Annotated in this window: 57 protein-coding genes, 2 tRNA genes and 1 pseudogene (2 of these 60 cut by a window edge); 25 read left to right on the top strand and 35 right to left on the bottom strand. The window is 39.2% G+C overall.

Going from position 1 to position 57,671, the window contains the following annotated elements; genetic code table 11:
- Positions 1–1,006 carry the 5' portion of a glutamate--ammonia ligase gene (gene glnA, locus KP712_RS05870; RefSeq protein ID WP_215770668.1) on the bottom strand. Its footprint begins 413 nt before the window's first position, so only the first 1,006 of its 1,419 coding nucleotides appear in the window; it begins with the start codon at positions 1,004–1,006; its stop codon lies off the left edge, out of view.
- A 251-nt stretch (positions 1,007–1,257) separates the two neighbouring features.
- On the opposite strand from glnA, the gene typA reads away from it, so the two are divergent.
- Complete coding sequence (gene typA, locus KP712_RS05875) at positions 1,258–3,108, top strand: translational GTPase TypA (protein WP_215770669.1); 1,851 nt, start codon at positions 1,258–1,260, stop codon at positions 3,106–3,108.
- A gap of 64 nt (positions 3,109–3,172) precedes the next feature.
- Here the strand turns inward: typA and KP712_RS09235 are convergent, their stop codons facing one another.
- The 5 genes from KP712_RS09235 to rplU form a co-directional block, all read right to left on the bottom strand.
- Positions 3,173–3,355 carry a hypothetical protein gene (locus KP712_RS09235; protein WP_374223959.1) on the bottom strand — a complete coding sequence of 61 codons (183 nt, stop codon included), beginning with the start codon at positions 3,353–3,355 and terminating at the stop codon, positions 3,173–3,175.
- A complete protein-coding gene (gene cgtA / locus KP712_RS05880) occupies positions 3,345–4,514 on the bottom strand; it encodes an Obg family GTPase CgtA (protein ID WP_215770670.1) in 1,170 nt (389 codons plus the stop codon). Before cgtA ends, KP712_RS09235 begins: the two co-directional genes overlap by 11 nt.
- Positions 4,515–4,541: 27 nt before the next feature.
- Positions 4,542–5,462 (bottom strand): DMT family transporter, encoded by a 921-nt coding sequence (locus KP712_RS05885; RefSeq protein WP_215770671.1) that lies wholly within the window; start codon positions 5,460–5,462, stop codon positions 4,542–4,544.
- A gap of 79 nt (positions 5,463–5,541) precedes the next feature.
- Positions 5,542–5,799 (bottom strand): 50S ribosomal protein L27, encoded by a 258-nt coding sequence (rpmA, locus tag KP712_RS05890; protein ID WP_005626413.1) that lies wholly within the window; start codon positions 5,797–5,799, stop codon positions 5,542–5,544.
- 20 nt (positions 5,800–5,819) lie between these two features.
- A complete protein-coding gene (gene rplU, locus KP712_RS05895; protein WP_005626416.1) occupies positions 5,820–6,131 on the bottom strand; it encodes a 50S ribosomal protein L21 in 312 nt (103 codons plus the stop codon).
- 213 nt (positions 6,132–6,344) lie between these two features.
- On the opposite strand from rplU, the gene ispB reads away from it, so the two are divergent.
- The 3 genes from ispB to gorA all read left to right on the top strand — a co-directional run bounded on the left by ispB (position 6,345) and on the right by gorA (position 9,649).
- Complete coding sequence (gene ispB, locus KP712_RS05900; RefSeq protein ID WP_215770672.1) at positions 6,345–7,334, top strand: octaprenyl diphosphate synthase; 990 nt, start codon at positions 6,345–6,347, stop codon at positions 7,332–7,334.
- 50 nt (positions 7,335–7,384) lie between these two features.
- Positions 7,385–8,122, top strand: coding sequence for an epoxyqueuosine reductase QueH (locus KP712_RS05905; RefSeq protein WP_215770673.1), 738 nt, complete (start codon positions 7,385–7,387; stop codon positions 8,120–8,122).
- A gap of 156 nt (positions 8,123–8,278) precedes the next feature.
- A complete protein-coding gene (gene gorA / locus KP712_RS05910) occupies positions 8,279–9,649 on the top strand; it encodes a glutathione-disulfide reductase (RefSeq protein ID WP_215770674.1) in 1,371 nt (456 codons plus the stop codon).
- Positions 9,650–9,720: 71 nt separating this feature from the next.
- Here the strand turns inward: gorA and pnuC are convergent, their stop codons facing one another.
- From pnuC to cysZ, 6 genes are all read right to left on the bottom strand, one after another.
- Positions 9,721–10,398 carry a nicotinamide riboside transporter PnuC gene (pnuC, locus tag KP712_RS05915; RefSeq protein ID WP_215770675.1) on the bottom strand — a complete coding sequence of 226 codons (678 nt, stop codon included), beginning with the start codon at positions 10,396–10,398 and terminating at the stop codon, positions 9,721–9,723.
- A 165-nt stretch (positions 10,399–10,563) separates the two neighbouring features.
- Positions 10,564–11,331, bottom strand: a complete 768-nt coding sequence (locus tag KP712_RS05920; RefSeq protein ID WP_215770676.1) for an amino acid ABC transporter ATP-binding protein — start codon at positions 11,329–11,331, stop codon at positions 10,564–10,566.
- 9 nt (positions 11,332–11,340) lie between these two features.
- Positions 11,341–12,057, bottom strand: coding sequence for an amino acid ABC transporter permease (locus KP712_RS05925; RefSeq protein ID WP_215768003.1), 717 nt, complete (start codon positions 12,055–12,057; stop codon positions 11,341–11,343).
- The gene (locus tag KP712_RS05930) at positions 12,041–12,814 is read right to left on the bottom strand and encodes an amino acid ABC transporter substrate-binding protein (protein ID WP_065265444.1); all 774 of its coding nucleotides are present in this window, start codon (positions 12,812–12,814) and stop codon (positions 12,041–12,043) included. The genes KP712_RS05925 and KP712_RS05930 overlap by 17 nt, the downstream gene beginning before the upstream one ends.
- Positions 12,815–12,968: 154 nt before the next feature.
- Positions 12,969–13,919 carry a cysteine synthase A gene (gene cysK / locus KP712_RS05935; RefSeq protein WP_215770677.1) on the bottom strand — a complete coding sequence of 317 codons (951 nt, stop codon included), beginning with the start codon at positions 13,917–13,919 and terminating at the stop codon, positions 12,969–12,971.
- A gap of 99 nt (positions 13,920–14,018) precedes the next feature.
- Positions 14,019–14,837 (bottom strand): sulfate transporter CysZ, encoded by an 819-nt coding sequence (gene cysZ, locus KP712_RS05940; protein ID WP_215770678.1) that lies wholly within the window; start codon positions 14,835–14,837, stop codon positions 14,019–14,021.
- 152 nt (positions 14,838–14,989) lie between these two features.
- On the opposite strand from cysZ, the gene zipA reads away from it, so the two are divergent.
- Together zipA and ligA are read left to right on the top strand one after the other, a co-directional pair.
- Positions 14,990–15,970, top strand: coding sequence for a cell division protein ZipA (gene zipA / locus KP712_RS05945; RefSeq protein WP_215770679.1), 981 nt, complete (start codon positions 14,990–14,992; stop codon positions 15,968–15,970).
- 110 nt (positions 15,971–16,080) lie between these two features.
- Entirely contained in the window at positions 16,081–18,099 is a 2,019-nt protein-coding gene (gene ligA, locus KP712_RS05950) for an NAD-dependent DNA ligase LigA (RefSeq protein ID WP_215770680.1), read from the top strand.
- 527 nt (positions 18,100–18,626) lie between these two features.
- Here the strand turns inward: ligA and cas2 are convergent.
- From cas2 to KP712_RS06015, 14 genes and pseudogenes are all read right to left on the bottom strand, one after another.
- On the bottom strand, positions 18,627–18,920 hold the full coding sequence (gene cas2, locus KP712_RS05955; RefSeq protein ID WP_215770681.1) for a CRISPR-associated endonuclease Cas2: 294 nt from the start codon (positions 18,918–18,920) through the stop codon (positions 18,627–18,629).
- Between the two features lie 3 nt (positions 18,921–18,923).
- Positions 18,924–19,937, bottom strand: a complete 1,014-nt coding sequence (gene cas1c, locus KP712_RS05960) for a type I-C CRISPR-associated endonuclease Cas1c (RefSeq protein WP_215770682.1) — start codon at positions 19,935–19,937, stop codon at positions 18,924–18,926.
- A gap of 156 nt (positions 19,938–20,093) precedes the next feature.
- On the bottom strand, positions 20,094–20,840 hold the full coding sequence (locus KP712_RS05965) for a HEPN domain-containing protein (protein ID WP_215770683.1): 747 nt from the start codon (positions 20,838–20,840) through the stop codon (positions 20,094–20,096).
- Between the two features lie 144 nt (positions 20,841–20,984).
- Positions 20,985–21,608, bottom strand: coding sequence for a hypothetical protein (locus tag KP712_RS05970; protein WP_215770684.1), 624 nt, complete (start codon positions 21,606–21,608; stop codon positions 20,985–20,987).
- Positions 21,583–22,233, bottom strand: coding sequence for a CRISPR-associated protein Cas4 (cas4, locus tag KP712_RS05975; protein WP_215770685.1), 651 nt, complete (start codon positions 22,231–22,233; stop codon positions 21,583–21,585). The genes KP712_RS05970 and cas4 overlap by 26 nt, the downstream gene beginning before the upstream one ends.
- Before the next feature lie 94 nt (positions 22,234–22,327).
- Complete coding sequence (gene cas7c / locus KP712_RS05980) at positions 22,328–23,194, bottom strand: type I-C CRISPR-associated protein Cas7/Csd2 (RefSeq protein WP_215770686.1); 867 nt, start codon at positions 23,192–23,194, stop codon at positions 22,328–22,330.
- Between the two features lie 11 nt (positions 23,195–23,205).
- Complete coding sequence (cas8c, locus tag KP712_RS05985; protein ID WP_215770687.1) at positions 23,206–24,984, bottom strand: type I-C CRISPR-associated protein Cas8c/Csd1; 1,779 nt, start codon at positions 24,982–24,984, stop codon at positions 23,206–23,208.
- Entirely contained in the window at positions 24,981–25,655 is a 675-nt protein-coding gene (gene cas5c / locus KP712_RS05990; RefSeq protein WP_215770688.1) for a type I-C CRISPR-associated protein Cas5c, read from the bottom strand. The genes cas8c and cas5c overlap by 4 nt, the downstream gene beginning before the upstream one ends.
- Before the next feature lie 150 nt (positions 25,656–25,805).
- Positions 25,806–26,750 carry an HNH endonuclease family protein gene (locus KP712_RS09185; RefSeq protein ID WP_308163122.1) on the bottom strand — a complete coding sequence of 315 codons (945 nt, stop codon included), beginning with the start codon at positions 26,748–26,750 and terminating at the stop codon, positions 25,806–25,808.
- A 198-nt stretch (positions 26,751–26,948) separates the two neighbouring features.
- Positions 26,949–27,353, bottom strand: a pseudogene (locus KP712_RS09170) (hypothetical protein); the annotation flags it as partial.
- Between the two features lie 12 nt (positions 27,354–27,365).
- Positions 27,366–27,635 carry a DUF262 domain-containing protein gene (locus KP712_RS06000; RefSeq protein WP_215770690.1) on the bottom strand — a complete coding sequence of 90 codons (270 nt, stop codon included), beginning with the start codon at positions 27,633–27,635 and terminating at the stop codon, positions 27,366–27,368.
- An 85-nt stretch (positions 27,636–27,720) separates the two neighbouring features.
- Positions 27,721–30,012: a CRISPR-associated helicase Cas3' gene (cas3, locus tag KP712_RS06005; protein ID WP_215770691.1), complete on the bottom strand. Its 2,292-nt coding sequence runs from the start codon at positions 30,010–30,012 to the stop codon at positions 27,721–27,723.
- 125 nt (positions 30,013–30,137) lie between these two features.
- Positions 30,138–31,670, bottom strand: a complete 1,533-nt coding sequence (locus KP712_RS06010; RefSeq protein ID WP_215770692.1) for a DHA2 family efflux MFS transporter permease subunit — start codon at positions 31,668–31,670, stop codon at positions 30,138–30,140.
- Between the two features lie 9 nt (positions 31,671–31,679).
- The gene (locus KP712_RS06015) at positions 31,680–32,837 is read right to left on the bottom strand and encodes an EmrA/EmrK family multidrug efflux transporter periplasmic adaptor subunit (protein ID WP_215770693.1); all 1,158 of its coding nucleotides are present in this window, start codon (positions 32,835–32,837) and stop codon (positions 31,680–31,682) included.
- Between the two features lie 249 nt (positions 32,838–33,086).
- On the opposite strand from KP712_RS06015, the gene KP712_RS06020 reads away from it, so the two are divergent.
- From KP712_RS06020 to hemN, 4 genes are all read left to right on the top strand, one after another.
- Positions 33,087–34,613, top strand: a complete 1,527-nt coding sequence (locus KP712_RS06020; RefSeq protein ID WP_048952720.1) for a catalase — start codon at positions 33,087–33,089, stop codon at positions 34,611–34,613.
- Between the two features lie 120 nt (positions 34,614–34,733).
- On the top strand, positions 34,734–35,294 hold the full coding sequence (gene yihI / locus KP712_RS06025) for a Der GTPase-activating protein YihI (RefSeq protein WP_215770694.1): 561 nt from the start codon (positions 34,734–34,736) through the stop codon (positions 35,292–35,294).
- A 3-nt stretch (positions 35,295–35,297) separates the two neighbouring features.
- Complete coding sequence (locus tag KP712_RS06030; RefSeq protein WP_204713549.1) at positions 35,298–35,744, top strand: DUF2489 domain-containing protein; 447 nt, start codon at positions 35,298–35,300, stop codon at positions 35,742–35,744.
- Positions 35,744–37,111, top strand: coding sequence for an oxygen-independent coproporphyrinogen III oxidase (gene hemN, locus KP712_RS06035; protein ID WP_215770695.1), 1,368 nt, complete (start codon positions 35,744–35,746; stop codon positions 37,109–37,111). The genes KP712_RS06030 and hemN overlap by 1 nt, the downstream gene beginning before the upstream one ends.
- A 38-nt stretch (positions 37,112–37,149) precedes the next feature.
- On the opposite strand, the gene KP712_RS06040 is transcribed toward hemN, so the two are convergent.
- From KP712_RS06040 to rpmE, 4 genes are all read right to left on the bottom strand, one after another.
- On the bottom strand, positions 37,150–37,896 hold the full coding sequence (locus tag KP712_RS06040; protein WP_215770696.1) for a glycosyltransferase family 25 protein: 747 nt from the start codon (positions 37,894–37,896) through the stop codon (positions 37,150–37,152).
- Entirely contained in the window at positions 37,896–38,639 is a 744-nt protein-coding gene (locus tag KP712_RS06045) for a DUF4422 domain-containing protein (RefSeq protein ID WP_140450226.1), read from the bottom strand. The genes KP712_RS06040 and KP712_RS06045 overlap by 1 nt, the downstream gene beginning before the upstream one ends.
- Positions 38,640–38,739: 100 nt before the next feature.
- A complete protein-coding gene (locus KP712_RS06050; RefSeq protein WP_140450225.1) occupies positions 38,740–39,540 on the bottom strand; it encodes a glycosyltransferase family 25 protein in 801 nt (266 codons plus the stop codon).
- Positions 39,541–39,635: 95 nt separating this feature from the next.
- Positions 39,636–39,848 carry a 50S ribosomal protein L31 gene (gene rpmE / locus KP712_RS06055; protein ID WP_005625828.1) on the bottom strand — a complete coding sequence of 71 codons (213 nt, stop codon included), beginning with the start codon at positions 39,846–39,848 and terminating at the stop codon, positions 39,636–39,638.
- Positions 39,849–40,021: 173 nt separating this feature from the next.
- Between rpmE and mutY the strand changes: the two genes are divergently transcribed.
- The 7 genes from mutY to KP712_RS06090 all read left to right on the top strand — a co-directional run bounded on the left by mutY (position 40,022) and on the right by KP712_RS06090 (position 44,260).
- Positions 40,022–41,158, top strand: coding sequence for an A/G-specific adenine glycosylase (gene mutY / locus KP712_RS06060; RefSeq protein WP_215770697.1), 1,137 nt, complete (start codon positions 40,022–40,024; stop codon positions 41,156–41,158).
- Positions 41,136–41,408: an oxidative damage protection protein gene (locus KP712_RS06065; RefSeq protein WP_048952712.1), complete on the top strand. Its 273-nt coding sequence runs from the start codon at positions 41,136–41,138 to the stop codon at positions 41,406–41,408. Before mutY ends, KP712_RS06065 begins: the two co-directional genes overlap by 23 nt.
- Positions 41,409–41,422: 14 nt before the next feature.
- Positions 41,423–42,496 carry a membrane-bound lytic murein transglycosylase MltC gene (gene mltC / locus KP712_RS06070; RefSeq protein WP_065265466.1) on the top strand — a complete coding sequence of 358 codons (1,074 nt, stop codon included), beginning with the start codon at positions 41,423–41,425 and terminating at the stop codon, positions 42,494–42,496.
- Positions 42,497–42,734: 238 nt separating this feature from the next.
- Positions 42,735–42,810 (top strand) — tRNA-Phe (locus KP712_RS06075).
- 2 nt (positions 42,811–42,812) lie between these two features.
- Positions 42,813–42,888: transfer RNA gene (locus KP712_RS06080), tRNA-Asn, on the top strand.
- A 67-nt stretch (positions 42,889–42,955) separates the two neighbouring features.
- Positions 42,956–43,336: a cytochrome b562 gene (locus KP712_RS06085; RefSeq protein ID WP_215770698.1), complete on the top strand. Its 381-nt coding sequence runs from the start codon at positions 42,956–42,958 to the stop codon at positions 43,334–43,336.
- A 99-nt stretch (positions 43,337–43,435) separates the two neighbouring features.
- The gene (locus KP712_RS06090; RefSeq protein WP_140529423.1) at positions 43,436–44,260 is read left to right on the top strand and encodes a class II glutamine amidotransferase; all 825 of its coding nucleotides are present in this window, start codon (positions 43,436–43,438) and stop codon (positions 44,258–44,260) included.
- An 87-nt stretch (positions 44,261–44,347) separates the two neighbouring features.
- Here KP712_RS06090 and KP712_RS06095 read toward each other — a convergent pair whose 3' ends face one another.
- The 4 genes from KP712_RS06095 to bcp form a co-directional block, all read right to left on the bottom strand.
- Positions 44,348–45,121 (bottom strand): energy transducer TonB, encoded by a 774-nt coding sequence (locus tag KP712_RS06095; RefSeq protein ID WP_215770699.1) that lies wholly within the window; start codon positions 45,119–45,121, stop codon positions 44,348–44,350.
- A gap of 9 nt (positions 45,122–45,130) precedes the next feature.
- Positions 45,131–45,568, bottom strand: coding sequence for a TonB system transport protein ExbD (gene exbD / locus KP712_RS06100; protein ID WP_215770700.1), 438 nt, complete (start codon positions 45,566–45,568; stop codon positions 45,131–45,133).
- 3 nt (positions 45,569–45,571) lie between these two features.
- The gene (gene exbB, locus KP712_RS06105; protein ID WP_215770701.1) at positions 45,572–46,024 is read right to left on the bottom strand and encodes a TonB-system energizer ExbB; all 453 of its coding nucleotides are present in this window, start codon (positions 46,022–46,024) and stop codon (positions 45,572–45,574) included.
- 163 nt (positions 46,025–46,187) lie between these two features.
- A complete protein-coding gene (bcp, locus tag KP712_RS06110; protein ID WP_048952705.1) occupies positions 46,188–46,655 on the bottom strand; it encodes a thioredoxin-dependent thiol peroxidase in 468 nt (155 codons plus the stop codon).
- Between the two features lie 100 nt (positions 46,656–46,755).
- On the opposite strand from bcp, the gene dapA reads away from it, so the two are divergent.
- Together dapA and bamC are read left to right on the top strand one after the other, a co-directional pair.
- Positions 46,756–47,652 carry a 4-hydroxy-tetrahydrodipicolinate synthase gene (dapA, locus tag KP712_RS06115; RefSeq protein WP_215770702.1) on the top strand — a complete coding sequence of 299 codons (897 nt, stop codon included), beginning with the start codon at positions 46,756–46,758 and terminating at the stop codon, positions 47,650–47,652.
- A gap of 86 nt (positions 47,653–47,738) precedes the next feature.
- Positions 47,739–48,740 (top strand): outer membrane protein assembly factor BamC, encoded by a 1,002-nt coding sequence (gene bamC, locus KP712_RS06120; RefSeq protein WP_215770703.1) that lies wholly within the window; start codon positions 47,739–47,741, stop codon positions 48,738–48,740.
- Between the two features lie 54 nt (positions 48,741–48,794).
- Here bamC and rpsT read toward each other — a convergent pair whose 3' ends face one another.
- A complete protein-coding gene (rpsT, locus tag KP712_RS06125; RefSeq protein WP_005548279.1) occupies positions 48,795–49,058 on the bottom strand; it encodes a 30S ribosomal protein S20 in 264 nt (87 codons plus the stop codon).
- 266 nt (positions 49,059–49,324) lie between these two features.
- Between rpsT and murJ the strand changes: the two genes are divergently transcribed.
- The 6 genes from murJ to ispH all read left to right on the top strand — a co-directional run.
- Positions 49,325–50,899, top strand: a complete 1,575-nt coding sequence (gene murJ, locus KP712_RS06130) for a murein biosynthesis integral membrane protein MurJ (protein WP_065265471.1) — start codon at positions 49,325–49,327, stop codon at positions 50,897–50,899.
- 46 nt (positions 50,900–50,945) lie between these two features.
- Entirely contained in the window at positions 50,946–51,872 is a 927-nt protein-coding gene (ribF, locus tag KP712_RS06135; RefSeq protein WP_215770704.1) for a bifunctional riboflavin kinase/FAD synthetase, read from the top strand.
- A 28-nt stretch (positions 51,873–51,900) separates the two neighbouring features.
- Complete coding sequence (gene ileS / locus KP712_RS06140; protein ID WP_215770705.1) at positions 51,901–54,726, top strand: isoleucine--tRNA ligase; 2,826 nt, start codon at positions 51,901–51,903, stop codon at positions 54,724–54,726.
- A 76-nt stretch (positions 54,727–54,802) separates the two neighbouring features.
- Complete coding sequence (locus tag KP712_RS06145) at positions 54,803–56,362, top strand: phosphoethanolamine transferase (protein WP_111408029.1); 1,560 nt, start codon at positions 54,803–54,805, stop codon at positions 56,360–56,362.
- A 69-nt stretch (positions 56,363–56,431) separates the two neighbouring features.
- The gene (lspA, locus tag KP712_RS06150) at positions 56,432–56,947 is read left to right on the top strand and encodes a signal peptidase II (protein ID WP_111408028.1); all 516 of its coding nucleotides are present in this window, start codon (positions 56,432–56,434) and stop codon (positions 56,945–56,947) included.
- Positions 56,944–57,671: the 5' portion of a 4-hydroxy-3-methylbut-2-enyl diphosphate reductase gene (gene ispH, locus KP712_RS06155; protein WP_111408027.1), read on the top strand. It continues 217 nt past the right edge of the window; the window shows 728 of its 945 coding nt (coding positions 1–728); its start codon is at positions 56,944–56,946; its stop codon lies off the right edge, out of view. Before lspA ends, ispH begins: the two co-directional genes overlap by 4 nt.

A 57,671-nucleotide genomic window follows, 5' to 3' on the forward strand; every position in this document is an offset into this window, starting at 1 on the left:
AAACTGGTGCTTCAAAACCTGGCACTAAACGTTTATATGAGTTAGTACTTGGGTTAGTGAACGCATTTAATGCTTTAGCATGCTTAATGATACCGCCGATGTAATAAAGCGCAGTTTCAGAAAGACCTGCATACTTATCACCTTGGAAAATGTTTTTGCCATCTTTGCTTAATGACATATTACAGTGCATACCTGAACCATTATCACCTGTGATTGGTTTCGGCATAAAGCAAGCGGTTTTACCGTGTTCTAATGCAACGTTTTGCACCACATATTTATAGATTTGTGTTTCATCTGCTTTTAAGGTTAAGCTGTTGAATTTCGTTGCAATTTCGTTTTGACCTGCTGTTGCCACTTCATGGTGGTGAGCTTCGATGACTAAGCCCATCTCTTCTAAAATCAAACACATTTCAGAGCGAATATCATGAGCCGTATCAATTGGCGCCACCGCACAATAACCACCTTTCTTCAATGGACGATAAGCATTGTTACCGCCTTCATATTTTTTATTGGTGTTCCAAGCGGCTTCAATATCATCAATTGCGAAAGAAGCACGATTCATTGATACATCAAAACGTACATCATCAAATAAGAAAAACTCTGGTTCTGGACCAAAGAATGCCTGATCTGCAACGCCTGTCGAACGCATATAGTTTTCTGCACGAATAGCGATTGAACGCGGATCACGATCATAGCTTTGCATGGTTGTTGGTTCATAAACGCTACAACGAATTGAAAGTGTTGGGATCTGCGCAAATGGATCGACTACTGCTGTTTCAGCAATAGGCATTAAAAGCATATCGGCTTTGTTAATGGTTTTCCAACCTTCAACAGAAGAGCCATCGAACATTTTGCCATCTTCAAACATATCTTCATCGACAAGGCTAACGGGGATGGAAACACCGTGTTCTTTACCTTTGATGTCGGTGAAACGAAGTAGCGCGAACTTAATATCGTTCTCTTCGATCAGTTTGAATACGTTGGCAATTGCATTTGCATTTGGCATAAGAAGTCCTCTATTTTGCTATGTGTATAATCTTTACAAAAATGAAGGTGGCATTATAACGTAACCACTTACCTTTTTCATGGGATTTATTTTATCACCCAGCATAGCAGATCAACGAAATATCGTGTATAATTTTTGCCCTTTCAACATTCTCTTGTAGGGTGAGTTCTACTCACTAATTTAAACTACTTGGACTATTCGGTGGTATTAAAACTCCACCTTATAAAACTTAAACTTTAAGAAAGTAATAAATGAAAAACGACATTGATATTAACAAATTGCGCAATATCGCAATTATCGCTCACGTTGACCATGGTAAAACCACCCTCGTTGACAAACTTCTTCAACAATCTGGTACATTTGAATCCACTCGTGGTGATGTTGATGAACGCGTAATGGACTCAAACGATCTCGAAAAAGAACGTGGCATTACCATTCTTGCAAAAAATACCGCAATTAACTGGAATGGTTATCGCATTAACATCGTAGACACCCCAGGACACGCCGACTTCGGTGGTGAAGTAGAACGTGTGCTTTCTATGGTGGATTCTGTACTTTTAGTGGTAGATGCCTTTGATGGTCCAATGCCACAAACGCGTTTCGTAACCCAAAAAGCCTTTGCTCACGGTTTAAAACCAATTGTAGTTATCAACAAAGTTGACCGTCCAGGCGCACGTCCTGATTGGGTGGTGGATCAAGTATTCGATTTATTCGTTAACCTTGGCGCAACCGATGAGCAATTAGACTTCCCTATTATCTATGCTTCTGCATTAAATGGTGTAGCGGGTCTTGAACACGAAGAATTAGCGGAAGATATGACGCCGTTATTTGAAGCGATCGTTCAACACGTAGAACCGCCAAAAGTGGAACTTGATGCACCATTCCAAATGCAAATCTCCCAACTAGACTATAACAGCTATGTGGGTGTTATCGGTATCGGTCGTATTAAACGTGGCGCTATCAAACCAAATCAACCTGTGACTATCATTGATGGCGAAGGTAAAACTCGTCAAGTCCGTGTAGGTCAAGTATTAGGTCACCTCGGTTTACAACGTTATGAAGAAGATGTTGCTTACGCAGGAGACATCATTGCCATTACCGGTTTAGGTGAATTAAATATCTCGGATACCATTTGTGATATCAACGCTGTTGAAGCCTTACCTTCATTAACTGTTGATGAACCAACTGTAACCATGTTCTTCTGTGTAAATACTTCACCTTTTGCAGGTCAAGAAGGTAAATATGTGACTTCTCGCCAAATTCTTGAACGTTTAAACAAAGAATTAGTTCACAACGTGGCATTACGCGTAGAAGAAACACCAAACCCAGATGAATTCCGTGTTTCTGGTCGTGGTGAATTACACCTTTCTGTATTAATTGAAAATATGCGTCGTGAAGGTTATGAGCTTGCAGTTTCTCGTCCTAAAGTAATCTATCGTCAAATCGACGGTAGAAAACAAGAGCCTTACGAACAAGTGACTATCGACGTAGAAGAACAACACCAAGGTTCTGTCATGGAAGCATTAGGTATTCGTAAAGGTGAAGTTCGCGATATGATGCCAGATGGAAAAGGCCGTGTTCGTTTAGAATACATCATCCCAAGCCGTGGCTTGATCGGTTTCCGTGGTGAATTTATGACTATGACGTCAGGTACCGGTTTGCTTTACTCTAGTTTCGATCACTACGATGACATCAAACCTGGTGAAATCGGCCAACGTAAAAACGGTGTATTAATTTCTAACGCAACAGGTAAAGCACTTGCTTATGCGCTATTTGGTTTACAAGAGCGTGGTAAATTAATGATCGAAGCCAACGTAGAAGTTTACGAGGGTCAAATTATCGGTATTCACAGCCGTACAAACGACTTAACCGTTAACTGTTTACAAGGTAAAAAACTCACTAACATGCGTGCATCAGGTAAAGATGATGCAATCGTCTTAACCACACCGGTGAAATTTACACTTGAACAAGCCATCGAGTTTATCGATGATGACGAGTTAGTGGAAGTGACACCTGAATCGATCCGTATCCGTAAAAAACTCTTAACGGAAAACGATCGTAAACGTGCAAACCGTACGACAACCAGCACGAGTACTCACTAACAAAAATGGGATCATTAAGATCCCATTTTTATTTTCCTAAATCCATCATAAAGTTTTATGAAAATTATATATGAGGTGTAAATTCGTTATTTTCACCTCGTAGTAACGACATCAATTTAGGATGAATAAATAATTTATCTCTTCCCAAAGATATCTCACTCAAAACACCTATATCACAAAGCTCTTTTAAGTATTTAGAAGCATATAGCTTATGAACTACTAGAACCGCTATTTTATTAAGGTTTATAGATAAACTCTATGCCTTCATCATCTTCTTCGGTCCAATCATCATCCCAATCTTCATCATCAAATTGATGCTCAGCTAGTTGTTCTTGATGATAATCTTCCCATTTGAATTTTACTTCTTCAGGTGCAACTTGTTGTATTTCAGCTTCGCGTGGATTCGCTATGATAAAGTCCATAATATCACGACAAAGTAGTGGAACATTTTTCCCTGTTGCAGCTGAAATTAGGTAATAATCTTCTTCCCAACCCAATTGTTCAGTAATTTCTCGAGCCTGCTCTTCAGCTTCTTCATCGCTCATCGTATCAATTTTATTGAATACTAACCAACGTGGTTTTTCTGATAATTTTTCACTGTATTGAAAAAGTTCAGATTCAATAATAGCAACATTATCTGCAGGATTAGAACCATCAATTGGAGCAATATCGACTAAATGAATAAGCACTCTACAACGTTCTAGATGTTTTAAAAAGCGAATTCCTAGCCCTGCACCATCTGATGCGCCCTCAATTAATCCTGGAATATCGGCGACTACGAAACTGTGTGAGTCGTCCACTTTCACAACACCGAGACTTGGCACTAAGGTAGTAAATGGATAATCTGCAACTTTTGGTTTGGCTGCTGAAACGGCACGAATAAAAGTGGATTTACCAGCATTAGGTAAACCGAGCATTCCCACATCAGCAAGTAGCATTAATTCCAATAATAAATCTCGTTTTTCGCCCGGTGTTCCCATTGTTTTTTGACGCGGTGCACGGTTTACCGATGATTTGAAACGGGTATTCCCTAAACCGTGATAACCACCTTTGGCTACCAACATTTTTTGACCGTGTTGGGTTAAATCTCCCAAGGTTTCTTTAGTGTCGTTATCAATAGCGCGAGTTCCTACGGGAACAGGTAAAATAATATCTTTACCGCGACGTCCTGTACAATCTGAACTCCGTCCATTCTCTCCACGCTCTGCGGCAAAGCGTTTATTAAAGCGATAATCGATTAAGGTATTAAGGTTTTCATCCGCTTGTAAATATACATCGCCACCATCACCACCGTCGCCACCATCAGGGCCGCCTTTAGGAATAAATTTCTCTCGACGGAAACTTACACAACCGTTGCCACCATCCCCAGCCTCAATTCGAATAAGGGATTCATCAATAAATTTCATTAAAAGTTCTCCAAAATAAACCGCACTTTAATGAGTTTTATGCGGTAATAATTTATGTCCAATCGCGGATAAAATTGCCCCGCATACTACAACAAATGCGCCAATATAGCTAATATTATTCAATTCTGGTGCTGCAAAATCTGATGGGCTAAAATAATGGGCAATATGAGAAAATAGGATTGTGAAAAGAGGTACAAGTGTGATCACAACACTGACTTTTGATACATCCCAACGATTAAGTGCCTCCGCATAAGAGCCGTATCCAATTAAGGTATTTAAACAGCAGTAAATAAAACAAATCAGAGCTAAAGGTGTGAGTTCTTGTACTTGCGAGAATTCAGCCATCGGCATAAAGGCTATGGCACAACCTAAATACATCATTAGCAAGATTTGTTGTGAATTAAACTTACGCAACATTAATTTTTGCGCCATTCCATAAGCGACCCAAATAAGAGAGCCTGCTACGCTTAAGATGACTCCTGTTGAATACTGATTTAGTCCGGCAAAAACATCAAAACGATCATTAAAGAATAATCCTAAACCAATTAACAATAAGAAAAGCCCAATCTTTTGGTGCAGCCCCAATTTTTCTTTGAAGATCAGTACACCACAGATGAGCATTCCAAAAGAGGATAAATGAATAAAAATTTGTGCAACTGAAGGCTCAATATAATTCAGCGAACTACTAAATAATAGAAAATTGCCGGTAAGACCAGTTACCCCAATAAGAGCAAGCCAAGCATATTGGCCGACTTTCATTAGTTCAGGTAATTTCTTTTTATAAGCAAGTAGGACTAATAATGAGATTGCGGCTACAATAAAACGATACCATACGATAGTTTGCGCATTCATTACAGATAAAGCTTGTTTGAGAGCGATAGGTAAGGATCCCCAAGCCATAGCGGTAATAAGCGCAAAGGTAAAGCCTAATAAAGGTTGTTGTTTCATTGCTGCTCGCTTATGTGAAATTAAAAAAGACAAAACGCCCCACAAAATTGTAGGGCGTTTCAATCGAATAGATTTTAAATTATTCAGTAACAATACTTACGTATTTACGGCTTTTCTCGCCTTTTACTTCAAATTTAACTTTACCATCTGCAGTTGCGAATAAGGTGTGGTCTTTACCCATACCTACGTTGCTACCCGCGTGGAACTTAGTACCACGTTGACGAACAATGATGCTACCTGCTAATACAGATTCGCCACCGAAACGTTTAACACCAAGGCGTTTAGCTTCAGAATCGCGACCGTTACGAGTTGAACCACCAGCTTTTTTAGTTGCCATCTACTTGATCTCCTCTGAAATTATGCTTGAATCCCAGTGATTTTCACTTCTGTGAACCACTGACGATGACCTTGTTGTTTACGGCTGTGTTTGCGACGACGGAATTTAACGATTTTAACTTTCTCGCCACGACCTTGTGCAACTACTTCAGCCACTACTTTTGCGCCAGCAACTACTGGTGCACCGATTTTAACATCTTCACCATTAACGACCATCAACACAGAATCGAACTCAACTGTTGCGCCAGTTGCAAGTTCAAGTTTTTCTAAACGAACAACTTGACCTTCGCTCACACGGTGTTGTTTACCGCCACTTTGGAAAACTGCGTACATAAATACTCCGCTTAATTGTGTTTCCCTGCTCTTTAGCAGTCCACACTTAAAAATTCATATAAATAGGTCGCAAATTCTACGGAAAAATCCTACCTATGGCAAGAATTTATTTACAATAAAATAAAAAAATTCCCTTCATTTGCGGATTGATTTCAGAAAGTCTGAAAATTCGGGTAAAATGCACCGCACTTTTGACTAATAATTGATGAAAAAATGAAGAAACAAGATCTTATGAGCATAGACGAGATCCAGAAACTTGCAGCTCCCGATATGCAAAAAGTTAATCAAAATATTCTTGCTCAGCTTAATTCAGATGTTCCATTAATAGGGCAGTTAGGTTTTTATATTGTTCAAGGCGGCGGTAAACGGATCCGTCCATTGATCTCAGTTCTTGCAGCTCGATCTTTAGGGTTTGAAGGGACTAATTCAATTACTTGTGCTACTTTTGTTGAATTTATTCATACTGCCTCTTTATTACATGATGATGTGGTGGATGAGTCCGATATGCGTCGTGGGCGCGCTACGGCAAATTCAGAATTTGGGAATGCTGCCAGTGTACTTGTAGGAGACTTTATTTATACGCGTGCATTTCAATTAGTTGCACAATTAGAGTCATTGAAGATTTTGGGAATTATGGCCGATGCGACTAACGTTTTAGCGGAAGGCGAAGTTCAGCAATTAATGAATGTTAATGATCCTGAAACGAGCGAAGCTAATTATATGCGTGTAATTTATAGCAAAACTGCCCGTTTGTTTGAAGTAGCTGGTCAGGCTGCTGCAATTGTCGCAGGTGGAACAGAAGATCAAGAAAAGGCTTTACAAGACTATGGGCGTTATCTTGGAACTGCATTTCAGCTCGTCGATGATGTATTGGATTATAGTGCAAATGCGCAAGCTCTAGGTAAAAATGTAGGCGATGATTTAGCTGAAGGAAAACCAACCCTTCCTCTGCTACACGCTATGCGTCATGGTAATGCTCAACAGGCGGCTTTAATTCGTGAAGCGATTGAGCAAGGTGGTAAACGAGAAGCTATTGATGAAGTATTAGCTATTATGGCTGAGCATAAGTCTTTAGATTACGCGATGAATCGTGCAAAAGAAGAAGCCCAAAAAGCAGTAGATGCAATTGCAATGTTGCCAGACAGTGATTATAAGAAGGCATTAATTTCTTTGGCATATTTGTCTGTGGATAGAAATTATTAGCCCTTAATTTAGCTTATATACTTGATCCCAATTAATTTTAATTAAACTTTATGAATACAGAACTTCAATCTAAACCTGAGCAAAGTGCGGTTAACTCTCAAGGTAAAACTCATAAACAAAAGGTACGCAAAGATCCTAATGCACCTTTTATTCGTGAAAAACTTGAGTTGCCAGATGGACATAATAAACTCCTTTTACATTCATGCTGTGCGCCTTGTTCGGGTGAGGTGATGGAAGCAATCCTTGCATCTGGCATTGAATTTACGATTTATTTTTACAATCCAAACATTCATCCACTCAAAGAATATTTAATTCGTAAAGAAGAAAATATTCGTTTTGCTAAAAAATTTGGCATTCCATTTATTGATGCAGATTACGATCGTCAAAATTGGTTTGATCGTGCCAAAGGAATGGAATGGGAGCCTGAGAGGGGAATTCGTTGTACTATGTGTTTTGATATGCGTTTTGAAAAAGCCGCTGAATATGCTCATGAACACGGTTTCCCTGTATTTACTAGTTGCCTGGGTATTTCTCGCTGGAAGGATATGAATCAAATCAATGGCTGTGGGCATCGCGCTGCGGAAAAATATGATGATGTTATTTATTGGGATTACAACTGGCGAAAAGAAGGTGGCTCGCAACGTATGATTGAAATTAGTAAGCGTGAGCGGTTTTATCAACAGGAATATTGCGGTTGTGTGTATTCTTTACGTGATAGTAATAAATGGCGAGAAGAGACAGGTCGTCAAAAAATTGAAATTGGTAAACTTTATTATACGCCAGATTAAGCTCTCTCTTTAATAAGGCTGATATTTTCAGCCTTATTTTCTTTTAAAATTAAGATTGATAGACATTTAAAAAGACCAATTACATCAATTTATAGCATTCTTCATAAAAATTAGGCAAAATACGGGAAATTTTTGAATTCAAAAAAGGATCAAACTATGACTAAACATTATGATTACATCGCTATTGGCGGTGGCAGTGGCGGTATTGCTTCTCTAAATCGTGCTGCAAGCTATGGAAAAAAATGCGCAATCATTGAAGCCAAACATCTTGGGGGCACTTGTGTAAATGTAGGTTGCGTACCTAAAAAAGTAATGTTTTATGGTGCACATATTGCAGAAGCAATTAACAATTATGCGCCAGATTATGGCTTTGATGTTGAAGTGAAAAAATTTGATTTTTCAAAACTGATTGAAAGTCGCCAAGCCTATATTGGTCGTATTCATACATCTTATAACAATGTATTAGCGAAAAATAACATTGATGTAATTAACGGTTTCGGAAAATTTGTCGATGCGCATACTATTGAAGTAACACTTACTGATGGTACAAAAGAGCAAGTAACCGCAGATCATATTTTAATCGCAACAGGTGGCCGCCCATATCGTCCAAACATTAAAGGACAAGAATACGGCATTGATTCAGATGGTTTCTTCGCATTAACCGAATTACCAAAACGCGCTGCTGTTATCGGTGCAGGCTATATTGCCGTTGAACTTTCTGGTGTATTAAATAGCCTAGGCGTAGAAACGCATTTATTAGTGCGTCGCCATGCGCCAATGCGTAATCAAGATCCATTAATCGTAGAAACATTAGTGGAAGTGCTTGCGCAAGATGGAATTCAATTACATACCAATTCCACGCCATCTGAAATTGTTAAAAATGCAGATGGCTCTCTTACAGTAAAATGTGATGGTCAATCTGATGTTATTGTAGATTGCGTTATTTGGGCTGCAGGTCGTGTTCCAGCGACAGATAAAATTGGCTTAGAAAATGCTGGCGTAGAAACGAATGAACGCGGCTATGTCAAAGTAGATAAATATCAAAATACTAATGTGAAAGGCATTTATGCGGTAGGCGATATTATCGAAAACGGCATTGAATTAACACCAGTTGCAGTTGCAGCAGGTCGCCGCCTTTCTGAGCGTTTATTCAATAATAAACCGACTGAACATTTAGATTACAATTTAGTTCCAACCGTTGTATTCAGCCATCCACCAATCGGTACTGTAGGTTTAACTGAACCTCAAGCTATCGAACAATATGGTGCTGAAAATGTTAAGGTATATAAGTCCTCTTTCACAGCAATGTACACTGCGGTCACTCAACATCGCCAACCGTGCAAAATGAAATTGGTTTGTGTGGGTAAAGATGAAAAAGTTGTGGGTTTACATGGTATTGGTTTTGGTGTAGATGAAATGATTCAAGGATTTGCCGTAGCAATCAAAATGGGCGCAACAAAAGCTGATTTTGATAACACCGTGGCTATTCACCCAACGGGTTCAGAAGAATTCGTGACCATGCGTTAATCTTCAAAGCAAAGAAAAAAGAGCGGTAAAATTACCGCTCTTTTTTTGTTTCTAATTTTGCTTAAGTATGTTTAGCTACGTTTAACCAATTTCGTCCAGTTATAATAACCGTACAACGAGTTAAGTAAGTAGGCTGAATACATTAAGTACATAGCTGGTGTTTCTGCCCATAAGAAAATAGAAAGGATATTTAAAGCAATCCATAACAACCACTGTTCACGATAACGCAAAATCATTAAAATCTGTGCAGCAACCGTAATAATTGTAGTTAGACCATCTAAACCAGTTGAACTGCCGCCAGCCGCTTGTAATGCTTGAACAAAAAGCAAAGTACCAATCGTAGTCACAACGATTAATGTCATCCACCCTTTAACAGTTAAAGCTTTGGCAATCACACTTTCTCCACCATCACTATTTTGCATATTGGCTTTCCACATGAAGTAGCCAATAAATTGAGATGGCAAATATACATAGAGTACGGTATTCATTTCGCCTAAGAAATTTGATCCCCAAGCGACATAAAAATAAGTGTAAGCAAAAATTAATCCAAAGAAATAATTACTAATTTTACCTTTACTTACCAATACCACACACAAAATACCGGAAATACCAGAAATCATTGCTAACCAAGAATCTGGCGCTTGTACATAAGCCCAAATCTGCGCGATGATGAAAAGCGCAAGCCAAACAACCTCAAAAAGTTTCCAACCAGAAACAAATTCTTGTTTTAAACGTTCTGCCAAAGTCATGATTTACTCCTGTTGACTTAAATTTGAATGCGAGCATTCTTGCATTGTGCGTTGATAATGTAAAGATTCAGAGACATTTAATTCTCAACTTGTGAAATTCATCACATTTCAATCAAATCCTAAATAATCCATTATTCAGAAAACTCTCTAAAAATTTACCGCACTTTAAATACAATAATCTGGCTCAAGTGATATTTTTGCTTGTAGCAAGAACTGTTTAGTTCGCTCGTGTTGTGGGCAAGTAAAGAATTTATCTGCTGTATTTTGTTCTACAATATTCCCATCTGCCATCAAAATCACACGATCTGCAACATCTTTCGCAAACTGCATTTCATGAGTAACAATAATCATAGTCCATCCTTCCTGTGCAAGTATTTTAAGGGTTTGCAATACCTCGCCTACTAATTCAGGATCCAACGCAGATGTAGGTTCATCTAATAAAATTAAATCTGGTTGTACCGCCAAGGCACGAGCAATACCAACTCGTTGTTGCTGCCCACCAGAAAGTTGTGATGGAAATAAATCTGCTTTAGCTCTTAACCCAACCTTCTCTAACAACATTAATGCTTTTTTTCGAGCCTGCTCTTTCGGTTGTTTTTGAACCACCAGCATCCCTTCCATTACATTCTCAAGTGCTGTACGATGGGGAAATAAATTATATTGTTGAAATACCATTGATGAACGACGGCGTAAACTTAATTCATCCGATTTCGTAATTTTTCGACTAAAATCAATTTTCAAATCACCATCAGTAAAAACTAACTTACCTTGCTCTGGGCGCTCTAACAAATTTAGGCAACGCAAAAATGTCGTTTTTCCTGAGCCTGAGGGACCTAAAATAGCGACAACTTCACCTTTATTTATCTCAAAATCAATGCCTTTTAATACATGATTGCCATTAAAGTTTTTTTGAATATTGGTTACTTTTAACATAAACATTCCTTATAAATGGCGAGATAAGCGAATTTCAAGACGATCTTGTAAGAAAGATAAAACAAAACAGAAAATCCAATAAATTAAAGCGGCCTCACTATAAATTAAAATAAATTCATAGTTTGCTGCCGTAATATTCTGTGCGATACGGAATAATTCTGTCACTAAAACAAGAGAAGCTAGTGAAGTGTCTTTCACTGTACTAATAAAAGTATTAGAAAGTGATGGTACTGAAATACGTAAAGCCTGTGGCATAATTGTACGAATAAATGCTTGTCGATAATTCATACCTATCGCATAAGAAGCTTCCCACTGCCCTTTAGGTATAGCAATAATTGAAGCTCGAACTGTCTCTGCTGCATAAGCACCAATATTAATAGAAAATGCAATAATCGCTGTCGGGAAGGGCTCTAAAGTAATACCAACTTCAGGTAATCCATAAAAAATAATAAAAATTTGTACTAACATCGGTGTACCTCGAATTATAGAGATATACACTCGACATAAAGCCTGTAACAATTTTAAGGGTAAATTAGGGCTAGGCAAAGTACGAATAACTGCAACAATCACTGCAATAAGCAAACCACAGAAGAAGGAAATGACTGCCAATGGCAATGTGTATAAAATTGCTGCTTCCAACATAGGCCAAAACGAGCTGATTACATAATCAGCTCGTTCTGCGCTCATAAATGGAAGACTCGCCAACCAATTATTGAGTAATATCATCACCAAACCATTCAATTGAAATCTGTTTTAATGTACCATCTTGGCGAAGTGCTTCAAGTGCTTGATTAAATTTTGTAATCAATGCATCTTCACCTTGTAAAAAAGCAAAGGCTGTTGGAATTTTATCCCCACGATCATAAGCAATTTTTAAACCAGCATTCGGGTGTTGTTTAAAATAATCTAATACAGCCAATTTATCATTAATTGTTGCTTCTGCACGGCCTTGTTTAATAAGCTCTAAGCTCTGTGCTAAACCATCCACTACAAGAATCTGCGCGCCTGCAGCTTTTGCATCTTTACCCCAATTACTTGTTGCAGATTGCGCAGATTTACGACCCTTCAAATCTTCAAATGATTTAATACTGTTATCCGATGATTTTGTTACAATCACCCCACCAGAATAATTATAAGGCGTTGTGAAACTGTATTTTTTTAAACGCTCTGGGCTTGGGTTAGTTTGGTTTGCAATCACATCAAAACGTTTTGCATTCAACCCCGCATACATTGCATCCCATTGTGTTTCTTTAAATTCTACTTTCAAACCGAGCTTTTCAGCCACTTTACGAATAACCTCTACATCAAAGCCTGTTAATTTTCCACTTTTATCATGGAAAGTAAATGGCGCATAAGTCCCTTCTGTCCCTACGAGCAATGTCTTTGTTTTCTCAACGCGTTCTGAAATTTCACCTGCGTTTGAAAGTGTAGAAAATGTTAAACCCGCAGCCAAAAGTGCGGTTGTAAAAAATAGTTTTTTCATAATTGTATTCCTTATATGATGTTTGAATTAGCTTGATTATAAAAGTCTAATTAATAGAAAAACAAGACGATTATGTAATGAGTTAGATTTTTTAGTTATAAGAAGAACATTAAAAGTGCAGCAAAATTTTACCGCACTTTACCCGTAATATAACCTATCCCTCAATGCCCTCAAATAATGCGGTACTTAAATAACGTTCTGATGCCGAAGGTAAAATAGCCACAACTAATTTATCCTTAAATTCTGGTAATTTAGCAATGCGATCTGCAGCAGCGACAGCTGCACCAGATGAAATACCTGCAAGAATGCCTTCTTCTGCCATTAGGCGACGAGCTGTGGCAAGTGCGGTATCACTATCAACGGTTTCTACACGATCAATAATAGATAAATCTAAATTTTTTGGAATAAAACCAGCACCGATGCCTTGAATTTTGTGTGGGCCTGGTTTTGCTTCTTCGCCAGCTAAAGTCTGAGTAATGACGGGAGATTCCACTGGCTCAACGGCAACAGAAGTGATTTGTTTACCAAAATCTAATTTAATCGAGCGAGAAATCCCCGTAATCGTACCACCTGTTCCTACGCCAGCAACAACAACATCGACTTTACCATCCGTATCTTTCCAAATTTCAGGACCAGTGGTTTCTTGATGAATTTGTGGATTGGCTGGATTCTCAAATTGTTTAAGCATGACATAGCGGTTTGGATCAGAAGCAACAATTTCTTCTGCTTTCGCAATCGCGCCTTTCATTCCTTTTGCGCCTTCGGTAAGCACTAAATTCACACCCAATCCACGCAATAAACGTTTTCTTTCTAGGCTCATTGTTTCCGGCATGGTGAGCGTGATTTTATAACCTCTAGCAGCTGCAACATAGGCCAAAGCGATACCTGTGTTACCGCTCGTTGCATCTACAATTTCTTTCCCTTTCGTGAGCGTGCCATCTTTTTCTGCTTGCCACACCATATTCGCCCCAATGCGGCATTTTACGCTGTAGCTTGGGTTACGACCTTCAATTTTCACCACCACATTGCCATTGTGACCAAAGTGTTTTAAACGCACAAGTGGCGTATTTCCGATAGAATAAGAATTGTCTGCATAAATTGTCATAATATTTCCCTTTCGTTGGACTTCGTTAATGTTGGTTTATTTATAGCACCGCACTTTTGATTAAAAAAATAGTTATTTGATCTATTTTATAACCGTAAGCTATTTAACAATCCCTGTATTTTGTGAATGAACCTCAAGCCCTGTTTGAGATGAAGAATCGCTATTCATATTAAAACGTAAGTCATTACGATAATTTTCCACCCACATCACCGTCGCACCACATACTGCAACAGGCATGATTAATAAATTAATCACAGGTACAAATGTGCAACAAGTTACTAATCCACCAAAAGTTAAACTTTGAGTTCGTTGATTGCCAAGCGCATTTTTCATGATATCAAAAGAAACTTTATGATTATCAAAAGGATAATCACAGTATTGAATGGCCATCATCCAACAAGTGAACAAGAAAGTTAGTACTGGTACGATGGTTTGCCCAACCAAAGGAATAAAACTCAGTAAAAACAAGGCGATAATTTTTGGTAGGCTATAACGTAATTTTTGCCATTCTCGAGCAAGCATACGAGGCACATCTCTCATTACATCCACGAGACTATCATCATTAATATTTTCACCTGTCAGCATTTTTTCTACTTTTTCCGCCAACAAACCATTAAAAGGGGCGGCAATAAAGCCAGAAAGTGTGGTGAAGGTAAAATAAAATAGCAATAAAATCGTTAAAATCGACAGTGTTAACAAAATTACACTGAGAAAACTAAGCCAGTCTGGAATAAAATTCATCACCCAATCAATCGCACTGGTGATTTGGCTAATAAAAAGCCAAAATAAACCACAAAGTAAAACGGTATTGAGCAAAATTGGAATAATAACAAACCGACGCAAACCTTTTTGTGTGATGTAATGCCAGCCCATTACAAAATAATGGAAACCCGATTTTAATTCATTAGGATTCAACATTTTTCTTTCCTTTCAATAAAAATACGCCTAAAACAGACCGCTCTTTTCCCTTAAAATTCCACGCATTGAAGTATTTTTTCACCTACTGAAATATGGTAGGATTAGCGCCATTAATAGCATTCTCGCAAGACTAGCACGCGTAAGGAATAAAGATGGATTTAAATACAATTTTGATTATTGTGGGCATTTTGGCACTTGTTGCCTTAATCGTGCACGGATTATGGTCAAATCGTCGTGAGAAATCAAAATATTTTGATAAAGCTAATAAATTTGACCGCACTTCTCATGTGCAAAGATCACATCCTCAAGAAGAGGCGATGCCGACAAATGCTAATTTGTCTCACGCAGTGCAAGCAAATGCACCAATTCGTCATCAAGTCATGCCTAATACTGCAGTAACTCAAGAACCTGTTGATTATAGACAAAGTGAAAAAAGTGTCGATGACATTAAGATTTCAATTCCAAATGTTCAACCTGTTTATGATATGGGAAATCATCGTTCTGAGCCGTTAAAGCCGACTCAACCACAATATGATATGCCGACATCAAATAGCGTTGCGAATATGACATTGGAACAAATTGAAGAACAAAGCCAAAATGCTAGTTTCGATGGAATTAATTCGTCATCACCAGAATTAAGAGCGCAACTTGCAGAATTAGCTCACGAAGAACGTCAAGTGGACTACAACGTATCTTTTAATGAACCAAAAGCAGAAACAACAGCTAAACCGAAACAAAAAACTGGCTATATTCAACTTTATCTTATTCCAAAATCTAGTGACCAATTCAATGGTGCGAAATTAGTACAAGCACTTGAAAACTTAGGCTTTATCTTGGGTGAGGATGAAATGTATCACCGCCACTTAGATTTAAGTGTGGCAAGTCCAGTTCTATTTAGCGTGGCAAATTTAGAACAGCCTGGAACATTTGATGCTTACAACTTAGTAGATTTTAGCACAATGGGAATTGTATTCTTTATGCAACTACCATCACCAGGTAATAATCTCGCTAATTTACGAATGATGATTCGCGCAGCGCATACATTAGCTGAAGATTTACAAGGCATTGTACTTACTGAAGAACAAGAAATCTTTGATGAAAATGCAGAGCAAACATATCTTGCTCGCGTGTAAATTCATACCTTAAATTTATCGCACTTTTATCTTTATTGAGACAGGCTTTATGCCTGTCTATTTTCACTCTAAACACACAAAAAGTGCGGTCATGTTTCCTCGAGAATTTTATGACAAATATTCAAACTCAAATAGACAATCTACGCAAAACCTTGCGCCAATATGAATACGAATATCATGTTCTAGATAATCCTACAGTGCCTGATAGCGAATATGATCGTCTATTTCATCAGCTAAAAGCGTTAGAACTAGAACATCCTGAATTTCTTACTTCAGACTCCCCAACTCAACGTGTTGGTGCAAAACCACTTTCTGGGTTTAGCCAAATTCGTCATGAAATTCCCATGCTCTCTTTGGATAATGCTTTTTCCGATGAAGAATTCAATGCCTTTGTAAAACGCATTGAAGATCGTTTAATCGTATTACCTAAACCACTTACCTTCTGTTGTGAACCCAAACTTGATGGTTTGGCAGTGAGTATTTTGTATGTAAATGGCATTCTCACCCAAGCTGCCACTCGTGGTGATGGCACCACAGGCGAAGATATTACAGCCAATATCCGTACTATTCGTAATATTCCATTACAACTTCTAACGGACAATCCTCCAGCACGTTTAGAAGTGCGAGGCGAAGTTTTTATGCCACACGCGGGATTTGAGCGTTTAAATGAATATGCACTAGAACATGGTGAAAAAACTTTTGCTAACCCTCGTAATGCGGCAGCAGGATCTTTGCGTCAACTTGATCCTAATATTACAAGTAAACGCCCATTGGTATTAAATGCTTATGGTATTGGAATTGCTGAAGGCGTTGAACTTCCAAGCACTCATTATGCTCGTTTGCAATGGCTAAAATCCATCGGTATTCCAGTGAATCCAGAAATTCGTTTATGTAATGGCACAAATGAAGTTTTAGATTTTTACCGAGATATTCAGAATAAACGAAGCTCGCTGGGTTATGACATTGATGGGACAGTATTAAAAATCAATGATATAGCCTTACAAAATGAGTTAGGATTTATTTCTAAAGCACCTCGTTGGGCGATTGCTTATAAGTTCCCAGCTCAAGAAGAATTAACTGTCTTGAATGATGTTGAATTCCAAGTTGGCCGAACGGGTGCAATCACACCAGTCGCTAAATTAGAACCAGTGTTTGTTGCAGGTGTTACAGTAAGTAATGCCACCTTACACAATGGTGATGAAATTGAACGCTTAAATATTGCTATTGGCGATACTGTTGTCATTCGCCGAGCAGGCGATGTAATTCCACAAATTATCGGTGTACTACATGAACGTCGCCCTGATAATGCAAAACCAATTATTTTCCCAACAAATTGCCCTGTGTGTGACTCTCAAATTATTCGTATTGAAGGCGAAGCGGTGGCTCGCTGTACAGGAGGATTATTCTGTGCAGCACAACGCAAAGAGGCGTTAAAACATTTCGTCTCTCGTAAAGCAATGGATATTGATGGTGTAGGCGGAAAATTAATAGAACAATTAGTCGATCGAGAACTGATTCATACACCCGCGGACTTATTTAAACTTGATTTAACTACGCTCACACGCTTAGAAAGAATGGGCGCAAAATCTGCAGAAAACGCTCTCAATAGTCTTGAGAAAGCCAAAAGCACGACTCTTGCTCGCTTTATTTTTGCTTTAGGAATACGTGAAGTTGGTGAGGCCACTGCATTAAATCTTGCTAATCACTTCAAAACTTTAGATGCGCTTAAAGCCGCTGATCTTGAGCAACTTCAACAAGTTCCTGATGTAGGTGAAGTTGTAGCAAACAGAATTTTTGTATTCTGGCGTGAAACGCATAATGTTGCTGTCGTTGATGATTTAATCGCACAAGGCATACATTGGGAACCAGTGGAAGTAAAAGAAGCCAGTGAAAACTTATTCAAAGATAAAACCGTCGTCCTCACAGGCACCCTCACTCAAATGGGTCGCAACGAAGCAAAAGCATTACTACAACAGCTAGGTGCAAAAGTAAGTGGTTCTGTATCCAGTAAAACGGACTTTGTCATCGCAGGTGACGCAGCTGGCTCTAAGCTCGCCAAAGCACAAGAACTAAATATTACAGTATTAACAGAAGAAGAATTTTTAGAGCAGGTTAATATTTTAAATTAGTAGGATTTAAATCCTATAAACAAGAGCGGCCAAAAATCATCATATTTTTGACCGCTCTTTTGTATTTAAATGTTAAGTTATCCACTTACTGACATAGTCGTTTTGTCTTCTTTCATCCTTACTTAAATACGCAGCTGCCCGTATTAATGACGGTAATTTGATTGAGATTACAGTTTCAACACACAGCCGCGCGGAGGCGGCTGCTGAATTGATACGCTTGTGCCTGATCGCAATCGAGGTTTCAACACACAGCCGCGCGAAGGCGGCTGCAATAAATTAAGTGCTTCTGTACCAAATTGGTTCTGTTTCAACACACAGTCGCGCGAAGGCGGCTGCTCCCTACATAAAAAAGTAAGAAAAATCAGCGAATTAAACACTGTATTTCGCTAACTGATTTTATGATAAGGAGTTTGGTAAGTATAACGGCCATACTGCCGTTATACAAATAGATTAATTTATCCAAATTGTTAAAGAAAATAAGGATCGCTATCCTATCAGGGGTTTAATGAGAACAACAGGTTAGCGAACTAAATGACAAGCACGTCTTTAAATACATCCACTGCCGGTTTTGCCCCATGATGCTCCACTTTATTACGCCACTTACTGCCCAAATGGTAAAAACGCAGGCTGTCACATGTGGGATCGTAGGTTTCCAACAGTTTGTTTTTCAACACAACCCACTGGTCAGGAGTGACATCACATTCAAATACTGAATATTGTGCTCGCACGCCGTAATCTAAGCAATGTTTTGCTATGCGGCGCAATCGCGCTTGTCCGTTTGGATCGTCAAAAGAAATGTCGTAAGTAATCAGCATTAACATAGTTTATCTCATCAAAAATGGCGGGTATTCCACCAAATCTTCACGCAAGTGCCGCGCCAACAGCATCGCCTGAATATACGGCAGCAGCCCGATTTCCACTTCCTCGCCTAAAAACGGATGAACGATTTTTTCCTGCTTTTTCGCCTGCAAGGCTTGAAACAACAGCTTACGCGCATCGGCTTTTAAGCTCACCGCGCCGCTTGCCTCGGTAACAAAATCCTGCGGTTTGATTTGCCCGCGGTTAATCAGCGATAGCACCAGCCTGTCCGCCCACCACGCACGGAATTCTTCCAAAATATCCTGCGCCAAACTGTCGCGTCCCGGCCGGTCGGCGTGCAGAAAGCCTACCTGCGGATCCAGCCCTACGCCTTGCAGCGCGCCGCTGATGTCCTTGCCCAAGATGCTGTACACAAACGACAACAACGCATTTACCCCGTCTCTGGGCGGACGGCGGTTGCGCCCGTCAAAAGAAAAGCCGCTTTTTTCGCTCAAAAGCTGCCCGAACACGCCGAAATAACGTGCCGCCGCATCGCCCTCAACGCCGCGCACCACGTCCAGTTCCGCCGCGCCCTTCAACTGCCGCAGCGAAATATTCAAAGCATCGACCGCACTTTGAATCGCTGCATTCTCGCCGTAATTGCGAATCTGCCGCTGAAGCACCCGCTTACTCGCCTGAATCTTCGCCGCAATGATATTGCGCGCAATCGGCACAGGATTTTGCTCCGATACCCGATACTGCGCCCGACGCAACAGCACATTGCCGCTCTGTCGCCCCTGAAACCATCCCCAAAAACGCCCGTTTTCGGTAAAAAACGCTAAATTCACATTATTTTCACCGCAAAATCCCAGCAGAAACGGCGACACCAACACATTGCCAAAACAGAAAATATGCCCGATGGAATGCACCGGCAACTGCGCTACCTTCTTACGCTCCAGCTCCACCACCAGCGTTTCCCGCTCCTTATGCAGATAACTGCCTTGGGTGGTGATATAGAGCGTGTTTTGCAGTTTGCGCATGGAAAACTCCTTGGATTTTGACCGCAGTTTTGGGTTTTACGGGTTGGTTGGGATACCTGAAAATTCTCGGTAGGTTGGGTTAGGCGGAACGCCGTAACCCAACACAACGGCTCGGCTTTTCAAATATTGTTTTTCAGACGACCTTGACTGAGGATTTCAGCCATTCTGCCCTTGTTCTATATTTAATCCATATTTATCTGATACATCTGATAGTTGTTTATCAAACTTCTTAAGAGCCTTGTCATTAATTATATTAATAAACCTTGTTATAAAAAATAGTAAATGTTCGACATCATTTTTATTTATATTCACATAAGTCCCGTTATTGTAACCATTATTGTGCGTAAAGGAGTTTCTAACTCTTATCATCTCAGTGCTATATTTTTCTAATTTTATTTCATCATATTTAATGTTTAGATTAAATATCTTGTTGCATAAGATAGCTATTTCGAAAGGATTGTTTATAGTTTTATTTTTATACTCATTAACAATTTCATTTATATTTGTTAGTAATTTCTTTTTTCTTCCTAAATTATCATTTGCAGAGGAAATAAGTTTTTTCTCATCGACATCTACTTCATTTTTAATTAAACCAGATATAAATCCATGAACAAATCCTTCTAGTGCAGAACATATATTGCAATATAAACAACCTAATAAAAAATCATCTGAATTAGATGTGTGGGGTATAATTTTTTTTAACTGCTCTAAATTTTTCTTACACTCATCAATTTTTTCATATAATTCTAAAGCACAATCAAATAAATTGAATAATTTATCCAATCCTTGATTATGCATATCCATTTCCTCTTCAAATTTGTCAAGCTCTTGTATAATCGCATCTAATTCATCATCTAAAATTTCATTTTCTTCTACAGAAAAATTATTTACAGTAGTGTTCATAAAATCCTCCAATACCATTTAGGGGATAAATATAGTGGTGCAGCCACACACTCATTGGGTGCATACAGGCTACGGTTTGCTCATGTAGAAACTGCCTAAGTGGAGATATAGAGCGTGTTTTGCAGTTTCCACATGAGGGTTTTCCTATCTATTTCCTAAACTACTAGGCTTACCAATAATCCCTTTTTCATATGTTGCCAACCAATCTAAAAAACTAGACACTAAAACGTGGTCATCTATATTTTTATGGTTGGGTCCTTTCTTAACGATCCCAAGGAATTTTTCAGGCAATAATGGCGCTTTGTCTCCAAAGTACCAAAAATCCCCACATATTAAAACATTCGTAGAATTCAAATCATGGCTCATATTGCCTTCATCATGGAAAGGGTTATTTAACTGAGTCCAACTTCCATTTTCTTTATAATAAATATTATCTCCTCTTCTTCTTGAAATATTTTCATCACTTGGTTTTTTGACTTGATATATTGGATTTTCAAAATATTCATTCATATTCACTACATCAGATACCTGAGCTGCATAAATTAATCGGTTTTTATAAACTCCAGAGCTAGAGCCTATTCCAACAAGAATATCTCCTATTTTTGAACTATTTCTTATTTTTGGTTTGCATGTAGCAAGGGTTAAAAATCCACCATAAGGATTAGGAGCAAAACCATAATCATGTGTAACGATATAACTCATTATTTTCATAATTTTATCTCGATTAAATAATGTAAATTCTCTATTCGCAAAATAGCTCAGCCACATACCCCACACTCCTATCCCGTTTCCCCAGCAATTCCGGCTGACAAATCTCCACCAGTGAGCAGGCTTTGCAGCGTTTGCCGTAGTCGGGTGGCGGGGTTTGGCCGCTGTTTAAAAGTTCGCGCACGGCAGCGATGGTGGCGAGGGTTTGGGCGCGCAGGTCGTCTGAAAACACGACGGGGACGCGGTGGCGGGTTTGCATATACCACAGCGCGCCCTCAGAGACGGTTTGCCCCGTCATTTCTTCCAAGCACAAGCCTTGGACGCAAAGCTGGATTTCGTCCATCGGGTCGGATTTGGGGTTGCCGCGTTTGTATTCCACAGGTTTCAGACGGCCTGTTTTTGTATCCACTTCCACTAAATCCAACACGCCGCTGATGCCCAGTTTTTCCGCCGACACATGCACCGTCCGCTCAAATCGTATGCCCTTGCGCGTTTCCGGCTCGCCTGAATCCACCCGCTCATGCAACGCCTTGCCTTGCGCGGTCAAATAGTTCTCCACCCACGCCTGCTCGTTATGAATCAACGCGCATTGGCGCGGGCAGAAGGCGTAGTGTTGCAGGGCGGAAAGGGGAATCAGGCGCGTGTCCTGATTTTCCCCTTGGGTTTTGGTTAAAAGTGCGGTCACAAAAAACTCCGTTTTTTGAACGTTGGCTATGCCAACGGCCCCGAAGGAGCGAATAAATCACATAAGTGATTTATGAGTATCTTTTTAAGTGTTTTTAAAGCAGCTCTTCCACACTCACGCCATTCAGGTCATCTGAAACCACGCTGATTTTGTAATCGCCAAAACCGCTTGCAGGCGTACCTAATTCGCCGTTTACGCGTTCGACTTTCACGGCGTCAAACAGTTTATGTGCAGGCTGGCTGCCGAGTGCACTGTCGTGTTTAAACACAATCAGTTTGCGTGCTGCCATTTCGCCACGGGCGGCGGAGCGGTCGTGTTCAAACATCAGCGTCAGGGCTTGCCAGAGTTTGGCTAAATCGTCGTCTGAAAAACTGGTTTTAGCAGCAAGGTTGGCGGAGATAAAGCCATGCACGCGGTAGAGCGCGTAAGGGACGATGTATTTTCGCCCCATAGTGCGTTCTTTTTCCAAGTCTTTTTCGTTGGTGACTGCCATGCGGGTGATGGAAACTTCCAGCGGCACAATCGGGTCGATGGATTGGGCAAACGCCAGCTGCACCGGGCCACGCACTTGTCCGCTGTTGACTTCGGTAGTCATCACGGCGCCAAAGGTGCGGATATCAAAGAAGTTTTTGCACATCCAAGCGGTAATGTCGCGGGCTTTGGCTTCGTCTTTTGGCAGTTTTTTGGCTTCCGACTCAATGCCAAGTGCTTCATAAGCACGTTTGTTTTGTAGGTTTAACACGCTTTTTTCTTTGATGTAGATTTCGTAACCGGCTTCGTTTTCGCTGCTGATTTCGACAAAATTACGGATTTTGCGTTTTAAGCAGACATCGGTTACCAAGCCTTTGCTGGATTCGGGGTCGAGGCGCGGCATATTGCCCGCATCGGGATCGCCGTTGGGGTTGCCGTTGGTTACGTCAAAAAAGTAAACAAATTCATAGCGGTTTTGAATGGCAGACATTTTCTGGCTCCTTAGTTTTCAATGGTTTCAGCGGTTTCTTTTTTAGCAAAATAGCTTTGTTTTTGATGGTAATAGCCGATGGCGAAGCGGCCTTGCTCATCAATGCTCAAATGGCGAGGAAAGGTTTCGGGCAGTTTGGCAATGATTTCGCCCAAATCTTTATCCAAATTCACCGCCATACCGGCTTTGTCTTTACGCAAGCGCGATAAATGGTGTTTTGCGCCCGACAAAAGACGCGGAAAAACCGAAAACGGCACGGCGGATGCAGAGCCGTAATAGCGGTCGGCAATGCCGGCGTTTAATTCGCCCAACGCCTGATATTGAATGCGCTCCAACACGGCAAACAGCCGCCCTAAAAGATAGGCGCGATTCGGGCTTTCATTGTTCAAACTCATAGGAACTCCTTCTTCGATAAAACCTTTTCTAAAACGCCGCTCTAATACGGCTTTCATCATTGCCACGCGCAGACCGTTTACATCGCCGTCGGCGCGGATTCGGGTAATCAGTTGCGACAGCAAACTTAAGGGATACGGCGTGCCGCAAATCACGGCGCGGGTCATTTCGCCTGCCAATACGGGCGAGATGTTTTCGCTTTTGCCCAATACGGCAGTTTGCAATAAGAGTCGCCAAATCGACGGCGGGGTTTTCCATGCGCAAGGCTCAATGACTAAATCTTGCCAATGCTGCGCCAAATTTCCCGCCAACTGCCCAAACGTGGTATCCAGCCAAAACCGAACAGAAATTCGTGCGGCATTAGGGGCAAGCCCTAAGATATAAAAACGGGTATTGGCAGAGAGTTCGGGCGCAATTTCTTGCAGTGGGCGACCTTTGCCGATTTGTTCCAATACGTTGAAAATTTTGGCGCTTTCTTGTTCGTCATCCGGCGGTGTGAACACTTGCGCAAAGAAGCCTTCGGCAGCCTGCGCCGTAGCGCTATCGTCCGCTTCCGCCCAAAAGACCGTGCTGGCATCGCCGATGGTCAGGCAGTGATTATTTTCGCGGCGCAACAGATAGTTCAGCGCGGTGGTGTAGGCAAAGGCAGATTGTTCGGAAACGGGCGCATTTGCGCCTTGCTCCTTGCCGAACGAGGCAAAGGCTTCTTTATTAAACGAAATAATCGAACCGCCGGAGCTTTGCCCGCCAAACACGCCTTTAATCGCCGGATGCAGCCGTGCAATCGGGGCGGTGTCGCCGCTAATCAGACACAAGCCCTCAAGCGCTTCGTCGCTTTTCAGGCAGCCAGCCCACAAGCTTTGTGCGGCTTCGCGTTTATGGATAAGTGCGGTCGGTTTTTCAAGAGAAAATGCGATGTTGGCATCAAGCATTTTGGAAGGCAGATTTGCGGCGGCAAAATGTGCAGGCTGCCAGTTTTGCAGAAAACGGCACAAGGCTTGCAGGCCTTCATCTTCACTGTTTTGCAGTAAATCGAGATGATATTGCTTAAAGGCTTCAAAGGTTTTTCCAGACGGCGTAAACGGCTTTTCCTTCGCTTCGGCTTTGTTTTTATTGGCTTCCACGCCAAGCGCGTAGGCGGTTTTATCCCACAAAAAATTCGGTTTGATGCCCGACGTGCGTTTTTCAGGGCGCGGCACGCTCATCAGCTTCGGCTGCGGCTTTTTATCGACGGTCAGATTCGGCACAACGGTTTTCAGACGACCTTCTTTATCCAACACCAAAATCCAGCCGATTTTCTCCTCGCTAAAACCATAAGGCGGCACTTTCGGATTGCCCATTTCATCGGTTTTTGCTGCCAAACGGCGGTAATAGCGGGCAAGGGACGCAAGAATCATGCTTTCACCTCCTCGGCGTAAAACGGCGGCACATCAATCACGCCATCTTTCATTTCCGCGCGGAAAAAATGCGGCGTGTTGCCGTGATCAAAATCAATATCGTGCAGCATCCAGCCTAAATCACGGTTTGCCTCGTTTTCCGATAACGCCGACGGCGGCAGCGGCTCGTCTTCATCAATCAACGCAAAATCGGCAGGAAATTCACGCACGCCCAAACAAGGTTGCTGAAAGCATTGCCCCTTTTTCGCACGGCGTTTGAACATCTCAATATGCTTGGTAACGGTCTCATCCGCCCCCGCTTTTGCCGTCAGCACCGCATGGGCTTCAATCACATAAGCCACGTCTTTAAGCACTGTCGCCGCGCGCTGCTGGCGGTCGTCTTCAATCAGCGTATATAAATCGGCAACGCTCTTGCGCTTCATCGCCCCGCTGACCTTACCCGCCGAAATCTTGCCGCCCAATTCATTGCGCCGCACCGACTCAAACCGAATTGGCTTCAACACATAAATCCGGTCAATCACCCACCGAATCGCCGGCTTCCAATGCACCGCCGCCAAAATCCCGCGCGCCGCCGACGGTGTGATAACATCATAAGACACCCGCTCCACCTTCATCTCCGGACGGGTAAAACAGGCATAATCGCCCCAAATGTGTAGGCGGATTTGGTTCATTGGGTTCTCCTTTTGTTGTCATCGGCAGTTATTCGAAAATTTCGGATAGCTGGATTTTCTTTGTTTGGTTGGGAAGTGCGGATTTAGACGACGTTTTGAAAACGTTGGGGAAAATGACCGCACTTTTGCTTCTTGATGGAATATTTTCAACTAAGCCCAAATCATTTTGGCAATTTTAAACAGCAAAATATGGCGTTCTTCTAGTGCTTTTGCATCAAATTCATTAATTGCCTTCAATTCATCCAACTTATGTTCCTTCTTAAACCGTTCCACATCAAGATTTGACTTGTAAAAATCCTCTCTCAATGTTTCGTTCCAAAGCAAAGTCCCTGAATAAGTTTTTAATTTTTGCTGATAGATTTCATTGCTACTAGAAATATTGTCTTTTCCTTTTAATAACAAAATTCCACCTAGTCTATTTCGCTCCACAAGGAAAGTATCTTCATCTTCAAAATGTTTTTGACTTTCTTCATTTCGAGATAGGATGTGTTCAATATGAAATCCATTTTTTGCGCCTGTTTTTGTAACTAAATCTTCATAAGTATGTCGCATTTTGACATCAAATTGTTCAGCAAGAAAACCTTCTACCCGCGCAAAGAAATAGCGTTTAAAACGAGTATTTAAATTATCTCCTGTTGTTTTAAACAAGGAATAGATCATTGATTCATCAGACGTTGTTTTATCTTTTAATGCGTCTTTTAACTCTTTATCAAACGCACAACGGATAATTTCGTCGTTATCAGCATTGCGAATAGTTGCAGCAATTCGATGTAGTGCCTCTTGGAAGTTATTACTTTCGTAAACGCTCTGAAGTTGCAACAAAGAAAACAATCTATCTGTTTCTAGTGCAATTTTCTTAATCTTCTCCTCTTCTTTCTCATCATTAATCTTACAGGCAGATAGCCCTAACAAAAGCACACCATCAATATCATTTAAACGATTAAACGCAAATCCACCTACCTCATCTTTTTTAAGATGAGTTGATAATTTCACATACAAATCAGCATAATAAGTAAAATCTTCATCTAAGAAATCCATAACCCCTTGCGGATTATGATCAAGTTTCAAATTTTGTTGAAATTCAGTTGAAAACATTAATCGATGATAATCACCATCATAACGCTTGGCATCACTACGGCTTTGGCTAAAACGAGCTTTTAGATAAAAACGGAAAAAACGATCGGTTTCATCATCAGATAACTTATTAATTGCACGCGTTTTATCTTCCCAAAGTTGGTTATATTGTTTTTTATCCAATATAATCTTATCAATTTGCCCAAGCAGTTTACCTTTTAGAATTTCATAAGGCTTTAAACGTACCCCACGGTCATTAATGACTTCAAATACCATGGGAACGTCTGTCTGTTCTACAGATAAATTAATCAACACCAAGCGACGTAAAAAATAAAATATAAATGTTTCTAATTGATGTTTTTCTTTTATATTCTGATCTAACCAAGATTTGATTTCCTTATAGTTCTTAACCATATTATCGGCTGTTAATCCGCTATCTATTGGCGCGTCATCAATCTTTTCTTTAAACAATGCTTCCAACGTTGCCAAATGAGCTTCATGCCTCATCCAAAAAGTTTTTTTATAGCCTGATTGTCCAAATATTTTATTTTTTACCCAATCAGACAATTCGCTGTCATAGGCAGCAGCCCTATGATGCAAATTTAACAATATTAAAGTTAAAGTGGTTAGCCTTTGCTATCCATCTACAACATAAACACGTCCATCTATTGTATTGGTTACATAGGTATTCAAGTAATACCAAGGATATTTACTATCGATAACCTGTTCATCAGGGGGCAAACTACTATTCTGTTGATAGACTTCATTAAATTTATAAAAAATATCATCTAACAACCGCTTTACAGGTTCTTTTGTCCACTTATATTCTCGTTGATAAAAATCAATATAGTATTGAGTATTACTAAAAACTTTATCTATATTTTGTTTGTCTGGAGAAATATCCATGTTGTTTCCTTTAGTTAAGTTAATAAATATATAAAACGAGCATTAAACCATACTGATTTATACTTATTTTATCATCTTGCTTTAATCAAAATACTGAATTTTCAGCTTTGATAAAAACATTATCCTCCCAACTCAACCCCGCCACATCATCATACAAATCCAGCCCGATCAGCGTATAAAACTGTTTGCCGAAGTTTTTCTCATTAATTGGTTCGATACGCCCTGCTTTATACAAAGCGGCGAGGGCATTTTTGGGGATTTGGACGGTGTAGAGTTGCAGTTTGCGTAAGAGTCCGCCGATGTGGTCGGCGTGGTGCAGGCTGCTAATGAGGTTTTCAGCCTCACCATCGAAGGGAATAATCAGCGGCTGCATATGGCTTTCAATCATGCGGAATTTGTCGGCGATGGTTTGGAATGGGAAATCGAGGCTTTGCCCTGTATCGTTGTGCATTTTAAGGATTTTTTTATTGTCCAGTTCGCTGCTTTTTAATTGATAAAGCTCGGCGAAGTAGGCAGCGACGGCTTGGGTGGATAAGAGGTCGTCTGAAAAGCTATCGGCGGTCAGGCGCATAACGGCGGCTTGGGCGGCAAGTTCAGGCGGGGCTTTCCATTGTTCTTCTGGCGTAAATATCCAGACAAAGCTGTTTTCAGACGGCCTTTTGCCTTCGCGATTGCAACGTCCTGCGGCTTGGGCAACGCTGTCTAAACCTGCTTCGGCGCGCATTACTAGCGGAAAATCCACATCAACGCCGGCTTCGATTAAGGAGGTGGCGATGACGCGGCAGGGTTCTCCGCTTTTCAGACGACCTCTGATCTCATCGAGCTTTTGACTGCGGTGTTTGGCGCACATTAAGGTGGTCAGGTGGAACGTACCCTCAAGGTGTTTGGCTTGGTCGTACAGGCTGCGGGCGTGGCGGCGGTTATTGACGATGACGAGCATTTGCGGGTGTTCGCCAAGTTTGGCGAGCAGGTCGGCGTCGGTTTGTTTGCCGATGTGTTGCACGGTGGTGCGGCGCAGTTTGTCGAAAAGTGCGGTCGGTTTTGGGGCTATTTCGCGCACGTTTTCAAAGCCGCGATAGAAGCCGTTTTCAGCTTGCACAGCTGGCTGGGTGGCGGTGCACATGACGACGCTGCAGCGGTAATTTTGCGACAATTCTTTGATGGCTTGCATGATGGGCAGCAAAAGATTGAGCGGCAGCATTTGCGCTTCATCGAGGATAATGACGGAGCCTGCGATGTTGTGCAGTTTGCGGCAGCGCGAGGAGCGGTCGGCAAAGAGGGATTCGAAGAATTGCACGGCGGTGGTCACGACAATCGGCACGTCCCAGTTTTCCGAGGCAAGGCGCAATTTATCTTTGGTGGCCTCATTTTGCAGTTTGCCGTCGTCGAAGGTGCTGTGGTGTTCCAACACGGCTTGTTCGCCCAATTCGCCAAAGGCTTTGCGAAATTCAGCGGCATTTTGTTCGATGATGCTGGTGAACGGGATGACGTAAATGACGCGCCGCATTCCGTGCCGTTTGGCGTGTTCCAGCGCGAACGCCATGGAAGTGAAGGTTTTACCGCCTCCGGTCGGCACGGTGAGCGTGAACAGCCCTTGCGGTTGTGCCGCTTGTTCTACGGCATGATCGAGAATTTCACTGCGCAGGCGGTTTAAGGCGGCATTGCGTTTTTCGGCTTCAGTTTGCTCTGGAGCTTGGGCGATACGTCGTCTGAAATAGTTGATAAATTGATTGAAATTGCGTTGTAAGGCGTTTAAATCGGGATAACCGCCGCGCTCGACGGCGTTGTTTTCTAGGTTTAAATAAAAGGCTTCGGTATCGAGATAATCGGCATCCACTAAGCAGGAATAGAGCATTCGGGTGAAGAAGGCGTAGGAGAAAAAAGGATGATGCGCGTCAGCTTTGAGTGGCGGTGCGGACAGGTTTTGAGGGAGCTTGATTTCTTGTTGCCACAGGTTATCAAGGGCGGGAATATCTTCGCCAAATTGCAAGGCTAGACGCTGTTTCAATGTGCGGCGGTTATCACCTTCACCGCTCCCGTTGGCTAGCCCTGCATGATGCCCCGCAATGCAAAACGCCATCAACTTGCCGAGCACATTTCCCCAACGCTCAACAGCAATTTTGGCTCCGGCAGTAGCATGATCGACTGATGGGCCACCATGCAATCGGTGATTAAAGGCTTCTGAATATTTCCCCAAATCATGCAGCTGTCCCGTCTGGCAGGCAATTTCCTGCGCACCAAATACCTGAGCAAACTCCGACGCCATTTCTCCAACATTTACCGAATGGCTTTGTAAGGTTTGCCAATGTTCGTAAGGTAAAAGATTGCTGAGTTCGTCTTGTGCAGAATGGGCGTAGTACAGAAGCTTAGCAGGCATAAAAATAATCCTTTATATTTATGATTATTATTTGACCTAATCTACTCCTAATCCTCTTTTAATTCAACAATGTTTACATTGATAAATTTTGAGGTTAAATCATTCAAATTTTGAATAATATGATACTAATGACGCCCGCCAAAAGGTGGTTTTGCAAACCAAATCACAATAAACAATCCTAAGAATCCCATAGCTGATAGCCAAAATATTTCATTTGCACCAATAATAAATCCTTGCGATGTTATTTGTTGAGCGAGGTAAGCTGAAGTTTGGGTATCACTTAAACCAAATTGATTCATTTGATGATAAAAACTTTGGGAAATTGGGTTATAAGGATTAATCTGTTCTGTTAATTGAGTATGATGAACAGCTTCACGGTTATACCACATAAATGTGGTTAAAGATGTCCCTACAGAACCCGCTAAAGTTCTCAAGAAATTAAATAAGCTAGACGCAGAAGCCATTCTATGCGCAGGCAAGCCAGACAACGTTATTGTAGTAAGTGGCATAAAGAAACAGGCCACAGCCAAACCTTGTACTAATTGTGGTAAAGCCACATCAGCAAAAGTCATTGATGGCTCGAAAGTCACCGCTCGCCAATAAAATGTTATTGCATATACAATAAAACTTATCGTCACTAAAATTCTCATATCGATCTTATAACCGAAACGCCCAATAATCGGTGAAAGCAAAATTGGGAATAATCCAACTGGGGAAGCCGCAAGCCCTGCCCACGTCGCGGTGTAATGGAAGACTTGTTGTAGCAAAAGCGGAATTAATACCACAGAACCTAGATAAATCAAAAAGGCTAAACTAGTACATAAACACCCTACGCTAAAATTACGAGAATGGAAAAGCGAAATATCCACCACAGGATTGTCATCTGTCAATTCCCAAATAACCAAGGCAATCAGACAAACGACAGCAACAACGGCTAATATAATGATTTCATTAGAATTAAACCAATCTTGCTCACGGCCCTGATCAAGCATTAATTGCAAACATCCCACGCCTAAGACAAGTAAAACTAAACCGACTTTATCAATAGGTTGATGAACAATTTCACTTTCTCGGCTACCTAAAATCTTCCAGCTGATTAGCACAACTAATAAACCAATCGGAACATTGATAAAGAAGATCCATCCCCAATGGATATTATCACTAATCCATCCGCCTAAAATTGGGCCAAAAATAGGCGCAACGACAATAGTCATTGACCAAAATGCCAATGCCATTCCGCGTTTTTCTGGTGGATAATTATTTAGTAATAAACTTTGCGAAAGAGGGATCACCGGGCCTGCGACAGCACCTTGAATGACACGAAAAATAATTAATGCCTCAAGACTATCTGCGATCCCACAGAGCCAAGAAGATACAACGAATAAAAAAGTTGAAACTAAAAATAACCGCACTTCGCCAAAACGTTTTGCTAACCAACCCGTTATTGGAATAGAAATCGCATTTGCCACACCAAAAGAAGTAATTACCCACGTACCTTGACTAAAAGATGCACCAAGATCGCCCGCAATAGTCGGAATCGCCACATTTGCAATGGTAGAATCTAATACCTGCATAAAGGTGGCGAGAGATAAAGCCAGCGTCAATAAAATTAGGGCGCCACCTTGAATAGGCGGGAATTTTTTTGCGGAATTTTCCATAACGCCGCCTTAATGGCTGTTTTGCTGAATAATAGATTCGATCAAATCTTCTACCGCACTTTCATCATATTTAAGCGTATCAGTAGCAAATAAAGTTTTCGGTTCTGCTTTTTCTCGTAACATTGGACCAGATGAATCTGCAATTCTTACTTTTGCCGTTGCAGAAAGACCAATTCGTAATGGGGTTTCAGAAAATTGTTGTGGATCTAATTTAATTCGCACAGGTACACGTTGCACCACTTTAATCCAGTTACCCGTAGCATTTTGTGAAGGCAAAAGAGAAAACGCATTGCCAGTCCCCATTTCAATGCCATTTATCACGCCATCAAATTCTTTATTTTTACCGTATAAATCAAAATGAATTTTCACCGGCTGGCTAATGCGCATATTCGTTAATTGGGTTTCTTTGAAGTTAGCTTCTAACCACATTTGCTCATTAGATACCACCGCCATTAATGCGCCACCCACTGAAACAGCTTGCCCAACTTGAGCATTACGACGCGCCACATAGCCATCAATTGGACTTCTAATTTTTGTACGTTGTAAATTTAACCAAGCCTGTTTAAGCGCATTTATTGCGTTCTGTATTTGCGGTTGTTCACGTAATGGAACGTTACTCAATAAAGCCTGATTAGCAGCTAATTGATTTCTAGAAGAATTTAAATTTGCTTTAGAAAGCTCGACAGCCTCTTTTGCGTGTTGGAAAGATTCTTTGTCAATTGCGCCCATTTTTTCAAGTTGAACTCGGCGCGCCAAATTGCCTTGTGCTTGACCTAAAGAAATTTCATTAGCGTGCACAGCTGATTGTAATTGCTGCACAGTAAAACCGAGTTGTTCTACCTGGCGCACAGCATTGGCGAGATTGCTTTTGGCCTGTTCGAAACTAAGTTTTGCATTCGTATCATCCAATTCAACTAGAATATCACCTGCATGGACTTTATCCATATTGTCAGCATTAATCTTCGCTACATTACCCGCAACTTGTGATGACACCATTACTTGATTTCCACCCACATAAGCATCTTCTGTTTCTTCAAAATCCTTCAAGAAGAAAAACCAATACAAAGCACAAGTGATACTTAAAATAAGTAAAATAACGATAAAAATACCGAGACTTTTTTTACGTTTTGCCTGATTAGGAATATCAGATTGTTTAATTTCAGCCATAAATTAATCCTAAATTAGGAATAGCGCTCAAAAATTAACTCATTAAAAAAATTTAAAGCTAATCTTTAAACGCTATCGAAGATCGAAGTGCTTCATTATGAAACTTTATAAAAAGGAACTCAATATAAATAAAGTTTAAAATAGTTTTTTTGAATTGATTTAATAGATTTCAATCGTCGAAACCTTTCTGTATGATACCCAAGAAATTTATTTCAACCAAACGATTATTTACTTTACAAGGAGTATTCTATGAGTTCTCAATGTCCTTTTTCACATTTAAGTGGCTCTAATCTTACCATGGGTAACGGTGCCCCTGTTGCCGATAACCAAAACAGCTTAACAGCAGGACCTCGCGGCCCATTACTTGCACAAGATTTATGGTTAAATGAAAAACTAGCAGATTTTGTGCGTGAAGTAATTCCTGAGCGCCGTATGCATGCAAAAGGTTCTGGTGCTTTTGGTACCTTTACTGTCACACACGATATTACTAAATATACTCGTGCAAAAATTTTCAGTGAAGTTGGCAAAAAAACAGAAATGTTCGCGCGCTTTACCACTGTTGCGGGTGAACGAGGTGCAGCCGATGCTGAACGTGATATTCGTGGTTTTGCATTAAAATTCTATACTGAAGAAGGTAACTGGGACTTAGTGGGTAACAACACTCCGGTATTCTTCTTACGTGATCCACGTAAATTCCCAGACTTAAACAAAGCAGTAAAACGCGATCCTCGCACTAATATGCGTTCAGCAACGAACAACTGGGATTTCTGGACATTATTGCCGGAAGCGTTACATCAAGTTACTATTGTAATGAGCGAGCGTGGTATTCCAGCAAGTTATCGTCATATGCATGGTTATGGTTCACACACTTATAGTTTCTGGAATGAAGCTGGCGAACGCTTCTGGGTTAAATTCCATTTCCATACTCAACAAGGTATCAAAAATTTAACCGATGCAGAAGCTGCTGCAATCATCGCCAATGATCGTGAAAGCCACCAACGTGATTTATATGAAGCAATTGAACGCGGTGACTTCCCTAAATGGAAACTATTTGTACAGATCATGCCTGAAGCTGATGCTGAAAAAGTGCCTTACCACCCATTTGACTTAACAAAAGTATGGCCGAAAAAAGATTATCCATTAATTGAAGTAGGTGAATTTGAACTTAATCGTAATCCAGAAAACTTCTTTGCTGATGTAGAGCAATCCGCTTTTGCACCAAGCAACTTAGTTCCAGGTATCGGTGCAAGCCCAGACAGAATGTTACAAGCACGCTTATTCAACTATGCCGACGCACAGCGTTATCGTTTAGGAGTAAACTATCGTCAAATTCCGGTTAATCGTCCACGTTGTCCAGTACACAGCAACCAACGCGATGGTCAAGGCCGTGTTGATGGTAACTACGGAAGTTTACCACACTATGAACCAAACAGCTTCAACCAATGGCAACAACAACCTGATTTTGCAGAACCACCTCTTCGTATTAATGGTGATGCTGCATTCTGGGATTATCGCCAAGATGATAATGACTACTTCAGCCAACCACGTGCATTATTTAACTTAATGAATGCTGAACAAAAACAAGCATTATTTAATAATACTGCAGCGGCAATGGGGGATGCGCCTGACTTCATCAAATACCGTCATATCCGTAATTGTCACTGGTGTGATCCTGCATACGGCGCAGGTGTTGCAAAAGCATTAGGATTAACAGTAGAAGATGCATTAAAAGCTCGTGATACTGATCCCGCATTAGGACAAGGTGGATTGCTATAATTGTAATCAGTTTTTACTGATAAAGAAAAACGGGAGTGACGTGCTTCCGTTTTTTATTTGCCTATAAATTTAGACATGAAAATGATACAATCCGCAAAATTTTATAAAAAGGAACTATGAATGGCTCGTAAGAAAAAAACACGTCGCATCACTGATGTTATGCCAATCCGTAAGGCGGATAAGAAACCCGAAATCCCCAACTCTCGCCCAGGAAAAAAACTCACACGTTATGAATTAGATGCTAAAGCACGTGAAGATAAGAAAAAACGAAAACATAAAGGTTTCGCATCAGGTTCTCGTCATAGCGCAATAGAAGATAAAACGAATAAAATCCAACAAGAAATTAAAGATCCTAAAATTGGTAGCAAGAAAAAAGTACCATTAATTGTGGAATTTGTTAATAAACCAGAAAAAGGACAAACGATTCCTGTCGTAAAACAGGCGAAAAAGTTAGATCCAATGCAAGAGCTTGAAAAGCTTGAAAATAATGAGATTCTGAATGAATTATTAGATGCCTTAGATGAAGGTAAAGCAATTACCAAAGCAGATCAACAATTTGTGGATGAATGTCTCGAAAGAATTGCCGAATTAATGGAAGAACTAGGCATCGAAGAGGAAGACGAAAACGAAGATGATTTATACCGCACTTTTGAACGTATTGATATTAATCAATTTAGATAATCTATGATTTGGATCATTATTTTAAGTATTGTTGCACTTATTGTTGTTCTAGGGTTAAGTGGATATGCAATTCGTTTACTAAAACAGCTAAAACAACAAAACATTATGATAGCTAAATCCAAAGCGATAAGGGAAGCCCGCTTAAAGGAAAGTATTGATATCATTGCTCGAGCAATGCAGTCTGGCGAATGTAATCACTCAGAAGGTGTAATTCGCCTTACCATGCTATTAATGCCCTTTGGTAAAACGCTTACTCCATACCCCAGTATGGCGCAATTACATGAAATCGTACATAACATGCCAACTCATGATGCTCGCAAACAATTAGAAAAAAAAGAAAGAATGCGTTTAGATTTAGCACGTGAAAGAGCCGAAGCCAAATTTGAACACGAAATTAAAGAAGAATTACGTCAGTTTTTAGACGATATTAAACAGATTGGAGTGATTTAATGTCAGAAATTATTTGGGATAGCGCACTTATTCAAAAATACAACCAATCAGGCCCGCGTTATACCTCCTATCCAACAGCCCTAGAATTTAATGAAAATTATACAGAGCAAGATTTTGAAGCTGCCGTAAAACGCTACCCAAATCGTCCGCTCTCTTTATACGTTCACATTCCTTTTTGCCACCAGCTCTGCTATTTCTGTGCCTGTAATAAAGTGATCACTCGCCATCAACATAAGGCTGATATTTATTTAGATTACCTTGAAAAAGAAATTAGTGCTCGCTCAGCATTATTTAAGCATCGTCTCGTTACCCAAATTCACTGGGGTGGTGGTACCCCCACCTATCTGAGTGAAATCCAATCAGCTCGTTTAATGGCAATGTTAAAAAAACATTTTACAATATCTGAGACAGCTGAAATTTCAATTGAAATCGATCCTCGTAGAATTGAACTTTCTATGCTTGATCATCTACGTCACCTTGGTTTTAACCGCATGAGCATGGGTGTACAAGACTTTAATAAAGATGTGCAAAAAGCGGTAAATCGTGAACAAGATGAAGATTTTATTCATGCATTGTTAGATCACGCTAGAGAATTAGGCTTTCAATCAACTAACCTTGATTTAATTTATGGTTTGCCATTACAAACTGTAGAAAGTTTTATGTTCACTCTTGAAAAAGTAATTGCACTCAATCCAGATCGATTAAGTGTCTTTAATTATGCGCATTTACCAAGTCGCGTACCAGGACAAGCAAAAATTAAAGAATATCAACTGCCAGCACCAGAAACAAAACTAACCATTTTGCAAAAAACGATCGAAACACTAGGTAATGCAGGTTATAAATTTATCGGTATGGATCACTTTGCTAAACCCCATGATGAACTTGCCATTGCGCAGGACCAAGGCGTATTGCACCGAAACTTTCAAGGCTACACAACGCAAGAAGAATGTGATTTATTAGGGCTTGGTGTGTCTTCTATTAGCTTATTGGGTGATACCTACGCACAGAATGAAAAAGACTTAAAGCGCTATTATGCCCTCATTGAAGAACAAGGCAATGCTCTACATAAAGGTTTAGCATTAACACAAGAAGACTGCTTACGTCGTGATGTTATTAAACAATTAATTTGTAACTTTAAACTCGATTTCTCACCGTTCGAGGCGCAATATAACATTCCGTTTGCCACTCACTTTGCCGAAGATTTAGCACTATTAAAACCATTAATCGATGATGAGCTCATCAAACTCACTCATACGGGTCTCCAAGTTTCGCCAAAAGGAAGGCTATTAATTCGTAACATCTGTTTGTGTTTTGATACTTACTCACGTGAAGCAGCAAAACGTCAGCAATTTTCAAGAATAATATAACAAAAAAGTGCGGTAAAAATTTTACCGCACTTTGTCATTTATGGATGCAACAAATTATAAATATTCCTTTTAATACTTGTACTAATATTAAATAACTCTCTTGCAATCACTGTTTTTAATGTCTTGATTTTCTTCTGCTTTTCAAAAATAGTTGATTCAATTTCATAATCTGCCTCTAAGCAAAACGGTACAATTGCATAAGGTGGGACTTTATTTTCAAAAAAACGATCCATTGTCACATCCACAGTTAAATACCATTCTTGGCTTTGCGCTAAAAATTTCTTAGCCGCTTTAGGCGTTAAATAATAACCCGTTGCACCAATAAAACCTTTACTAAATTGATAAACAGAGAAATGCCCAAAATCCGCCACTAATTTTCTTTTATTTTTTAAACGATCAGGCTGTAACCAAAAAAACTCAAAGGTATTTTTCTCACTATTAATAAAATCAAGCACATCTAGAAAATTATCTTTAAACTTGGCGTCATCTTCCAATACAATAATAGGACTATCTAACTCAACACATTTTTCCCACATTGAATAATGGCTAGCATAACACCCTAGTTGATTGAGTGTGAGTGGATACCCTTTCACATTCAGTCTCTTCTTCTCATTATAACGTTGGAATAAGGGGTGATTCGGATTTTCTTTTCCATTAATTGCCTTAAAGAAATGAATAGCCTGTTCTGGGTTATCCAAAAATAATTGATCAAACTGAGCCTGCATATAAGCTTTACGATCGGTAGATTTTTCTAGGTTGATGATGTATATTGGTAGACTTATCATTACTCAATTAATCTCATTTTTGTTTCAAAAATCTTAAGAGAGCTTCTATTATGGTGAAGCCAAATTGTAAATAACCTTTCAGATAAGAAACCAAAAATACGCTTTTGATAATCTGAATAATCTGAGATATCACATCTTTTTTCAGCTTCAAACAATATATCAAAAACCCATTCAAAATAAGGGGTAATGATCTCCTTCTTTGCAATAAACATATTACAGCCATAAAATTTTTTTCCATCTTCTATTATTCTAAAATCCCCTATGTACTCTGGGTATTTCTCTGATACAATTTCAGAAATTATATTCCAATCATCAATATGATGGGTCAAACCATATTGCTCTTTAATACTTTTCTCAAAAATATTATTAACCCTAGGTAAAATCACATCATATTTATTTAAGATGGAGAGAATATCCTTCCTATCAAGAATAGTATAATAGCGCTTACAAGGTATATAAAAAGGACCTATCTTTTTAAACTTATTTTTTTTAAAAAGATATCTTCTATAATGAACCAATCCTATTATATCTGAATAAATATTTTTCCATATATAATAAAGCAATGTTAATTCGCAAAAATTAGCATTTTTCTCTGCAATATTATTCCTATTATTCTCTCTCATATATCCTAGATCATCTCCAATTCCAACTTGAAATGGTAGATAAACAGTTCTATCAATCCCCTCTGGCATATCAAATTTCTTATGAGTAGCAATAAAAATTTTTACATCTTTATCTTTCACAATCTTACTCCTATAATTTATATTATATATATGATATATTATTTTTTAATAACTAAATTTAAAATCCAGGATTGCACAATAAAATATTAAAAAATTTAAACTACTTAAATTTAACAATTGTTAATTTTGCCAATTTCTTTTTCTTCATCCTATTAGGCTTATCTATTAAATTAGAAATAAGCTCTAATATAGTCAATCTATTTCCTTTCATCTTATTTCTAGATATCATGCTATTCAAACTTGCATTATCTTTATTCAAAATAGTATCCTGCACACATAAAGCAGGGATTAATTGATAAATATTCAATTTTGAACTTTTTAAAAAATCATTAAACATTAGAACATCTATTGGTTTAATATCATTAATTTCAATTTCCCTGAATAAATCATAAAGCATTATTACTGCATTATAATTTATTATATAACCTGCTGTACCATAATGAAAATTCTCAAGCAGTCTAATTTCTCTATTCCTAAATATTTTCTTTATTACTTTCCTTCTTTCGAAATCCGGCTCAACTGGCATTAAATGAGTTTCAAATCTCAAAATAAAACTATCATCTGAAGTAAATCGCTCCTTTAACCATTCATCTTCAGCTAAAAATGAATAAGCATCTTCACCTAGCAATACATCATCTTCAAAAATATATATATAAGGAAGATTTTCATCTATGCATTTTTTCCATAGCATATAATGACTCATAAAACACGCTTTCTCCCCTTCTGAAAGTTTAGCATGAGCAAGATTTGGTAAATAAGTTTGAATGAGTTGATTAAGGCACTCTGATGGGGTTATAGCGTCATAGAACTCAAAAGGAATATGATGTTTACCAAATTCTTTGATGATATGTTCTCGACGTTGAGAAGCAGATGAAAGGCTTATAACATAATTGGTATGCATAGGTATTGCTTATTCAATTTAGATTTATCTATTTTATACGTTCTTCGGATAAAACAAAACCCCACCATTTGGCAGGGTTTCGAAGCAAGTTCAAATTATTTTGTACTTGGGATTTTGAAACGGCTGTTAAAGCGTTCAACACGACCGCCAGTATCTACAACACGTTGTTTACCTGTGTAGAATGGGTGGCAGTTACCGCACACATCAAGGTTGATATCTTTGCCTAAAGTTGAACGAGTTTTGATCACGTTACCGCAAGAGCAGGTTGCCGTGATTTCTTTATATTCTGGGTGAATACCTTGTTTCATAGAAAACCTCAAAATGAAGCCACGCCGCTATAAGAACTTTCTCCCTACACCGCGTGAGTGAATAACACGCCATATTTGGCACCAAATAGACTGCGAATTATACTGAAAAAACATAGATAAACAAGCCCCATTTTAGTGTAGAATCAAAAACATTCTTAACAAAGCTTTTCCTTATGCAAGCACAATCTTCAATCCATACTTCTTTTGCCAAATCTGTTTTGGCTTGGTACGACAAATTCGGGCGTAAGAATTTGCCTTGGCAACAAGATAAAACGCTCTATGGCGTATGGCTTTCTGAAGTAATGCTACAGCAAACACAAGTAGCCACTGTTATACCTTATTTTAAGCAATTTATAAAAACATTCCCCTCTGTTACCGCACTTGCTAATGCATCACAAGACGAAGTCTTACATTTATGGACGGGCTTAGGCTATTATGCGCGCGCACGTAACTTACATAAAGCAGCCCAAAAAGTGCGGGATGAATTTAATGGGAATTTCCCAACTAATTTTGAACAAGTATGGGCATTGCCTGGCATAGGGCGTTCCACAGCGGGTGCGATTTTATCTTCCGTTTTAAATCAACCTTACCCGATTTTAGATGGTAATGTAAAACGTGTACTTGCCCGCTATTTTGAAGTGGAAGGCTGGACGGGTGAAAAAAAAGTGGAAAATTACCTGTGGCATTTAGCTGAACAAGTCACGCCTGTAACACACGTTGCTGACTTTAACCAAGCGATGATGGATATTGGTGCAATGGTATGCACACGATCAAAACCAAAATGTGAACTTTGCCCTTTAAATAAGGATTGTTTGGCGAATAAACATGAAAGTTGGGGGCAATTTCCAAATAAAAAACCTAAAAAAACGATACCAGAAAAAGAGACCTATTTTTTAATATTATCAAACAAAGGAAAAGTTTGGTTAGAACAAAGAGAAAATTCGGGGTTATGGGGAGGATTATTTTGCTTTCCTCAATTTGAGGATAAATTAACGTTATTGAACCACCTCATACAAGAAGGTATTTCCCATTATCAAGCCTGGCCAAGTTTTCGACATACTTTTAGTCATTTTCATTTAGATATTCACCCAATTTACGCAAAAGTTAATGATAATTTACATATTGAACAAGAAAACTATGATTGGCGTAAAATCTCGGAAAACCCAAAAGAATATCAATCAAATCTATCCAGTACGGTCAAATATTGGTATGATCCGAAAAATCCTGAACAGATCGGGCTTGCTCAACCGGTAAAAAATCTTTTAATTCAATTTGTAAGGAATCATTATGGCAAGAACAGTATTTTGTGAATATCTTAAAAAAGAAGCAGAAGGTTTAGATTTCCAGCTCTATCCTGGTGAACTCGGAAAACGTATTTTTGATTCAATCAGCAAACAGGCTTGGGGAGAATGGATTAAAAAACAAACAATGCTGGTTAATGAAAAAAAACTCAATATGATGAATACCGAGCATCGTAAATTATTAGAACAAGAAATGATCAATTTTTTGTTTGAAGGAAAAGATGTGCATATTGAAGGTTATGTTCCACCATCAAATTAATTGCCTGTAACACAATGAAAAAGTATTTATTATTAGCATTACTGCCTTTTTTATATGCTTGTAGCGACTCTCCGAACCGCAGTATTAATTACGATGAAGCCTTTGCAAAAGATACACAAGGTTTAGACATTCTTACTGGACAATTCTCACATAATATTGATCGTATTTGGGGTGTAAATGAATTATTAGTGGCTAGCCGTAAAGATTACGTAAAATATACCGATTCTTTTTATACACGTAGCCACGTAAGTTTTGATGAAGGTAATATTGTCATTGAAACACAACAAGACCTTAATCGTTTACATAATGCAATTGTTCATACGTTATTAATGGGAGCAGATGCAAAAGGAATTGATTTATTTGCCTCAGGTGATGTTCCCATTAGCTCTCGTCCGTTTCTTTTAGGACAGGTGGTAGACCACCAAGGTCAGCAAATTGCAAACCAATTTATTGCAAGTAATTTTGCAACTTATTTGATCCAAAATAAATTACAAACACGCCGCCTACAAAATGGTCATACCGTGCAATTTGTTGCAATTCCTATGATTGCAAACCACGTGGAAGTCCGCGCTCAGAAATATTTACCATTAGTTCGTAAAGCCTCTGAACGTTATGGCATTGATGAAAGCCTGATCTTAGGTATTATGCAAACAGAATCAAGCTTTAACCCTTATGCAATTAGCTATGCAAATGCTATTGGTTTAATGCAAGTTGTTCCACGCACTGCGGGCCGTGATGTATTTGCTATGAAAGGGAAAAGTGGGCAGCCATCAGAGCATTATTTATACGATCCAGCAAATAATATTGATTCGGGCGTCTCTTATTTATGGCTTCTTCAAAACCAATATTTAGATGGCATTACCAATCCGACATCAAAACGCTTTGCTATGATTTCTGCTTATAATAGTGGTGCTGGTGCGGTGTTGCGTGTATTTGATAATGATAAAGATGAAGCGATTTATAAAATCAATCAAATGTATCCGGAACAAGTTTTCCGCATTCTGACAACAGCTCATCCATCTGCTCAAGCACGAAATTACCTATTAAAAGTAGATCAAGCACAGAAAAAATTCCGTGTAAGACGATAATACAATCCTTTAATCATAACCAAATGCTCGTTGAACCGTTTCAACGAGCATTTTTTATAAAAAGATGACTGTGAAATGAATAAGCAAGTTATGAATTTTAGTTGTTTTAATAAACACTTTGATGATTAACTATCCAAATAAAACAGTTTTTTCATTTTTTTTAAATTTAGTTATTGACCGACTCTCGAAAAAATAGTTTAATACGCTCCGTTGTCAGGCAGTAGCCGATAATGATAACGCCTCGATAGCTCAGTCGGTAGAGCAGGGGATTGAAAATCCCCGTGTCGGTGGTTCGATTCCGCCTCGAGGCACCATTTCCTCCTTAGTTCAGTCGGTAGAACGGTGGACTGTTAATCCATATGTCGCAGGTTCGAGTCCCGCAGGAGGAGCCAAATTCTAAAAAGCCGCTAAAGAAATTTAGCGGCTTTTTGCTATCTTTTATTTTTTAAGGGTATACAAATGAAAAAATTTTTTGCGTTTATGGGCCTTGCTGTATTTGCCTCTTCCACTTTTGCAACAAATCCTATTAATCTTCGTGACGAAATGATGATTATGTCCCAACGTTTAGTATTAGCATCAAAAGCCTCTTCATCAGAAGAATTCCAAAATAACATAAGCGCATTTATTAATGCTGCCGAACACTCAAAAGTAACCATGCCGACAAAATGGAACGGAGATCAATCTCAATTTCCTGGTTATCAACAAGGTATTCAAAAAGTGATTGATGTAGCCACAGAGGCCTCTAATTTAGCTAAAGAAGGCAAACTTGATGCGGCTAAAACAAAGCTATATGAAATGTCAGAATTACGACAAATGTACCATAAGTTATATAAGGAATAAAATGTAACGTTTTATTATAAAAATTCACCGCACTTCTCTTGAAATCCCCCCTATAATGGTGTTAAATCAATACATATTATGGGGTTATATATCTAAACTATGTGTCAATTACTCGGAATGAACTGCAACACACCAACGGATATCGTCTTTTCTTTTGAGGGATTTCGTCGTCGTGCAGGGTTAACAGATTGCCATTCTGATGGCTTTGGTATCGCTTTTTTTGAAGGGCGTGGCGTACGTGTTTTTCGTGATAATCATCCTGCAAGTAACTCGCCTATTGCAGATTGCGTCAAACAATACAAGATTAAATCACTAAACGTTATTGCTCATATTCGTAAAGCAACTCAAGGTGATGTTAATATCGAAAACACCCATCCTTTCATTCGTGAAATCTGGGGTGAGAACTGGGTATTTGCGCATAATGGTAATTTAAAAAATTTACCTGATATGAGTAACTACTTTTTGCAACCTATTGGTTCTACTGATTCTGAGGCTGCTTTTTGTTATTTAGCAGAATATCTCAAAAATACCTACCGCCAAAAACCTAGCGAAATGGAGATTTTTGAGGCAATTCAAAAAGTGACAAAAGAGCTAGCTCAACACGGCACGTTCAACTTTATTTTATCCAATGGTGAATGGATGATTGCGCACTGCTCCACTAACCTGCATTATTTAATGCGAAAAGCGCCTTTTGGAAAAGCACATCGTATTGATGACGACGGCGTCATTGATTTTAGTGATTATGCGAAAGAGGGCGATAAGGTAAACATCATTACAACCTTTCCACTTACCAAAGATGAAACCTGGACAAAAATGGAAAATGGCGGATTTGTTTTTTTTAAAAATGGAGATAAAATCGCTGAAGTCATCGGTACACCCAAAGCAGCAATTGATGATGGCACATTAGGTAATAGAACGATCTAACTATTTTCTAGTCAGAATAAAAAAGTGCGGTTAAGTTTCATTGATTTTAACCGCACTTTTATTTTATCCTATATACCTTTATTTTTATTACTGAAGCGTAAAACTAATCGGTACATTTAATCCCGAAGGGAATCCAGCAGGTCTTGCACCAACAGAGCTCGCACTATTCACAGCATCAAGCGCTGCATTATCTAAACTTTCATCACCGGATGACTGAGTTATATGTGCACCAGTTAATGAACCGTCACCCGAAACATTAAAGGATACGCTGACTTTACCCTGTTTACGCATCATTTTTGCCCTAGTTGGATAACGTTTATGACGTTCAATTTCACGACGAATCGCCGAACGATAAGCAGCTATTTCACTTGAATCAGTTCCTGAACCAGCTACTTGAGCATTGCTATTAGCTGTACTCGTTGTTGTCGCTTTTGCATTAGCATTCGCAGTAGAATCGATATTTTTATCACCTTTTGGTAAATCTTTATTAATAGGCTTATCTTGAGGTTTAAGCTCTTTCTTAGGTTTATCCTTTGGTTTTTCTTTAGGCTTTTCCTTAGGCTTAGGCTTTTCTTTTTCTGGCTCTTTAATTTTTTTAGGCTCAGGCTTCACTGTGGGATCCTCCACAACCTCTTTCTTCTCCGGCTCAGGTTCTTTCTGCATATCTTGAGGCTCAGGTGCAGGCTCTTCCAGAACCATTCCCTGCACCATTTCCATAGAAATGCTCGTTGCAATGTCTCCTGCGGCATTATTGGCGCTATCACTTGGTTTATTCCAAGTCCATAAAAGTAAACCAACAATAATGCCATGTACCAACAAAGAAACTAGCAAACCTAAGAGCGAACGTTTTGTTTGCTGCATAATGATTCCTTAAGGTGCGGTAGAAATAGATTGAGTAGAGACGGAAGCCCGACCACTTTTTCCCTGCCCTTTGTCTTTCATTGAAACAATCGCAACATTTTTAATATCATTTTTAGCAAGCATATCTGTGATTGTTACAAAATCCTGAAAAGATGCTTCTGCATCAATCTTTAAGGTGACTTTCTGATCCTTATTCCAACGTGCAACCTCAGCCTCAAGGGCCTCTTGCGAAATAGGTTTATCATTAAAATAGAGTTGTTTATCCGCTGTAACCGTTAATAATTTAGCGAGATCGTCAGATTTGAATGCCACAGCAGTACTCGCCTTTGGCACATTTACTTGAATTTTACCTTGAGAAATAAATGATGCTGTAATCAAAACGACAGCAAGTAACACCAACATAATATCGATAAAAGGGATAATGTTGATTTCATCAAATTTTTTCACAGACTATTCCTTATCTTTTGGTTCGTTTAACACTTTCCATTTCAAACGATTAACTTCTACCTTACGTCCTAAACCGTTATAAAATACCATAGAAGGAATTGCGACGAGAATCCCTAATGCTGTTGCTTTTAACGCAAGTGAAAGATGCATCATAATAATGCCTGCATCAATATCACCACCACCGTGGCCAATTTGATAAAAAGTAAGCAAAATTCCGATAACCGTTCCGAGTAATCCAACATAAGGCGCATTAGCTCCAATTGTTGAAATCATGGTCATGTTACGATTCAAATCAATATCTAACTCATGAATAGTTGAGTAATGCGCAACATTAACTTTACGTAAAAAAATATAACGCTCGGTTACCATTGCTAGCATCGTCACACTCATCAGTAGCAGTAAACCAATAATGATAAAATCACTGTATTGTTGTAAAAAATCAAAAAGCTGTAACATTTTTCTGTCCTTATTATTTGAGAATTTTATTGGAAATATAATTGAGAATTAATTTCAATCTTAAGGAATTTTAGCAAAGCTAGGATTAGACGTAAATATAGAACTAAAAAATAATGTTTTTTTACCGCACTTTACATAAAGCGCGGTAAGTTTTGAAAAAGGTTTAAAGATTTTTAAGATAATCTACGATAACTTGGTGATGAACTGTAGTTTTAAATTTATCAAATACATGCATAATCTTTCCATTTTCATCAATTAAAAAGCTGACTCTATGAATACCATCATAGGTTTTTCCCATAAATTTCTTCTCCCCCCATACACCAAACATTTCTGCAACTTGATGATCAGGATCTGAAAGTAGCGTAAAATTAAGTGCTTTTTTCTCAATAAATTGCGCCAATTTTTTCGGCATATCTGGGCTAATCCCCAATATAACAAGCCCTAATTCATCTAACTCAGACTTGCTATCACGTAATCCACATGCTTGGCTCGTACAACCAGGGGTAAGTGCTTTAGGATAAAAATAGACAAGCACTTTTTTCCCCCTAAAATCACTTAAAGAAATAGGACTTTCTTGTTGATTCAATAATGTAAAAGCCGGTGCTTGGTTTCCCGCAATCAATCTATTCATAAAAGACTCCTTTGAAAAAAAGATTTGCAAATTAAAGCCATTTTAGCGACTATAGAGAGCTATACCAAATAATAAAATCAAAAAGATAAACGGAGGTTCTATGTCAGCTCAAAATCCTTTATTTTCTGGCAGTATTGTGGCTCTAGTCACACCAATGAATAACTATGGCGAAATTGATTTTGCTTGTTTAGAAAAATTAGTTGAGCATCATATTGATGCCGGATCTAATGCGCTTGTTTCTGTAGGAACAACGGGTGAATCTGCCACATTAAGTATTGAAGAAAATGTAAAGGTTATTGAGAAGACAGTAGAATTTGCGAAAGGACGTATTCCAATTATTGCAGGGGCTGGCGCAAATGCTACTAGTGAAGCAATAACGATGACAAAATTATTACGCGATAGTGGTGTCGCCGGTTGTTTATCTGTCGTGCCTTACTATAATAAGCCGACTCAAGAAGGTATGTACCAACATTTTAAAGCCATTGCTGAATGTACCGATCTACCACAAATTCTTTACAATGTACCAGGACGTACTGGTAGTGACATGAAACCTGAAACAGTTGCTCGTTTAGCCCAGATTAAAAATATTGTAGGTATTAAAGAAGCAACAGGCGATGTAAGTCGTGTAACAAAAATTAAAGCACTTGCAGGTCAAGATTTCATTGTTTTAAGTGGCGACGATGCAACTAGTTTAGAAGCAATGAAATTAGGTGCTGAAGGGGTTATTTCCGTTACTAATAATCTTGCTTCAAAAGATATGGCTGATATGTGTCGTTATGCACTTTCAGGTGATTTTACTAAAGCCGAAGAAATTAATGCTCGCCTGATGCGCTTACATAATGATTTATTTATTGAATCCAATCCAATACCAGTTAAATGGGCAGCTTATCGTTTAGGTTTAATTAAATCTCCTCACTTACGTTTACCGCTAACCATATTAAGCGAAAACATTCAACCCAAAGTAGAAGAAGCATTAAAATTTGCGGGATTATTATAAATAAAATAAGGGGCAGATCATTGTCCCATATTTTTATTATCGCAAAAGTATTATTGATTTTTCTTTTATTTTATAGGATTCTAAACATGAAAAAAATAATATTAGGTTTGGCTGCAACTGTTGTGCTAAGTGGTTGTTCATCTGATCCAGAAAAGCTAAAAACCGCTAATGATACATTCCAAAAATCAGAAGCCAGTATTCCAGGTTTCTCTCCATTAGCAACAGGAGGCGTTAACTTACCTGTTGCAGACAACACTTATGCATTACCTAATATTGCCTTCAAAAAAGGGGAAAATATCGATATTCGTCCACCGTCAACACCATTAGCAATTATTCAAAATTCATTAACACAATTTGATGGTGAACGAGCCCTTATAGTATATCCAGAAGAACAAACAAGCATCTATAATTTAAAGCAAGTTGAACGTCTACTGAAAGAAGAAAATATTTCATCCACTGTTCAGGGGAGTGTTTTAACGACGGATTGGTCACCAACTTATCGTATTGGAGATAAAAATGTCGAAATTAAATATCAAATAGAGCATGTTACCGATCGCCGCTCTAGTGCACTTGCCGTATCGGTGTTACAAACACGTCGTGATGGTATCATCTTCACACCAAGTGTCTCTGAAAAACAGCGTTATACCTCTGATCGTCTGAATCGTCTCATATATGCATTAACATCAGCTTATACAAAACAACAGCAAGATTTATCTAACGCTTCTGTAGGGGCTATTTCATCGCACATTATCCAAGATCTAAATGGTCAAATCGCTTTAGCAATGAATACGACATTTAACCAAGCATGGGAAAAATTAGGCTATGCCTTACCTAAAGTGGGTTTTGCGATTAAATCTGAAACCTCTGGCAGAGGATATCGCGAATTGAAATATTCCTCTTTAAATAAAGCAGACTGGCTACGCTTAGGTATCGAATCCCCCAAAATAGATAACGGTATTTACAATATGCAAATCTCGGATCATGGCAAACAAAGTTCAATGGTTATCTCTGATGAAAAAGGGCATTCACTCTCTGGAGATGATGCAAGAAAAATCTATCAGGCGATAAGTAATATCATATCAAGATAAAGAAAAACCGCACTTTAAAGTGCGGTTTTATTTTTCATTCTTTCTAGCTAAAAATTACGCTAACTTTTTGATTTGTGCAGCTAATTTAGATTTGTGGTTTGCTGCTTTGTTAGCGTGGATTAAGCCTTTAGAAGCCATACGGTCAACAACTTTTTGCATTTCAACGAATGCTGCTTCAGCTGCTGCTTTTTCACCTGCTGCTACTTGAGCATATACTTTTTTGATGTAAGTACGCATCATAGAGCGTTGGCTTGCGTTGTGTTGGCGGCGTTTTTCAGATTGAACCGCGCGTTTTTTTGCTGACTTGATATTAGCCAAGGTCAAACTCCTAAAATTTCTGTTGATTGATAGACAAAATAAAGGGCGTCAATATGCCGATTTTTTATACTTTTGTCAATGAAAAATTTGTGTTGATTTCGGTGAGACACAACCGAAAGTAAGTATCGTTATTTTTACAAGCTCTTTCAATATGGGCTCACACAAACGATGTGCGGCGGATTTTATCAGTTTTTTTTCACGGAATATAGCGTAAAAACAAAATTTCTATACAATTAGGCAAAAATTTTAGGGTAGAGAAGAATATTTTGAGTAAACGACTTTTAAAATCTAGCATTGTTGTTAGTTCTATGACTTTATTATCAAGAGTGTTAGGTCTTGTGCGCGATGTAGTTATCGCTCATCTCATTGGTGCAGGTGCTGCGGCGGACGTTTTTTTATTTGCTAATCGTATTCCAAATTTTCTTCGTCGTTTATTCGCTGAAGGGGCTTTTTCACAGGCTTTTGTCCCTGTTCTCGCAGAATATCAAAAATCTGGTGATATTAATAAAACCCGAGAATTTATTGGAAAAGTTTCTGGTACCCTTGGAGGATTGGTGAGTATTGTTACGATCCTCGCGATGGTTGGTTCGCCTGTCGTTGCTGCTTTATTTGGGATGGGCTGGTTTACCGATTGGATGAATGATGGCCCTGATGCACATAAATTTGAACAAGCCTCTCTTCTTCTTAAAATAACTTTTCCCTATTTATGGTTTATCACTTTTGTAGCCCTTTCTGGAGCTGTGCTTAACACGATTGGGAAATTCGGCGTGATGTCCTTTTCACCCGTGTTATTAAATATAGCGATGATTGCCACCGCACTTTTCCTTGCACCACAAATGGATAATCCAGATCTTGCATTGGCTATCGGTATTTTTCTAGGCGGCTTATTACAGTTCTTATTTCAAATTCCATTTATGAAACAAGCCGGTTTACTGGTGAAACCCAAATGGGCTTGGCGGGATGAAGGCGTAACTAAAATTCGCAAATTAATGATCCCTGCGTTATTTGGTGTATCGGTAAGTCAAATTAATCTTTTGCTGGATACAGTGATTGCAAGCTTTTTAATGACAGGTTCAATTAGCTGGTTGTATTATTCCGATCGCTTACTGGAATTTCCTCTCGGTTTATTTGGTATTGCTATTTCTACCGTAATTTTGCCAACACTTGCTCGCCACCATGTTAATCGTGAAGGCGATTCAGCTAAAAGTGCGGTTGATTTTCGTAATACAATGGATTGGGGCGTGCGAATGATTTTACTACTTGGCGTTCCCGCAGCCATTGGTATTGCAGTATTGGCTCAACCGATGTTACTTACGCTATTTATGCGTGGAAATTTCATGCTAAATGATGTTCATGCCGCCTCTTATTCTTTATGGGCATTTAATGCGGGTTTACTTAGCTTTATGTTGATTAAAATCCTCGCCAATGGCTATTACGCCCGCCAAGATACCAAAACGCCAGTAAAAATCGGCATTATTGCCATGGTGAGTAATATGGGGTTTAACTTATTGGCGATTCCTTTCAGTTATGTGGGTTTAGCTATTGCTTCAGCAATGTCGGCAACCCTTAATGCCTATTTACTCTATCGCGGCTTAGCCAAAGCGGATGTCTATCATTTTTCACGTAAAAGTGCGGTCTTTTTTGGAAAAGTTTTATTGGCAGCAATCGCAATGGGCGCAGCAGTTTGGTATTACGTGCCTGAAATCAACCAATGGGCGAAAATGGATTTCTTCATGCGTGTTTATTGGCTTGTTTGGTTGATTGTATTAGCCGCAATAGTTTATGGAGCAACGTTGATTTTATTGGGCGTTCGCAAGCACCATTTGCTGACAAAAAACTAACTTCTCGCTATAATGCCGAAATTCTCTTATTTTCATGGATAAGGACATGCAATTAATTCGTGGGCTTCATAATGCAAATCGTGTTTTACAAGGTTGTGCGCTAACGATCGGCAACTTTGATGGCGTGCATTTAGGGCATCAAGCAGTCCTTCGCCATTTGCGCCAAAAAGCTGACGAATTAAATTTACCCATGGCGGTATTGTTGTTTGAATCACAGCCTCGTGAATATTTTATGGGAGAAAATGCACCAGCGCGCTTAATGCGTTTGCGTGACAAAATTTATTATCTCGAAAAGGCCAAGGTTGATGTTGTAATTGTGGCGAAATTTGACCGCACTTTTGCTGAGCAACCAGCCGATGTTTTTATTGAACAAACGCTTGTTAATCATCTACATGTGAAATTTTTAAGCATTGGCGATGATTTCAAGTTCGGCTCAAAACGCCAAGGCAATTTTGCAATGTTGCAAGCAGCTGGTCAGCGTTTCGGTTTTATTGTTGAAGATAACCGTAGCTTTTGTCTAGATGAGCAGCGGATTAGTAGCACTGCAATTCGAGAAGCATTAGCGAATGATAATTTAGAACTTGCAGAAAATTTACTCGGTAAACCTTATCGTATTTTCGGGCGTGTGATCCATGGTAATAAGTTAGGCAGATCAATAGGATTTCCAACGGCCAATATTCGTTTACATAGACAAGTCAATCCAATCAAAGGCGTTTATGCCGTAAAAGTGCGGTTGAAGTCAGGCGAGATTTTTAATGGCGTCGCCAACATGGGAAAACGCCCAACTATAAATGGATTAATGCAATTATTAGAAGTTCATTTGTTTGATTTTTCTCAGAATATTTATGGCCAAATGGTGGAAGTCGAATTCTGCCACAAGATTAGAAACGAGATTAAATTCCCGTCTTTTGATGATTTGAAAGTACAAATTGAGAAAGACGTAGAAACTGCGAAAGCGTTTTTTAACAGTTAATTTTAAAATGTAAAAATTGGAAAATAAAATGACAGTCGATTACAAAAACACTCTTAACCTACCAGAAACCAGCTTTCCAATGCGCGGTGATTTAGCTAAGCGCGAACCTGATATGTTGAAAAATTGGTACGAGAAAAATCTTTACCAAAAAATTCGTGAAGGGAGCAAAGGCAAAAAATCTTTTATTCTGCATGATGGTCCTCCGTATGCGAACGGTAACATTCATATTGGTCACGCAGTAAACAAAATTCTGAAAGATATTATTATTAAATCCAAAACGGCATTAGGTTTTGATTCGCCTTATATCCCGGGGTGGGACTGTCATGGTTTGCCAATTGAATTAAAAGTAGAAGGTTTAGTAGGTAAACCAAACGAGAAAATTACGGCGGCTGAATTCCGTCAAAAATGTCGTGAATATGCTGCGGAACAAGTAGAAGGTCAGAAAAAAGATTTTATCCGTTTAGGTGTGTTGGGCGATTGGGATAATCCTTATTTAACGATGAACTTCGACACCGAAGCAAACATCATCCGTACTCTTGGTAAAGTGATTGCGAATGGCCATTTATACAAAGGCTCAAAACCAGTTCACTGGTGTTTAGACTGCGGTTCTTCTTTGGCTGAAGCAGAAGTGGAATACGAAGATAAAGTTTCTCCGTCAATTTACGTGCGTTTCCCAGCGGAAAGTGCGGATGAAATTGAAGCTAAATTTGCTGCTCAAGGCAAAGGCCATGGCAAATTATCTGCGGTGATTTGGACTACTACTCCTTGGACAATGCCATCTAACCGTGCGATTGCGGTAAATTCAGACTTAGAATACAACTTAGTACAACTTGGCGATGAGCGTGTGATTTTAGCCACTGAATTAGTTGAATCCGTAGCGAAAGCCGTGGGCGTAGAACAAGTTGAAATTTTAGGTTCAGTAAAAGGTCAAGCGCTTGAGTTAGTACGCTTTAACCATCCGTTCTATGATTTCACTGTACCAGTAATTTTAGGTGATCACGTTACCACTGATGGTGGTACAGGTTTAGTACATACTGCGCCAGACCACGGTTTAGATGACTTTATTGTGAGTAAACAATACAATATCCCTATGGCTGGTTTAGTGGGTAACGACGGTAAATTTATTTCGACCACTGAATTCTTTGCAGGCAAAGGTGTATTTGAAGCCAATCCATTGGTTGTTGAAAAATTACAAGAAGTGGGCAACTTATTAAAAGTTGAGAAAATCAAACACAGCTACCCACACTGCTGGCGCCACAAAACCCCGATTATTTTCCGTGCGACACCACAATGGTTTATCGGTATGGAAACTCAAGGTTTACGCCAACAAGCATTAGGCGAGATCAAACAAGTTCGCTGGATTCCAGATTGGGGTCAAGCACGTATCGAAAAAATGGTTGAAAACCGCCCAGACTGGTGTATTTCCCGTCAACGTACTTGGGGCGTGCCGATGACCTTATTCGTGCACAAAGAAACCGAAGAACTTCATCCACGAACTTTAGAATTACTTGAAGAAGTGGCTAAACGCGTGGAGAAAGCCGGTATTCAAGCATGGTGGGATTTAGATGAAAAAGAATTATTAGGTGAGGACGCAGAAACCTATCGCAAAGTGCCTGATACCCTTGATGTATGGTTTGACTCAGGATCAACTTATTCTTCTGTTGTCGCGAATCGCCCAGAATTTAACTGTCAAGATATTGATATGTATTTAGAAGGTTCTGACCAACACCGTGGTTGGTTTATGTCTTCTTTAATGCTTTCTACCGCAACAGACAGCAAAGCACCATACAAACAAGTATTAACCCATGGTTTCACCGTGGATGGTCAAGGCCGTAAGATGTCAAAATCTATCGGTAACATCGTGACTCCACAAGAAGTCATGGATAAATTCGGTGGTGACATTTTACGTTTATGGGTGGCTTCTACCGACTATACCGGTGAAATGACTGTTTCTGATGAGATCTTAAAACGTGCAGCGGACAGCTATCGTCGTATTCGTAACACCGCACGTTTCTTATTAGCGAACTTAAATGGTTTTGATCCAAAACGTGATTTAGTCAAACCAGAAGACATGATTAGCCTAGATCGTTGGGCGGTAGCTTGTGCATTAGATGCGCAAAAAGAAATCAAAGAGGCGTACGATAACTATCAATTCCACACAGTGGTACAACGTTTAATGCGTTTCTGTTCTGTGGAAATGGGGTCGTTCTACCTTGATATTATCAAAGATCGTCAATATACAACCAAAGCAGATAGCCTTGCTCGTCGTAGTTGTCAAACTGCGTTATGGCATATTGCGGAAGCATTAGTTCGCTGGATGGCACCGATTTTATCTTTCACTGCCGATGAAATTTGGCAACACTTGCCACAAACCGAAAGTGGTCGTGCAGAATTCGTATTTACTGAAGAATTCTACCAAGGCTTATTTGGTTTAGGTGAGAATGAAAAATTAGATGATGCTTACTGGCAACAACTCATTAAAGTTCGTTCAGAAGTGAACCGCGTATTAGAAATTGCGCGTAACGATAAAGTGATTGGTGGCGGTTTAGAAGCTGAAGTGACCGTTTACGCTAATGACGAATATCGTGCATTGTTAGAACAATTAGGCAATGAATTACGTTTCGTGTTAATCACCTCAAAAGCAGAAGTGAAAGCATTAGCAGACAAACCTGCGGATGTGGTTGTGGGTGAGTTAGAAGGTATTGCTGTAAGCGTAGCTCGTTCTAACGGTGAAAAATGTCCGCGTTGCTGGCATTATTCTGACAAAATTGGTGTAAATTCAGAACATCCAACACTTTGTCCACGTTGTGTAGAAAATGTGGCGGGTAATGGTGAAGTACGCCATTTTGCATAATTAAATTCGTTGTAAAACAGAAAAGTGCGGTTGATTTTAACCGCACTTTTTTACTTTTGTACAAAAGGAAGTAGAGATGATGTTAGGAAAAGAAATGATTCGCTCAAAAACAATGTGGTTTTATCTCTTATTGCTTGTTTTCTCCATTTTTACCAATATGGGGTTGGGTAATGTATTAAGTGAGAATATTCCTGTTTCAGATTACGCAATTTTATTTGTTATCACGGCGATTTCTTTTTATTTCACCCCTTGGGTTGGACGAATATTAATCACTGTATTATTCCTCAGCGCGCTCTTTTATTGCTCTGCTGGTTTTTTCTATGGTATTCCATCTTTGGGTATTATCGCTTCTGTTTATGAAACGAATATTAACGAAACCTTGGAATATTATACAACCATTCCTTTTTGGATATTTTTATTTCAAGCTACTTATCTAATTCTGTTTGTTGCTTTAATGAAATTAAGTTTTCATGCCAAACAACAAGCATTTAAATGGCTAAATACGGCTGTTATCAGCCTATTATTAGTTTTTTCTTACAATCAATTTTCTGATTGGAACTATGCGTATAAATTCCGTTTTTATCCTGTTCTGTTTTACTCAGAATTTGATCGTATGAATGATCTGTATTTAGAACAACGAGATTTTCTAAATCAATCCGTTAATGCGCCTTCTCAATGGGATATTCAATCTTTCACGCCAAAGTATAAAAATTATATTTTGATTATCGGTGAAAGCATGCGAAAAGATTATATGTCGTTATATGGCTTTCCATTGAAAACCACGCCATTTTTAGAAAGTGTGAAAGGCACAGTTTTTGAAAACTATTATTCTGCGGCACCAAATACGCAACCGTCTTTACAACGCACCTTGTATCGAGCAGAAAAAGGGGAAACGGTTTATACAGATAATATTATTTCTTTAGCCAAAAAAGCGGGCGTGAAAACCTATTGGATTTCTAATCAAGGCAAAATTGGGGAATTTGATACGATGGCCTCTCGTATTGGTCAAAGTGCGGATGAAACGATTTTTATGAAGCCGTTAGGTTATAACTCTAAAAAAGTTTATGACGATGAAATGTTACCTGTATTAGATAAAGCCTTAAAAGAAAATATTACGAATCCAAAATTAATTGTGATTCATTTAATGGGCTCACATCCCGCCTTTTGTGAGCGTCTTCCGTACGAGGTTAAAAATTATTTTATTAATCAATCTATGTCTTGTTATCTAGAATCGATTAAATATACAGATCAGTTTTTAGAAAAATTAAATTCACAATTGGTGGCACAAAATGAACCCTATTCGGTGATTTACTTTTCTGATCATGGGCTTGCTCATTATGAGGATTCTAAAGGCTTATCATTGCATCCAAATAATCTTTATAAACAAGATTATGAAATTCCTTTCATTATGTTTTCGAGTGATAGCCAAAAGGTAGAAAAAATAAAAACGCCACAATCTGCATTTAATTTTGTTTATGGTTTTGCTGATTGGATGGGAATTAAGGAAAAACATTTACAAGGCGTGTATTTCTTCCATCCTGAAAAACAGGAAATTAAGGTATTTGATTGGAAGAAAGTGGTGAATGTCAAAGAGTTGGCTGATGATCCAGCAAAATTACCCGAAGTCGTTCAGTAAATGAGATCGTGCTTTATCATTTATCGGCTTATGCTAGAATTAGCGCAATTTTTTTAAAAGGGAAATATTATGTCCAAAAAATCAGGGCTTTCATTTTTATGGTTAAGTGCGGTCGCTTTTGTGGTTGATTTGCTCACTAAATACATTGTGGTGCAAAAATTTGATTTGTATGAAAGTGTTAATGTGTTGCCTGTTTTCAATCTCACCTATGTTCGCAATTATGGCGCGGCATTTAGTTTCTTAGCGGATCATAGTGGCTGGCAACAATATTTCTTTATTTTGTTAGCATTAGCTATTTCTGGCATGTTGGTTTATTTTTTAGCAAAAAATAATGCCAAACAAAAAATCCAAAATTCTGCTTATGCACTCATTATTGGAGGGGCGTTAGCGAATATGGTGGATCGTGCTTACAATGGTTTCGTCGTGGATTTCTTTGATTTTTACTGGGATATTTACCATTATCCTGTGTTTAATATCGCCGATATTGCCATTTGTATTGGTGCAGGGTTATTAGCATTGGATGCTTTTAAGAGCGAAAAGAAAAAAGTACAAGATAAACAAGCAGAAAAGTGCGGTCAGAAATGAAGATAATTTTAGCGAATCCACGAGGATTTTGTGCCGGTGTAGATCGTGCCATTAGTATTGTTGAACTAGCCTTAGAAATTCATGGCGCACCGATTTATGTTCGTCACGAAGTGGTGCATAACCGATTTGTTGTAAACGGATTGCGTGATCGTGGCGCGATCTTTGTGGAAGAATTAAGCGAGGTGCCTGATGGTGCTATCGTTATTTTTTCTGCACATGGAGTATCTCAGGCTGTTCGACAAGAAGCGAAAGATCGTCATCTCAAAGTATTTGATGCAACCTGTCCTTTGGTAACAAAAGTGCATATGCAAGTTGCTCGTGCAAGTCGAAAGGGAACAAAAGCAATTTTGATTGGGCATAAAGGGCATCCTGAAGTTGAAGGCACGATGGGGCAGTATAGCAACGAAGATGGCGGTATTTTCCTGATTGAAAAAGTAGAAGATATTGCGCGTTTGCCAATGAAAGAAAACGATGATTTAACCTTTATGACGCAAACAACGTTGTCGCTAGATGATACGGCTGAAACCATTGCCGCATTAAAGGAAAAATATCCCGCTATTCAAGGGCCACATAAAAACGATATTTGTTATGCGACAACTAATCGTCAAGAAGCGGTGCGAGAATTGGCAAAATTATCTGATTTAGTATTAGTGGTGGGTTCTAAAAATTCATCAAATTCAAATCGTTTAGCTGAACTGGCGTCTCGAATGGGTGTTAAATCGCA

The organism is Haemophilus sp. SZY H68 (assembly GCF_018829685.1).
Taxonomy (GTDB): Bacteria; Pseudomonadota; Gammaproteobacteria; order Enterobacterales; family Pasteurellaceae; genus Haemophilus; species Haemophilus haemolyticus_K.

What these genes read in the sequence shown, in the direction of transcription:
- KP712_RS06085 (WP_215770698.1), top strand. Translation starts at nt 42,956, where the DNA reads ATGAAAAAATTTTTTGCGTTTATGGGCCTTGCTGTATTTGCCTCTTCC.
- ribF (WP_215770704.1), top strand. Translation starts at nt 50,946, where the DNA reads ATGCAATTAATTCGTGGGCTTCATAATGCAAATCGTGTTTTACAAGGT.
- gorA (WP_215770674.1), top strand. Translation starts at nt 8,279, where the DNA reads ATGACTAAACATTATGATTACATCGCTATTGGCGGTGGCAGTGGCGGT.
- KP712_RS06065 (WP_048952712.1), top strand. Translation starts at nt 41,136, where the DNA reads ATGGCAAGAACAGTATTTTGTGAATATCTTAAAAAAGAAGCAGAAGGT.
- zipA (WP_215770679.1), top strand. Translation starts at nt 14,990, where the DNA reads ATGGATTTAAATACAATTTTGATTATTGTGGGCATTTTGGCACTTGTT.
- typA (WP_215770669.1), top strand. Translation starts at nt 1,258, where the DNA reads ATGAAAAACGACATTGATATTAACAAATTGCGCAATATCGCAATTATC.
- KP712_RS06040 (WP_215770696.1), bottom strand. Translation starts at nt 37,896, where the DNA reads ATGATAAGTCTACCAATATACATCATCAACCTAGAAAAATCTACCGAT.
- cas8c (WP_215770687.1), bottom strand. Translation starts at nt 24,984, where the DNA reads ATGATTCTTGCGTCCCTTGCCCGCTATTACCGCCGTTTGGCAGCAAAA.
- KP712_RS05970 (WP_215770684.1), bottom strand. Translation starts at nt 21,608, where the DNA reads ATGTGGCTGAGCTATTTTGCGAATAGAGAATTTACATTATTTAATCGA.
- KP712_RS06090 (WP_140529423.1), top strand. Translation starts at nt 43,436, where the DNA reads ATGTGTCAATTACTCGGAATGAACTGCAACACACCAACGGATATCGTC.
- KP712_RS06095 (WP_215770699.1), bottom strand. Translation starts at nt 45,121, where the DNA reads ATGCAGCAAACAAAACGTTCGCTCTTAGGTTTGCTAGTTTCTTTGTTG.
- cas1c (WP_215770682.1), bottom strand. Translation starts at nt 19,937, where the DNA reads ATGCGCAAACTGCAAAACACGCTCTATATCACCACCCAAGGCAGTTAT.
- KP712_RS05930 (WP_065265444.1), bottom strand. Translation starts at nt 12,814, where the DNA reads ATGAAAAAACTATTTTTTACAACCGCACTTTTGGCTGCGGGTTTAACA.
- rplU (WP_005626416.1), bottom strand. Translation starts at nt 6,131, where the DNA reads ATGTACGCAGTTTTCCAAAGTGGCGGTAAACAACACCGTGTGAGCGAA.
- rpmA (WP_005626413.1), bottom strand. Translation starts at nt 5,799, where the DNA reads ATGGCAACTAAAAAAGCTGGTGGTTCAACTCGTAACGGTCGCGATTCT.
- KP712_RS05885 (WP_215770671.1), bottom strand. Translation starts at nt 5,462, where the DNA reads ATGAAACAACAACCTTTATTAGGCTTTACCTTTGCGCTTATTACCGCT.
- yihI (WP_215770694.1), top strand. Translation starts at nt 34,734, where the DNA reads ATGGCTCGTAAGAAAAAAACACGTCGCATCACTGATGTTATGCCAATC.
- rpmE (WP_005625828.1), bottom strand. Translation starts at nt 39,848, where the DNA reads ATGAAACAAGGTATTCACCCAGAATATAAAGAAATCACGGCAACCTGC.
- KP712_RS09185 (WP_308163122.1), bottom strand. Translation starts at nt 26,750, where the DNA reads ATGTTTTCAACTGAATTTCAACAAAATTTGAAACTTGATCATAATCCG.
- KP712_RS05965 (WP_215770683.1), bottom strand. Translation starts at nt 20,840, where the DNA reads ATGAACACTACTGTAAATAATTTTTCTGTAGAAGAAAATGAAATTTTA.
- cas5c (WP_215770688.1), bottom strand. Translation starts at nt 25,655, where the DNA reads ATGAACCAAATCCGCCTACACATTTGGGGCGATTATGCCTGTTTTACC.
- dapA (WP_215770702.1), top strand. Translation starts at nt 46,756, where the DNA reads ATGTCAGCTCAAAATCCTTTATTTTCTGGCAGTATTGTGGCTCTAGTC.
- cas3 (WP_215770691.1), bottom strand. Translation starts at nt 30,012, where the DNA reads ATGCCTGCTAAGCTTCTGTACTACGCCCATTCTGCACAAGACGAACTC.
- cas7c (WP_215770686.1), bottom strand. Translation starts at nt 23,194, where the DNA reads ATGTCTGCCATTCAAAACCGCTATGAATTTGTTTACTTTTTTGACGTA.
- KP712_RS06030 (WP_204713549.1), top strand. Translation starts at nt 35,298, where the DNA reads ATGATTTGGATCATTATTTTAAGTATTGTTGCACTTATTGTTGTTCTA.
- lspA (WP_111408028.1), top strand. Translation starts at nt 56,432, where the DNA reads ATGTCCAAAAAATCAGGGCTTTCATTTTTATGGTTAAGTGCGGTCGCT.
- ileS (WP_215770705.1), top strand. Translation starts at nt 51,901, where the DNA reads ATGACAGTCGATTACAAAAACACTCTTAACCTACCAGAAACCAGCTTT.
- ispB (WP_215770672.1), top strand. Translation starts at nt 6,345, where the DNA reads ATGAAGAAACAAGATCTTATGAGCATAGACGAGATCCAGAAACTTGCA.
- cgtA (WP_215770670.1), bottom strand. Translation starts at nt 4,514, where the DNA reads ATGAAATTTATTGATGAATCCCTTATTCGAATTGAGGCTGGGGATGGT.
- KP712_RS05925 (WP_215768003.1), bottom strand. Translation starts at nt 12,057, where the DNA reads ATGATATTACTCAATAATTGGTTGGCGAGTCTTCCATTTATGAGCGCA.
- KP712_RS06000 (WP_215770690.1), bottom strand. Translation starts at nt 27,635, where the DNA reads ATGGATATTTCTCCAGACAAACAAAATATAGATAAAGTTTTTAGTAAT.
- mutY (WP_215770697.1), top strand. Translation starts at nt 40,022, where the DNA reads ATGCAAGCACAATCTTCAATCCATACTTCTTTTGCCAAATCTGTTTTG.
- cas2 (WP_215770681.1), bottom strand. Translation starts at nt 18,920, where the DNA reads ATGTTAATGCTGATTACTTACGACATTTCTTTTGACGATCCAAACGGA.
- cysK (WP_215770677.1), bottom strand. Translation starts at nt 13,919, where the DNA reads ATGACAATTTATGCAGACAATTCTTATTCTATCGGAAATACGCCACTT.
- KP712_RS05905 (WP_215770673.1), top strand. Translation starts at nt 7,385, where the DNA reads ATGAATACAGAACTTCAATCTAAACCTGAGCAAAGTGCGGTTAACTCT.
- pnuC (WP_215770675.1), bottom strand. Translation starts at nt 10,398, where the DNA reads ATGACTTTGGCAGAACGTTTAAAACAAGAATTTGTTTCTGGTTGGAAA.
- bamC (WP_215770703.1), top strand. Translation starts at nt 47,739, where the DNA reads ATGAAAAAAATAATATTAGGTTTGGCTGCAACTGTTGTGCTAAGTGGT.
- KP712_RS06145 (WP_111408029.1), top strand. Translation starts at nt 54,803, where the DNA reads ATGATGTTAGGAAAAGAAATGATTCGCTCAAAAACAATGTGGTTTTAT.
- cysZ (WP_215770678.1), bottom strand. Translation starts at nt 14,837, where the DNA reads ATGTTGAATCCTAATGAATTAAAATCGGGTTTCCATTATTTTGTAATG.
- KP712_RS06015 (WP_215770693.1), bottom strand. Translation starts at nt 32,837, where the DNA reads ATGGCTGAAATTAAACAATCTGATATTCCTAATCAGGCAAAACGTAAA.
- mltC (WP_065265466.1), top strand. Translation starts at nt 41,423, where the DNA reads ATGAAAAAGTATTTATTATTAGCATTACTGCCTTTTTTATATGCTTGT.
- ligA (WP_215770680.1), top strand. Translation starts at nt 16,081, where the DNA reads ATGACAAATATTCAAACTCAAATAGACAATCTACGCAAAACCTTGCGC.
- KP712_RS06010 (WP_215770692.1), bottom strand. Translation starts at nt 31,670, where the DNA reads ATGGAAAATTCCGCAAAAAAATTCCCGCCTATTCAAGGTGGCGCCCTA.
- KP712_RS06050 (WP_140450225.1), bottom strand. Translation starts at nt 39,540, where the DNA reads ATGCATACCAATTATGTTATAAGCCTTTCATCTGCTTCTCAACGTCGA.
- KP712_RS06020 (WP_048952720.1), top strand. Translation starts at nt 33,087, where the DNA reads ATGAGTTCTCAATGTCCTTTTTCACATTTAAGTGGCTCTAATCTTACC.
- hemN (WP_215770695.1), top strand. Translation starts at nt 35,744, where the DNA reads ATGTCAGAAATTATTTGGGATAGCGCACTTATTCAAAAATACAACCAA.
- exbB (WP_215770701.1), bottom strand. Translation starts at nt 46,024, where the DNA reads ATGTTACAGCTTTTTGATTTTTTACAACAATACAGTGATTTTATCATT.
- bcp (WP_048952705.1), bottom strand. Translation starts at nt 46,655, where the DNA reads ATGAATAGATTGATTGCGGGAAACCAAGCACCGGCTTTTACATTATTG.
- KP712_RS05920 (WP_215770676.1), bottom strand. Translation starts at nt 11,331, where the DNA reads ATGTTAAAAGTAACCAATATTCAAAAAAACTTTAATGGCAATCATGTA.